The organism is Paraburkholderia sp., assembly GCF_024281035.1.
Taxonomy (GTDB): Bacteria; Pseudomonadota; Gammaproteobacteria; order Burkholderiales; family Burkholderiaceae; genus Paraburkholderia.
Genome location: NZ_JAMXLH010000073.1, coordinates 1 through 57,671 on the forward strand (window position 1 = coordinate 1; position 57,671 = coordinate 57,671).

Sequence of the window (57,671 nt, forward strand, 5' to 3'; positions counted from 1 at the left end):
CAACGACGAGACCAACGACGAGACCAACGACGAGACCAACGACGAGACCAACGACGAGACCAACGACGAGACCAACGACGAGACCAACGACGAGACCAACGACGAGACCAACGACGAGACCAACAGCGCCGACGTCGTCCAGGTTCCGACCCTGAGCGACGAGCAGACGGCCGCCGTCGAAGCGATCGTCGCCGCGCGCGGCTTCGCGCCGTTTCTGCTGTACGGCGTGACGGGCAGCGGCAAGACCGAGGTCTATCTGCGCGCACTGGCTTCTCTGCTCGAACGCGAGCCCGATGCCCAGGCGCTCGTCCTTGTCCCCGAAATCAATCTGACGCCGCAGTTCGAGGCGGCGTTTCGCACGCGCTTCGCGGCCACGCTCGCCGACGATGCGATCGTCACGCTCCACAGCGGTCTGGCCGAAGGCGAGCGCGCGCGCAACTGGCTCGCGGCCCACGTGGGCCGCGCGCGCATCGTGCTCGGCACGCGGCTGGCCGTCCTCGCTTCGCTGCCGCGTCTCGCGATGCTCGTGGTCGACGAGGAGCACGATCCTGCCTACAAGCAGCAGGAAGGGCTGCGCTATTCGGCGCGCGATCTTGCCGTGTGGCGGGCCAAGCAGCTCGACGTGCCGGTGGTGCTCGGGTCGGCGACGCCGTCGCTCGAAAGCTGGTGGCAGGCCGAACAGGGCCGCTACACGCGCCTCACGCTCTCGCGGCGTGCCGTGGCCGACGCCGTGTTGCCCGCCATCCGGCTGATCGATCTCGAAGACGAGCGCAGGCGCGGCCGTGCGTCGTTCGAGGGATTGTCGGGGCCGCTGGTCGCGGCCATGAAGGCACGGCTTGAGCGCGGCGAGCAAAGTCTCGTATTCCTGAACCGGCGCGGTTACGCGCCGGTGCTCTCGTGCGACGCCTGCGGCTGGGTCGCGGGCTGTCCCCGCTGCAGCGCCTACGTCGTGCTGCATAAGCCCGAGCGGGCGCTGCGCTGCCACCACTGCGGCTGGGAATCGCGCATCCCGCGCTCATGTCCCGATTGCGGCAATGTCGATATCGCGCCGATGGGGCGCGGCACGCAGCGCATCGAGGAGGCGCTCGCGAGCGCGGTGCCGGATGCGCGCGTGTTGCGCATCGACGCCGACAGCACGCGCCGCAAGGGCAGTGCACAGGCGCTTTTCTCGGATGTTCACGCGGGCGACGTCGATATCCTGGTCGGCACGCAGATGATCGCGAAGGGCCACGATTTCCAGCGCGTGTCGCTCGTCGGCGTGCTCAACGCCGATAACGCGCTCTTCTCGCACGACTTCCGTGCGAGCGAGCGGCTCTTCGCGCAACTGATGCAGGTGAGCGGGCGCGCGGGCCGCAGCGGTCTGCCGGGCGAAGTGATGGTGCAGACGCGCTATCCGCGGCACGCGCTCTATCACGCGCTCGCGCGGCACGACTACGTGGGATTCGCGAATGCGCAGCTCGCGGAGCGCCGCGACGCGCATCTGCCGCCGTTCGTCTATCAGGCGCTGCTGCGCGCCGAAGGCCGCACGCTGGAGGCTGCGCTCGCGTTCCTCGGCGAGGCCGCGCAGGCGCTTGCCGCGATCCCGGCTGCGGAGCGGGTGACCGTCTACGACGCCGTGCCGCTCACGATCGTGAAAGTGATGAACGTCCATCGCGCGCAACTGCTCGTGGAGAGCCAGTCACGCGCCGCGCTACAGGCGACGTTGCGCGCATGGCAGCCGATGCTGCGCACCTTGCGCGGCGTGCTGCGCTGGAACCTCGAAGTCGATCCGCTCGATATCTAGGCACGCGCGCAACGGCGGATCATGCGCCGCTCATTTGCCGCTTATTCGCCGCTCATTCGCCCCTCACTCCATCGCGCGCCGGGTTGCCTTGCGCCGCGCGACGGGCGCCGACGCGCCGCGAATGAACAGCAACGCGCACAGCGCGCACATGCCCCAGATTCCGATCACCACCATGATCTTCTCCATCGTCTCCACCGTGCCCTTTTTTCTGGCCGTCTGTTGTCCCGCATCACCGTTATAACGGCGCAAGACCGGATTCGCTGAGGGTTATCAAAATAAGTTGTGCCCAGGGAAAATACCGAGCGCAACCGGTTGCCCCGTGGGCGGGGCATCCGCCGCAAACTCCTGAGGTATAAGGGTTTTCAGGGGTGCAACCTTAGTCATAGAGTGGTTGCACCTTTTAAATTGGAGGCGTACGATTCGCCAACTTTTTAGTCTTTCGCCGGCGCGGTTTGCCCGGCAAACGAAGGAAACATGGCCAGCACCACTCTTGGCGTCAAAGTCGACGACGTTCTCCGCTCACGGCTGAAAGATGCCGCCACGCGCCTCGAGCGCACGCCGCACTGGCTTATCAAGCAGGCGATCTTCGCTTACCTCGAAAGAATCGAGCACGGCCAGTTGCCCGCCGAACTCGCCGGCCACGCAGGCGTGGCCGATGTGTCCGACGGCGCCGGTTCCGATGCCGATGACGAAGGCGTCTCGCATCCGTTCCTCGAATTCGCGCAGAACGTGCAGCCGCAATCGGTGCTGCGCGCGGCGATCACGGCTGCGTACCGCCGTCCCGAGCCGGAGTGCGTGCCGTTCCTGATCGGCGAAGCGCGCCTGCCCGCGAACCTCACGGGCGACGTGTCGAAGCTCGCCACGCGCCTCGTCGAGACGCTGCGCGCCAAGCGCACCGGCGGCGGCGTGGAGGGCCTGATTCACGAGTTCGCGCTGTCGAGCCAGGAAGGCGTGGCGCTGATGTGCCTTGCCGAAGCGCTGCTGCGCATTCCCGACCGCGCCACGCGCGACGCGCTGATTCGCGACAAGATCAGCAAGGGCGACTGGAAATCCCACGTCGGCCATGCGCCGTCCCTGTTCGTCAACGCGGCGACGTGGGGCCTCATGATCACCGGCAAGCTCGTCACGACGAACAGCGAGGCGGGACTTTCGTCGGCGCTGACGCGTTTGATCGGCAAGGGCGGCGAGCCGCTGATCCGCAAGGGCGTCGACATGTCGATGCGCCTGATGGGCGAGCAGTTCGTCACGGGCGAGAATATCTCGGATGCGCTCGCGAACAGCCGCAAGTTCGAAGCGCGCGGCTTCCGCTACTCGTACGACATGCTCGGCGAAGCGGCGACGACCGAAGCCGACGCCCAGCGCTACTACGCCTCGTACGAGCAGGCGATTCACGCGATCGGCAAGGCCGCTGGCGGCCGCGGCATCTACGAAGGCCCGGGCATCTCGATCAAGCTGTCGGCGCTGCATGCGCGCTATTCGCGCGCGCAACAGGAGCGCACGATGGGCGAGCTGCTGCCGCGCGTGCGCGCGCTCGCCGTGCTGGCGCGCCGCTACGACATCGGCCTGAACATCGACGCCGAAGAAGCCGACCGGCTCGAAATCTCGCTCGATCTGCTCGAAGCGCTGTGCTTCGATCCGGAACTGCAGGGCTGGAACGGCATCGGCTTCGTGGTGCAGGCGTACCAGAAGCGCTGCCCGTTCGTGATCGACTACATCGTCGATCTCGCTCGCCGCAGCCGTCACCGCATCATGGTGCGCCTCGTGAAGGGCGCGTACTGGGACAGCGAAATCAAGCGCGCCCAGATCGACGGCCTCGAAGGCTATCCGGTGTACACGCGCAAGGTCTACACCGATGTCTCGTATCTCGCGTGCGCGAAGAAGCTGCTCGGCGCGCCCGATGCGGTGTATCCGCAGTTCGCGACGCACAACGCCTACACGCTCGCGGCGATCTATCACCTCGCGGGCCAGAACTACTATCCCGGCCAGTACGAGTTCCAGTGCCTGCACGGCATGGGCGAGCCGCTCTACGAAGAAGTCACGGGTCCGCTCTCGGCGGGCAAGCTCAACCGTCCGTGCCGCGTCTACGCGCCGGTCGGCACGCATGAGACGCTGCTCGCGTATCTCGTGCGTCGTCTGCTCGAAAACGGCGCGAACACGTCGTTCGTGAACCGCATCGCGGACGAAACCGTGCCGGTCGCAGAACTCGTCACGAACCCCGTCGACGATGCCGCGAAGGTCGTGCCGGCCGGTGCGCCGCACACGAAGATCCCGCTGCCGCGCGATCTCTACGGCAACGAGCGCCGCAACTCGATGGGCCTCGATCTCTCGAACGAGCATCGTCTCGCATCGCTCTCGTCGGCACTGCTCGCGAGCGCGCACCATCCGTGGCGCGCCGCGCCGATGCTGGAAGGCGGCGAGTCGGCGAGCGGTTCAGGCGTGGCGCGCGACGTGCGCAATCCGGCCGATCACCGCGACCTCGTCGGCACCGTTGTGGAGGCAACGTCCGAAGACGTGAGCGCCGCGCTCGCACATGCCGTGGCCGCCGCGCCGATCTGGCAGGCGACGCCCATCGAAGCGCGCGCCGACTGTCTCGCGCGTGCCGCCGACCTGCTCGAAGCGCAGATGCACACGCTGATGGGCCTGATCGTGCGCGAAGCGGGCAAGTCGCTGCCGAACGCCATTGCCGAAATCCGCGAAGCGACCGACTTCCTGCGCTACTACTCGACGCAGATCCGCCAGGAATTCTCGAACGACACGCATCGTCCGCTCGGCCCGGTCGTGTGTATCAGCCCGTGGAACTTCCCGCTCGCGATCTTCATGGGCCAGGTGGCCGCCGCGCTCGCAGCCGGCAACACGGTGCTTGCGAAGCCCGCCGAACAGACGCCGCTGATCGCAGCCCAGGCCGTGCGTATCCTGCGCGAAGCCGGTGTTCCGGCTGGCGCCGTGCAACTGCTGCCGGGCGATGGCGAAACCGTGGGCGCGGCGCTTGTCGCCGATGCGCGCACGCGCGCCGTGATGTTCACCGGCTCGACCGAAGTCGCGCGCCTCATCAACAAGACGCTTTCGGAACGCCTCGATTCCGACGGCCGTCCGATTCCGCTGATCGCCGAAACCGGCGGCCAGAACGCGATGATCGTCGATTCGTCGGCGCTCGCGGAACAGGTCGTCGCGGACGTGCTGCAATCGGCGTTCGACTCGGCAGGCCAGCGCTGCTCGGCACTGCGCGTGCTCTGCCTGCAGGACGACGTGGCGGAGCGCACGCTCGAAATGCTCTCGGGCGCCATGAAGGAACTGGCGATCGGCAATCCCGACCGGCTCTCGACCGATGTCGGCCCCGTCATCGACGCCGAAGCGAAGCGCGGCATCGACGCGCACGTCGCCGCGCTGCGCGAGAAGGGCCGCAACGTCACGCAACTGCCGGTGCCGGAAGGCTGCGCCGCAGGCACGTTCGTGCCGCCGACGCTCATCGAACTCGACAGCATCGACGAACTGAAGCGCGAAGTGTTCGGCCCGGTGCTGCACGTGATCCGCTATCGCCGCAGCCAGCTCGACAAGTTGCTCGAACAGATTCGCGCGACCGGCTACGGCCTCACGCTCGGCATCCATACGCGTATCGACGAGACCATCGCGCATGTGGTGAGCAACGCGCATGTGGGCAACATCTACGTGAACCGCAACGTGATCGGCGCGGTGGTCGGGGTGCAGCCGTTCGGCGGCGAAGGGCTGTCGGGCACGGGTCCGAAGGCGGGGGGCGCACTGTATCTGTCGCGCCTGCTCGCGAAGCGTCCGGCCGGTCTGCCGGCGTCGCTTTCGCAGGCGCTCGTGGTCGATGTCCCGCAAAGCGAAAACGGCGAACCGGTGCACTCGACGCATACCGCACTCACGTCGCTGCGCGACTGGCTGATCGCCGAGCGCGAACCGGCGCTGGCCGCACGCTGCGACGGCTACCTCGAATACGTGCTGGCGGGCGCAACCGCCGTGCTGCCGGGGCCGACGGGCGAGCGCAACACCTACACTCTTTCGGCGCGCGGCACGGTGCTGTGCGTGCCGTCGACGGCGACCGGCGCGCGTGCGCAATTTGCCGCAGCACTCGCGACGGGCAACCGCGCGCTCTTCTCGGGCGCGGCGGGCGAAGCGCTCGTGAGCGCACTGCCGGCGAAGTTGAAGGCGCAGGCCGCCGTGCACAAGGGCAAGGACGGAGGCAGTGATGCGAAGTACGACGCGGTGCTCTTCGAAGGCGACAGCGACGAGCTGCTCGCGCTCGTGAAGGAAGTGGCAAAGCGTGCAGGACCGATCGTGTCGGTGCAGGGCGTTGCAGCCCATGCACTCGCGAACGGCGACGAAGATTACGCCCTGGAACGTCTCCTGACCGAGCGTTCTGTGAGCGTGAACACAGCCGCGGCGGGCGGCAATGCAAATTTGATGACGATCGGTTAAGCAGCCGCCATACTGACGGTCGTCTCAATGACAAGGAAGCGGCACGGCGCACGCCGAAGCCGCTCCGTTCCATACCTGGTAGCAAGGAGAAGATATGCAGCACACCATGAAGCAGCTGGCAGGCGCAACGATTGTTGCCGCCATGTCGCTGGCCGGGACGGCGCACGCGCAAGTCGAAGAGGTGAAGATCGGTTTCGCTGGTCCGATGACCGGTGCGCAGGCCCACTACGGCACGGATTTCAAGAACGGCATCACGCTTGCTGTCGAGGAAGAGAACGCAACCAAGCCGGTGATCGGCGGCAAGCAGATTCACTTCGTGCTCGACGCGGCTGACGACCAGGCCGACCCGCGCACGGGCACGACCGTCGCGCAGAAGCTCGTGGACGACGGCATCAAGGGCATGCTCGGCCACTTCAACTCGGGCACGACGATCCCGGCTTCGCGCATCTACGCGAACGCGGGCATCCCGCAGATCGCGATGGCGACCGCGCCGGAGTACACGCAGCAAGGCTTCAAGACGACCTTCCGCATGATGACCTCCGACACGCAGCAGGGTTCGGTGGCAGGCGCGTTCGCCGTCAAGTCGCTCGGCATGAAGAAGATCGCCGTGGTTGACGACCGCACGGCCTACGGCCAGGGCCTGGCAGACCAGTTCGCGAAGGCAGCGAAGGGCGCAGGCGGCACGATCATCGACCGCGAGTACACGAACGACAAGGCCGTGGACTTCAAGTCGATCCTGACCAGGCTGAAGTCACAGAATCCCGACCTGATCTATTTCGGCGGCGCGGATTCGCAAGCGGCCCCGATGGTCAAGCAGATGAAGTCGCTTGGCATCAAGGCTCCGCTGATGGGCGGCGAAATGGTTCATACGCCGACCTTCCTGCAGCTCGCAGGCGACGCGGCGAACGGCACGGTGGCATCGCTCGCGGGCCTGCCGCTGGACGAAATGCCGGGCGGCAAGGGCTACGTGGAGAAGTACAAGAAGCGCTTCGGTGAAGACGTCCAGACGTACTCGCCGTATGCATTCGACGGCGCGATGGCGATGTTCGCAGCGATGAAGGCGGCGAACTCGACGGATCCGGCGAAGTACCTGCCGTACCTCGCGAAGACGAGCATGCCGGCTGTGACGACGAAGGAACTCGCGTACGACGCGCACGGCGACCTGAAGAACGGCGGCATTACGCTGTACAAGGTTGTCGACGGCAAGTGGACGACGCTGCAAAGCGTGGGCGGCAAGTAAAGCCCATTTGCCTCGCGGCGTGAGCGGCAGCCGGAATATCGGGTGCCGCGCGCCGCGGCCGATGTAGTGCCGCAAGTGAAAGCCCCGCAGGGAGAATTCCCTGCGGGGCTTTTCGTTGTGCGACTGTGTTGCCGGTCAAGCCGTGCGGAGTTCTTTAAAGGGCGGCTTTTAGATCGGCAAGCGTCACCAGTAGTGTCATGGGATCAAGTTGTGATCGCTCGAATCCCATTCGCTCGTAGAACGTCTGTGCTTTCTCCGAGAGGGCGTGTACCAGCATCCCCCGGATGCCGATCGTGTCGGCGGCCTGGATCACGCGAAGGCAAGCATCCCGAACCAGAGCGCGGCCGATGCCTCGGCCATGCAACGATTGGTCGACGGCCAGCCGTCCCAGAACGACTACGGGAATCGGGTCTGGCATGTTACGGCGAAAGCGGCCGGGAGCCGCGTCTACCGTGACAGCACTCGATGCCAGAGCATAGTAAGCGAGCACCCGCTGCCCTTCGGCGGCGACGAATGTCCGCGATGCGCCTGTACCCTGGTTCTTCAACGCCCGGCGTTTCAACCATTGATCCAGGCTTTCTACTCCCGAACTGAACAAGTCCAGTTCGTGATGTGACGCGAGTGGCTCGGGCGCTCCAATCATCGATCCGTATCCCACGGCGCCGGCGTCTGGAGCATTTTGCGTAAGCGCTCATTCGGCTGCGGAGGCATGTCGAGACGCGCCAGAAAGGCCGCGTAGGCGTCCGGCGAACTCGTGATGATGGTCTGATCGAGTAGCGCCTCTTCCGCGGCATTGCGCGCGGCTTCCAGCACGAAATCGGTGCGGTTTTTTCCCCGTAGTTTCGCGGCCCTGTCGATCAGGCTTCGCTCTTCAGGCTTGATGCGAATGTTCAGAGTTTCCCGCTTGGCGGGCAATGCATTCTGCGCCGTCATGGAAGCGATCCTCCAATGCATTAGATCACTTGCACTCTAGCATGGTGCACTGACGTTGTCATTACGAATTGACCGCGGTGCAATTCTGATATGGCCTACGGCTATCGCGACAGCGCCGACCTGTTCCTCAAGATCAGCGCTGCCTTGACGTTGCGGGAAGCATCCACGCGGGATTGCACCGTGTCCGTTTTCGCTTACGCGCCCTTCTTGAGCGCCGCTTCGCGAATCTGCGTGAGCGTCATGGCGGGCGTGCTCGCGTCCTTCGGGATGCGGATCTCGATGAGCGCGGGCCGTCCCGCGTCAAGCGCGCGTTCCAGCGCGGGCAGGAACGCCGACGTGGACTCGACAACTTCGCCGTGCGCGCCGAACGCGTGCGCGAAGGCCGCGAAATCCGGGTTCGTGAGCTGCGTGCCGTGAACGCGCCCCGGATAGTGCCGCTCCTGATGCATGCGGATCGTCCCGTAGTGCCCGTTGTTCACGACGATGAACACCACGTTGAGCCCGTACTGCATCGCCGTGGCGATTTCCGGCGCCGACATCATGAAGCACCCGTCGCCCGCGAGCGCGACCACGGTGCGCGACGGATAAAGCGACTTCGCGGCAATCGCGGCGGGCACGCCGTAGCCCATCGCGCCGCTGGTGGGCGCGAGCTGCGAGCGGAAGTGACGGTACGCGAAATGCCGGTGCAGCCACGTTGCGTAGTTGCCTGCGCCGTTCGTGACGATGGCGTCGTTGGGCAGGCGCGCGCGCAGTTGCTGGATTATTTCGCCCATCTGAACATCGCCGGGCATCGGGCGCGGCTCGCGCCATGCCAGATACGCGCGGTGCGCGTCCTCGGCGCAACCCTCCCATGCACATGTGGCGGGCGCGTCGAGCGCCGCGAGCATCGATGCGATTTCGGGCAGACCCGACACGATTGGCAGATCGGCCGCATAGACGCGCCCGAGTTCTTCCGCGCCCTGGTGGACGTGGATCAGCGTCTGCTTCGTCTTCGGAATGTCGAGGAGCGCGTAGCCGCCCGTGGTCGCTTCGCCAAGGCGCGGTCCGAGCGCGAGCAGCACGTCGGCCTCGCGGATGCGCTGCGCCAGCGCCGGATTTATGCCGAGGCCCACGTCGCCCGCATAGTTCCGGTGATCGTTGTCGAGCGTGTCCTGGAAGCGGAACGCGAGTCCGATGGGCAAGCGCCAGTTCTCGACGAAGCGCTGCAGATCCGCGCAGGCGGCGCTCGTCCAGCCGTGGCCGCCCGCGATCACGAATGGCTTTTTCGCGTTCGCGAGCAGCGTGCGCAACTGCTCGATCTGCGCGGCCGAAGGCGAGGCCTGCACGCGCTGCGCGGCGGGCGCGACGGGCTGCGCGTCGGCGGCGGGAAAGACATCGCTCAGCATGTCCTCGGGCAGCGCGAGCACGACCGGCCCGGGGCGTCCCGAAGTCGCGATATGGAATGCGTGGCTCAGATATTCGGGCACGCGGCGCGCGTCGTCGATCTGCGCGACCCACTTCGCCATCTGGCCGAACATGCGCCGGTAGTCGACTTCCTGAAACGCTTCGCGGTCCATCTGCTCGCGTGCGACCTGGCCGATCAGCAGGATCATCGGCGACGAATCCTGGAACGCCGTGTGCACGCCGATCGACGCGTGCGTCGCGCCCGGCCCGCGCGTGACGAATGCGATGCCCGGCTTGCCGGTGAGCTTGCCCGCAGCTTCGGCCATGTTCGCGGCCGAAGCTTCGTGGCGGCACACGATGGTCTCGATGCGGTCCGTGACGTCGTACAGTGCGTCGAGCACCGCGAGGTAGCTCTCGCCCGGTACGCAGAACACGCGTGTCACGCCGTTCGCGGCAAGCGCATCGACGAGGAGGTGCGCGCCCGTGGTCGTCGGCGCGCTCGTGCGGCTGGCGCAGTCGTGCGGCGGTGTAGTCGCGGTCATGTCTGTGTGTCTCCTGTTGTATGTATTAGAGGAAAGGACGACGCGCGCGACCTGGCAAAGGACGACGCGCGCAGCGCGTCAGCACTCGACGATATTCACCGCGAGGCCGCCGCGCGAGGTTTCCTTGTACTTCGTCTTCATGTCGGCGCCGGTCTCGCGCATCGTCTTGATGACCGAATCGAGCGAGACATAGTGCGCGCCGTCGCCGCGCAGCGCCATGCGCGCCGCGTTCACGGCCTTCACGGACGCCATCGCGTTGCGCTCGATGCAGGGAATCTGCACCATGCCGCCGACGGGATCGCAGGTGAGGCCGAGGTTGTGCTCCATGCCGATCTCGGCGGCGTTCTCGACTTGCTGCGGCGTGCCGCCGAGCACGGCGGCGAGCGCACCCGCGGCCATCGAGCACGCGACGCCCACTTCGCCCTGGCAACCCACTTCAGCGCCGGAAAGCGACGCGTTGAGCTTGTAGAGAATGCCGATGGCCGCGGCGGTGAGCAGGAAGTCGATCACGCCCTGCTCGGTTGCACCCGGCGTGAAGCGCACGTAGTAGTGCAGCACGGCCGGGATGATGCCCGCGGCGCCGTTGGTCGGCGCCGTGACGACGCGCCCGCCCGCGGCGTTTTCTTCGTTCACGGCGATCGCGTAGACGTTGATCCAGTCGATCATCGAGAGCGGGTCTTGCAGCGCGCGCTCGGGGTTGCCGGTGAGTGCGCGATAGAGCTGCGGCGCGCGGCGCTTCACGTTGAACGGGCCCGGCAGCGTGCCTTCGGCCGCCGGATTGCCGACGCCGATGCCGCGCGAGACGCACGACTGCATCACGCCCCAGATGCGCAGCAGGCCGCTGCGGATTTCTTCGTCGGTATGCCAGACGCGCTCGTTTTCGAGCATCAGTTGCGCGATGCTGTTGCCGGTCGAGGCGCACAGCGCGAGCAGCTCGTTGCCCGTGCGAAACGGCCGCGGCAGTTGCGCTGCGGCGGCCAGCACCTTCGTGTTTGCCGCACCGGCCGTCACGACGAAACCGCCGCCCACGGACAAATAGGTGCTTTCGCGCAGCGTTGCGCCGTCGGCATCGTACGCGCGCAGCTTCATGCCGTTCGGATGCTCGGGCAGCGCCTGACGATAGAACGCGATGTGCTCCTTCTGCACGAACGGGATCGTGTGATGACCGGCCAGTGCGAGGCTGCGCGATGCGCGCACGGCTTCGAGCCGTTCGGCAATGGTGTCGGGGTTCACCGTGTCGGGCGCGTCGCCCATCAGCCCGAGCATGACGCCGCGGTCGGTGCCGTGGCCCTTGCCGGTCGCGCCGAGCGAGCCGTACAGCTCGCATTTCACCGATGCCGTGGCGGCGAGCAGACCGTCACGCTCAAGTCCTTCGACGAACATCAGCGCCGCCCGCATGGGGCCGACCGTGTGCGAACTGGACGGTCCGATGCCGATTTTGAAGAGATCGAAAACGCTGACTGCCATGTCTAGTACTCCTGCTTGCTAAAAACTGCTGTCTCGTTTAATAACCGCGCGCCTGGTCATACATTTGACTGCGCGCTGGTCGGTACTTGTACGCCGCATGGCCCGTGCCGCCTGGCGCCCCTGGCGCTCCTAGCGCGCGGGCAGCGGCAGGCACACGGCGAGCCAGGCGGGGGGCTTCGGCGCGAGCCGGAGCGCGATCGGCGTAAAGCGGCCGTTCAGCCGGGCCGCCAGGTGGAACAATTCGGCGGCGTTCTTCGGGTCCCACGGGCCGGAGAAGCCGGGCAGGCCGGCTTCGCGCCGCCGCGCGTCGAAGGCCACCGTCGAGTGCACGAACTCCTCGTGCGTTTTCTCGCCCGTCGCGTAGGGCGCGAGCCAGTCGAGCGCCCGCGTGAGCGTCGCGCCGTTCGCCGCCCGCTCGTTGAGCCAGTTGCGGTTGTGGCGGCGCGCGGCGAGCGCGGCTGTCACGAGCGGCTGCAGGTCGTACGCGACGTAGTGCAGCGCGTCGCGCTCGGCGAAATCGCGCGTCGAGCCGTCGGGCGCGATGTTGTCGCCGATGTGTTCCACGAAGAGCCGCTGCGCTGTCGCAATCATCTTCCGGTTGTCGAGCGTGAACGCGATCATCGCTATCAGTTTGACCCGGTGGCTCTGCCAGTTGTTCGCGAAATTGCCCTTGAGCGGGCGCGGCTGCGCGTCCACCTGTGCGATGTAGCCGTTTGCGAAGCGGTTCAGGAACGCCATGGTCGCGTTGCGCGTTTTGACGGGCAGCGCGCTCGCGGTCATGTCGTAGGCGAGGATCAGGCTTTCGAAGCGCGTTTCGTCGATCGGATTGAAACTCGGCCGATAGGTGGCGACCCAGGCAGTGAGAAAGCGGTCGACGAGCTTCAGAAAGCGATCGTCGCTCGTCGCGCGCCATGCGAGCGCGGCGTCGCGCATGAGATCGAGCTCGTTCGCTGCCTCGACGCTCTGGTCGTAGATGCCCTCGTGCGGCAGGGTGCCTTCGGTGTGCAGGGTGGCGACCGGGTGCGGCATGTCGTTCACACGCGCCGCGACCTGTGCGACGAGCGTCTTCACGCCGGGGTCCGCGTTGGTGCGCTCGCTCGTTTGCAGCGCGGGTGCTGCGCAGAAATTCATCGCCGCGTGTGCCGCGGGCGCCGAGGCGAACCAGGCGCAGGCCGCAGCCAGCGCACAGGCGAGTTTCGCGCCGTTGCGCATCCGCCGGGTCGACGCCCGGGTTGAGACCGTTCGCACCTTCCGCGCCATGCGGGACTCCCTGATTCAAGCCTGACAGGTGTGTGATGGTAACGGTTTGTGGCGGCAAATGTGAGTGCGACGCCAGCCAGGCGCGCCGGTAACCGGCGGCGCGCCTGGCGGCATCAGTCGCGCTTTACGCCTGCTGTGCCTCTGCGGCCTGCGCGTCGTCGTACTCGCTGACGGGCACGCACGAGCAGAACAGGTTGCGGTCGCCGTAGGCATTGTCGGCGCGGCCAACCGGCGGCCAGTACTTCTGCGCCACCAGCGAGCGCACGGGATACGCGGCCTGTTCGCGCGAGTACGCGTGCTTCCAGTCGTCGGCGACCACCACGGCCGCCGTGTGCGGCGCGTGCTTCAGCGGATTGTCTTCCTTGTCGGCGCGGCCTTCTTCCACGGCGCGGATTTCCTCGCGGATCGCGATCATCGCGGCGATGAAGCGGTCGAGTTCCTCCTTCGATTCCGATTCGGTCGGCTCGACCATCAGCGTGCCCGGCACCGGGAAGCTCATCGTGGGCGCGTGGAAGCCGTAGTCCATCAGGCGCTTGGCGACGTCGTCGACGCTGATGCCGCTCGCATCCTTGATGGGACGCAGATCGAGGATGCACTCGTGCGCGACGAGTCCGCCCGGGCCGCTGTAGAGCACCGGGAAGTGCGGCGCGAGTTGCTTCGCGACGTAGTTCGCGTTGAGGATCGCGGCCTCGGTGGCGGCCGTGAGGTTGGCCGCGCCCATCATCGCGATGTACATCCACGAGATCGGCAGGATCGAAGCCGAGCCGTAAGGCGCCGCGCTCACTGCGCCGATGCCGTGATCGTCGCGCTTGTAGCCGCTCGAAAGCTGGTTCGGCAGGAACTTCGCGAGATGCGCGCCGACCGCGACCGGGCCGACGCCCGGTCCGCCGCCGCCGTGCGGGATGCAGAAGGTCTTGTGCAGGTTCAGGTGCGAAACGTCGCCGCCGAACTGGCCGGGCGCTGCGAGGCCGACCATCGCGTTCATGTTCGCGCCGTCCACATAGACCTGGCCGCCGTGCGTGTGCACGATCTGGCAGACTTCGCGCACGTTCTGTTCGAACACGCCGTGCGTCGAGGGATACGTGATCATGATCGCCGCGAGATTCGCGGCGTGCTGTTCGGCCTTCGCCTTCAGATCGGCGATGTCGATGTTGCCTTGCGCGTCGCAGGCGACGACGACGACCTGCATGCCTGCCATCTGCGCCGACGCCGGATTCGTGCCGTGCGCCGATGCCGGAATCAGGCAGACGTTGCGATGTCCTTCGCCGCGCGAGGCGTGATACGCGTGGATGATGAGCAGGCCCGAGTACTCGCCTTGCGAGCCCGCGTTCGGCTGCAGCGAGACGGCGGCGTAGCCGGTTGCGGCCACGAGCATCTGTTCGAGCTGATCGATCATCTCGCGATAGCCGACCGTCTGCTCGGCGGGTGCGAACGGGTGAATGCGGCCGAACTCGGGCCACGTGACCGGCAGCATTTCCGAGGTGGCGTTGAGCTTCATCGTGCACGAGCCGAGCGGGATCATCGAACGGTCGAGCGCGAGATCCTTGTCGGAGAGGCTGCGCAGGTAGCGCAGCATTTCCGTTTCCGAATGGTGGCGGTTGAACACCGGATGCGCGAGATACGCGCCTTCGCGCACGAGCGAGGCCGGGAACGATGCCGCGACTTGCTTCGAGATTTCGGCGTCGAGCGCATCGACCGACGGCGCGGCGTCCGCGAACGCGGCTTGCGCGAACACGGCGAGCAGATCGGCGAGATCGGCGCGCGTCGTCGTTTCGTCGACGGACACACCCACGCGCGTTGCGCCGACGTGGCGCAGGTTCATGCCGCGCGCGAGTGCTGCGTCGATGAGCGCCTGGGTGCGCGGGCCCGATTCGAACGTGAGCGTGTCGAAGAAGGTTTCGTTGACGAGCGTGTAACCGAGCTGCTTCGCGCCGGCCGCGAGGATCGCCGCGACGCGGTTCACGCGCTGCGCGATCGTCTTCAGGCCGTGCGGGCCGTGATAGACCGCGTACATGCTCGCCATGATCGCGAGCAGCGCCTGCGCCGTGCAAACGTTCGACGTGGCTTTCTCGCGGCGGATGTGCTGTTCGCGCGTTTGCAGCGCGAGGCGCAATGCGGGGTTGCCTTGCGCGTCGACGGTCACGCCGACGAGACGGCCCGGCATCTGGCGCTTGAATTCGTCGCGCACGGCCATATAGGCGGCGTGCGGGCCGCCGAAGCCCATCGGCACGCCGAAGCGCTGCGCGTTGCCGATGGCCACGTCCGCGCCCCAGACGCCGGGCGGCGTGAGGATCGTGAGCGCGAGCAGGTCGGCGGCGGCGATCACCGCGCCGCCCGCGGCGTGCACGGCCTGGGCGAGTTCGCGGTAGTCGCGCACGTCGCCGTTCACGCCCGGATACTGCAGCAGCACGCCGAACGCACCGGCTTGCGGAGCTTCTTTCGCCGGGCCGACCTTGACTTCGAGGCCGATCGGCTTTGCGCGCGTCTTCACGACTTCGATGGTTTGCGGCAGCACGTCGTCGGCGACGAAGAAGATCTTCGACTTCGACTTGCTGGTGCGCTGCACGAGCGTCATCGCTTCGGCGGCGGCGGTGGCTTCGTCGAGGAGCGACGCGTTGGAGATCGCGAGACCGGTGAGGTCGGTGATCATCTGCTGGAAGTTCAGGAGCGCTTCGAGGCGGCCCTGCGAGATTTCCGGCTGATATGGCGTGTACGCGGTGTACCACGCCGGGTTTTCGAGCACGTTGCGCAGGATGACGGCCGGCGTGTGCGCGTCGTAGTAGCCCTGCCCGATGTACGAGCGGAACACCTGGTTCTTGTCCGCGAGCGCGCGCAGGCCCGTGAGGGCTTCGGCTTCGGTGCGCGGCGCGGCGAACGGGCCGAGCGGCAGCGCTTCCTTGCGGCGGATCGCGGCCGGAATCACAGCTTCGATCAGTGCGGCGCGCGAGGCGAAGCCGAGCGTGTCGAGCATCGCCTGCTGGTCGGCCGCGTCGGGGCTGATGTGGCGCCCGGCGAAGGCGTCGTGCGATTCAAGCGCAGCGAGCGTGAGGGAAGTGTTCATCAGATGATCCGGGTGTTCGAGCTTCATGGTTTTTTCCTGTCGATGGCAGTTGGCGCTTCAGCGCCTTACTGCCATCCCACGCAGAGCGGTCGATCGCAGTTAGGGCTTCAGCGCTTGTTGCCATCCCACGCAGAGCGGTCGATCGCAGTTAGTGCTTCAGCGCTTGCTGCCATCCCGCGCAGAGCGGGGCGCGGCGGCCGCGCATGGGCTGCCGCGCCGTAAGCGGTGGGGGTTAAGCGCCGATGGCCTTTTCGTAGCCGGCGGCGTCGAGCAGCTTGTCGAGCGAAGCGCCCGCGGCCGGCTTGATCTTGAAGAGCCACGATTCGTAGGGCGTGCCGTTCACGACGTCGGGCGTGTCGACGAGCGCGCTGTTCGATTCGACGATCTCGCCTGCGACCGGCGCGTAGATGTCCGAGGCGGCCTTGACCGACTCGATCACCGCGACGGCGTCGCCCGCGCCGACCGTGCGGCCTGCTTCGGGCAGTTCCAGGAACACGATGTCGCCGAGCGCTTCCTGGGCGTGGTCGGTGATGCCGACGGTCAACGTGCCGTCGGCTTCCGTGCGGACCCATTCGTGCGATTCGGTGTATTTCAGATCGGCCGGGATGCTCATTGAATGCTCCAGTGCGTGGTTCGCGGTATGGGTTTGCTAATGCTTGAAAAGAGGGGGCGTGCGCGGCGCAAAAGCGCGCCGGTCAGGCGACGAGCACCTTGCCGTTGCGCACGAACGGAAGTTTTACCACGGTCGCGGAAAGCGCCTTGTCGCGGATCTGCACCTGCACGACGTCGCCCGGCTGCACGCCTGCTTGCGCACTCTTGGGCACACGCGCGAAGGCGATCGATTCCTGCATCGTCGGCGAGAAAGTGCCGCTCGTGATTTCGCCTTCGCCAAACGGCGTGAGCACCTTCTGGTGCGCGCGCAGCACGCCGCCCGCCTTGCCGTTTTCACGCTGCAGGATGAGGCCGACGAACGCCATGCGCGAACCGTTGGCTTCGAGCGCGGCGCGGCCGACGAAATCGCGCGGCTCCTTCATGTCGACGGTCCAGGCGAGGCCCGCGTCGAGCGGCGAGACGTTGTCGTCCATGTCCTGGCCGTAGAGGTTCATGCCGGCTTCGAGGCGCAGCGTGTCGCGCGCGCCGAGGCCGCAGGGCTTCACGCCCTGGCGCTGCAAGGCGTCCCAGAACTCGCACACGGCGGCGACCGGCAGCACGACTTCGAAGCCGTCTTCGCCGGTGTAACCCGTGCGCGCGATCATCAATTCGCCGAACGGCGTGACGTCGATCTTCGCGGCGTTGAAGGGCTTGAGCGTTTCGGTGGAGCTGCGCGCGGAGGGCGCAACCTGCCAGACCTTGTCGCGGGCGTTCGGGCCCTGCACGGCGACGATCGCCAGATCGCGGCGCGGCGTGATGGTGAGGCCGAAGCCGCCTTCGGCGTTCAGCTTCTGGAACCAGGCGATGTCTTTCTCGGCGGTGCCCGCGTTGACGACGGTGCGGAACTGGTCGTCGGCGAAGTAATAGACGATCAGGTCGTCGATCACGCCGCCTTGCGGGTTCAGCATGCACGAGTAGAGCGCGCGGCCCGGCGTCGTGAGCTTCGCGACGTTGTTGGCGATGGCGTGGGAGAAGAATTCGCGCGCCTTCGGGCCCGCGAAATCGACGACGCACATGTGCGAAACGTCGAACATGCCGGCGTCGGTGCGCACGGCGTGATGCTCGTCGATCTGCGAGCCGTAGTTGACGGGCATATCCCAGCCGCCGAAATCGACCATACGGGCGTTAAGCGCGCGGTGCGTGGCGTTGAGCGGAGTGTGTTTCAGTTCGGTCATGGGGCGATCTCGTCACGGTCGAAAACGAAAAAGGCCATGCATGAATCGCCGCAGGCCCTGTGCCTGTGGACGCTTCGTGCATGGCCCCTCTGTCCTCGGTACCTGAGAGATTGCGCCGTTCGCTGCGCATGGCAGCGCTTCGCGGCGCGCGCCCCTTCGGTGGGCAGCCTGAACGCGGCTGAGCCGCCGTTCTACTGTCGCTCTCCAGAGTGCGGACGTTCACGCGTTTCCATTCGCTGCGCGCGAAAAACGCGCAAGCGGATGGATCAGCGGTCCGGCGCGCACGGTCCTTTTGCCTGAGAGTTTGTGGGTTGCCCCTTCGGCGGCGCTGGCGGCGCTTGTCTGCTTCGTTTGCTTGCATATCAAGCGGCTGCCAGCGCGCTCTCCCGGCGCGCGCAGCGATTGTGCGCGACGCGCACGGGGCGTGTCAATGCGGAAAATTCCCCGCGCGAGGGGGACTGATGGGCGCGCATGCCTGGATGCTGCGTGTCGCAGGGAAGGTGCGGCGAAGGCCTGCAAGCGGCAGCGCGCGGGAGGCGCTGTGTCACGCGCCCGGGGCGGACACCGGGCGCGTCTGGGACGCTTGGGACGCCAAGGACGCCAAGGACGCCTGGGACGAGCGTCGCGGAAATTATTCGCCGATCGCGCGCGCGGCCGTGTCGAGTTCCTCGTTGAGCACGCGCTCTTCGTCGGGCGAGATGCCGCCGCCGTGCTGGGTCGCCATGTCGTGCGCTTCGCGGCGGATTTCTTCAAGGCGGCGATGGACCGCGGCGCCCTGCGGCTGCGGGTAGTAGCCCTCGTTCACGCGCGTGTCGAGGCGGCGGCCCAGGTTGTCGATGCGGCCGTCCACCTGATGCAGCCGGTCGACGGAGAGCGCGTGCGGCGCCGGACCTGCGGGGCGCTGCTGCGGCCCGGTGATGACGCACGCGGCGAGCGTCGAGACGAGCGTGCTGGCGGCGAGCGCGCGGGCGATGCGGGACATGCAAGACTCCTTTCTGGTCGTTGTCGCGCCTGGAGCGCGATTTGAGGCGTTGTCCCTGCAACCAACGTTTCATGCACCCCGCGCGATGACGGCGCGCGCACGCGCACGTGTCACGGCTGGTGCGCCCCTTTCATCGGCTTCGGCGCTGTGCACGCTGTCCGACGAGGGGAAATTCGGGCGCTGCGCGCCCGAATCGCAGGACATGTGCCCAGTCAGTCCGCGCGCACGAACGGAAGCGTGCGGCCCTCGGCGGTGCTTTGCATCGCCAGTTCGATGACCGTCATCACGTCGATGGCGTCCTGCGGGCTCACCGGAAACGGCACACCGTCGCGGATCGCCGCGGCCAGCGCGCGATAAAGACCCGTGTAGTCGCCGTCGACCGTGGGCAGCGCGCGTTCGCTCTCGCTGCCGCCCGAGGGGGCATCCAGCAGGACGTGCAGCCGTCCCGCCTCGTTGCCCGCGCCGAACCCCGCCTCGCCCGGGCGCAGGCCGGCCTTCAGCTGGTCCTCCTGCGTGTCGAGGCCGTTCTTCAGATAGCCGCCGCGCGTGCCGTTGATCACGAAGCGCGGCGAGAACGCGGCGAGCGCGCTCGCGTGCAGCACCGCGTCGTGATTCGCGTAGCCGAGCACGAGATGCACGTAGTCGGGTGCCGTCGCGTCATCGCGGCGCGTGCGCACGAATGCGGCGACCGTTTCGGGCGCGCCGAAGAGCGCGAGCGCCTGGTCGACCAGATGCGGCCCGAGGTCGTAGAGCAGGCCGCCGCCGCGCGCGGCATCCTCGCGCCAGCGCTGGCGCACCTGTGGGCGAAAGCGGTCGAAATGCGATTCGAAGTGCGTCACGCGGCCCAGTTCGCCGCTTGTCAGGAGCGCGCGCACGGTGAGGAAATCCCCGTCCCAGCGGCGGTTGTGAAAGGGTGCGAACACCAGACCGCGCGCCGATGCAAGCGCGGCGAGCGTGCGCGCCTCGGCGGCGCTCAGCGTGACCGGCTTGTCGACGAGGACGTGCTTGCCGCGCTCCAGCGTGCGGCGTGCGAGGTCGAAGTGGGTATCGTTGGGCGTCGCGATCACGACGCATTCGATGTCGTCGAGCGCGAGCAGTGCGTCGAGATCGGGGACGATGGCGGCGTCCGGAAAGTCGGCGCGCGCGCGATCGGGCTGGCCGGTGGCGATCGCGGAAAGTACCGTGGCCGCGCAGTGCGCGATTACGGGTGCGTGGAAGGTCTGGCCGGCGAAGCCATAGCCCATCAGGCCGATTTTCAGCGGTGAAGTCATGCGGTGACTCCTGCAAGGTGGGCGCGGCGCGAGCCGCAGCCGTGGTGGGCGGGTGGGCGTTATTGTGGCACGCGGCGGGTGGTGGACGGCGGGCTCTCGGTGGCGGATCACGTCCGGCCGCGCATTGCGGGCGGGGTCATATCGACGGGGCGCGGCGCGCCCGTGCGCCGCTCGCCACGGCCGCCACCAGCGCGCCGCGATCCCTCCGGCCGACCGGCTCGCCGTGTTAACATCCCACCCGCGATCGCACACCGCGCGGTGGTCTTGCCTTGCGCTGCGCTCGCGCCTTGCGTTCGCCGCGCGGGACGTTGTCCACGCGCTGCGTGCCCGAGCCCGCGCAAGCGGAGCGCTCGCCGCCATCGCGCACGGCAGGTTCGCCGCACGCGCCCTGTCTGATCCACCTGATCCACCCGTTTTTCCAATCCAGCAACGATGTCCGCAGGCCTGAATCCCGCCCAAAGCGAAGCGGTGCGCTATCTCGACGGTCCCTGTCTCGTGCTCGCCGGCGCGGGCAGCGGCAAGACGCGCGTGATCACGCAGAAGATCGCGCACCTCATCGAAGTCAAAGGCTTCGAGCCGCGCCATATCGCGGCCGTCACGTTCACCAACAAGGCCGCCGCCGAAATGCGCGAGCGCGTGGGCAAACTGCTCGAGGGCAAGACGCTGACGACGCCCGGCAAGGAAGGCCGCAAGGTGCCGGTGAACCAGCTCACCGTCTGCACGTTCCACTCGCTCGGCGTGCAGATCCTGCGCCAGGAAGCCGAGCATCTGGGTCTCAAGCCCCAGTTCTCGATCATGGATTCGGACGACTGCTTCGCCATGATCCAGGAGCAGGTCGGCTCGACGGACAAGGGCTTCATCCGCAAGATCCAGTCGATCATCTCGCTCTGGAAGAACGGCCTCGTGATGCCTGAAGAGGCGCTCGCCACGGCGTCGAACGAGGACGAGCACCAGGCGGCCATCGTCTACCGCAATTACGTGGCGACGCTGCATGCGTACCAGGCCGTCGACTTCGACGACCTGATCCGCCTGCCGAGCGAACTCTTCGCGCGGAACGAACCGGTGCGCGAGCGCTGGCAGAACAAGCTGCGCTACCTGCTGATCGACGAGTACCAGGACACCAACGCCTGCCAGTACGAACTACTCAAGCTGCTGGCGGGCCCGCGCGCGGCGTTCACGGCCGTGGGCGACGACGACCAGGCCATCTACGGCTGGCGCGGCGCGACGCTCGAAAACCTCGCACAGCTCGGCCGCGACTTCCCGAAGCTGCACGTGGTCAAGCTGGAGCAGAACTATCGCTCGACGGTGCGCATTCTCACGGCGGCGAACAACGTCATCGCGAACAACCCGAAACTGTTCGAGAAGAAGCTCTGGTCCGAGCACGGCATGGGCGACACGATCACGGTCACGCCGTGCAACGACGAAGAACACGAGGCCGAATCGGTGGTGTTCAGGCTCTCGGCGCACAAGTTCGAGCGGCGCGCGCAGTTTCGCGATTACGCGATCCTGTATCGCGGCAACTTCCAGGCGCGCATCTTCGAACAGGTGCTGCGGCGCGAGCGCATTCCGTACGTGCTTTCGGGCGGGCAATCGTTCTTCGACAAAGCCGAAATCAAGGACCTCTGCGCGTACCTGCGCCTGATCGCGAACCCCGACGACGATCCCGCGTTCATCCGCGCAATCACGACGCCGCGACGCGGCGTGGGCAACACGACGCTCGAAGCGCTCGGCTCGTTCGCGGGCCAGGCGAAGGTGTCGCTGTTCGAGGCGGTGTACATGGGCGGCATCGAGGCGCGGCTTTCGGCCCGCCAGGTCGAGCCGATGCGCGTGTTCTGCGACTTCATGCAGCGTCTTGCCGAGCGCGCGGAGAAGGAACCCGCGACGGTCGTGCTCGACGACCTCATGGAAGCGATCCACTACGAAGCCTATTTGTACGACACCTTCGACGAGCGCCAGGCTCAGTCGAAGTGGCAGAACGTGCTCGAATTCCTCGAATGGCTCAAGCGCAAGGGCACGAAACCGGAGCCCGAACCCGGCGACGATGCCGAAGCCACGGGCTACGACAATGCCGACGGCCTCGCCGATACCGGCAAGAACCTGCTGGGCCTGATCCAGACGGTGGCGCTGATGTCGATGCTCGAAGGCAAGGAAGAGGACCCGGATGCGGTGCGGCTTTCGACCGTGCACGCGTCGAAAGGGCTCGAATACCCGCACGTGTTTCTGGTCGGCGTGGAAGAGGGGATCATGCCCCATCGCGGCGGCGCCGACGACGAACCGATCGACGACGCGCGCATCGAGGAAGAGCGGCGGCTGATGTACGTCGCGATCACGCGCGCGCAGCGCAGCCTGCATCTGAACTGGTGCAAGAAGCGCAAGCGCGCGAGAGAAACTGTGGTGTGCGAGGCGTCGCGCTTCATCCCCGAAATGGGACTGGACGACGCGCCGCCGCCCACACCGGAAGAAGCGCCGATGTCGCCGAAGGACCGGCTTGCGAGCTTGAAGGCGCTGCTGCAAAAGGGTTGAAGAACTTGCACGACGGCGCGGCGGCGCGCCACTTCGGGCTTCGGACGTTTTGACGTGAAAAGGGCTGCATCGTGAGACGCAGCCCTTTGTTTTTATCGATGCGGCTGAACTGTGAGCGTGGGCTTACTTCGCAGCGCTCACCATGTAATCGACGGCGGCCTTCACTTCGGCGTCCGAGGCGCCGGAGCCGCCCCGCGCCGGCATCTGCCCCTTGCCGTTCAGCGCGTAGTTGTAGATCGTGTCCATCGGATCTTTCAGGCGCGGCGCCCAGTCCGCCTTGCTGCCGAACTTCGGCGCACCCAGCAGACCCGCCGCGTGACACGCCTGGCAAACCTTCTGATAGAGCACCTTGCCGGCCTGTGCGGTGTCGGCGCTTGCGGTCGCGATTGATGGGGCAGTTGAGGTCGCGCCCGCCGCGGGGGCTGTTGCCGTCTGCGCAATGCTGGCGGGCGTAGCCACGGCCGCAGCGGCGCCCGGTGCGCTTCCTGCTGCTGCCGCCGCCGCGCCTGGCGCCGCTTCTGCCGCGTTGGCGGCATTGGCCGCGGGCTTCGGCGGATCGGGGAAGTTCGCGCCGCCGTGGTTCGCCATGTAGGCCACCGCGAGGCCGATTTCGTAGTCGCTGTAGTCGTCGGGACTGGTGCCGCCGCGCGGCGGCATCGCGCCCTTGCCGGAGAGCGCGGTGTGCCAGAGCGTGTCATAGCCTTGCGCGATGCGCGGCGCCCAGTCTCCCGAGTTGCCGAACTTCGGCGCACCCGCTACGCCGGTCGCGTGACATGCCGAACAGACAGCCTGAAAGACCTGCTCGCCGGTCTTGTAGACGTGCGGCGCGTTGGCATCGCGAATGGTGACCTGCGCGATGGGCGCGATGCGCTGGGCGACTGCGTCGGGGGCGAGTTCATCGGTGCCCGCGCCGGTGCGCGTCGTGTTGTCGACGTAGTAGGCGAGCAGGATGATGATGGTGATAGGAACGGCAAACGCCGCGATGACAGCCGCGATCAGCTGGCCGGGTGTTTTGATCGGGGTTCCGTTGGGTGCTTCGCTCATGTTTGTCTCGTCTCCCATTGGGATGGTGGTGAGCGTGACAGCAGGACGGCAACAGCCTTGCGATGGATCAAACAGGAAAAATTATAGACGCATGGGTCCGCATCAGGTGCATGCGCACGGTGGCTGTGTAGCGGGCGTTTACCCGGAGGTGTGGTGCGTTTTGTGCGGTTTTGATTTTTTGATCGGACCCTGTGAGATTGAGGGTGGTTTTTTGGGCGTATTCGCCGGTGCGGTGGTTTGCTGCGGCGCTTCGCTCACCCCGCCGGCCGCGCGCGGTGGACGGTTTCACCGAAACCGGGTATCCTTGCCGTCTCTTCGCAGCGCTGCTATCCCCGTATTCTTCGGTCTGGTGGCAGCGCTTTTGCACAAATGCGCCCGTAGCTCAATGGATAGAGTACTGCCCTCCGAAGGCAGGGGTTGCTGGTTCGATCCCAGCCGGGCGCGCCAAGATTCAAGACCTCAACGCACCTTCCCGCCTCGCCGGAGCATCCGAGCGAGACATGAAATGTCTCTGGATTGTCTCCAAGCCAGCACCGTGCTGACGAGCAAGACGGGCCAATCATAACAGCCCCGGCAGGTGCAGCATCGGTCCAGCGTGATGCTCAAGCCGTAGCAGCACGCCCATTCGTTGTCGAATTCGATTTGCCGCAGACCACGACAGCGCAGATGCTCACTACGTGGTCGAGTTCGCCCTCAGCCTCGAACACGTCTGAATTCATGCGGGCAATACTTGATACAGTAGCGGCTTTCCGACGATTCTAGTGTTCTGGCACCAATAGACAAATGGCGAAATCACAAAAACCGGACGTCATTGAACGTATCTACGACACCTTGTGGGATCCTGCGGCGCAGCGCTTGATTCGAACTATCGTGACGAACGAAGACGTCGTCGCGGCGATTACTTGGTGTAACGAAAACAAGGGGACGCACCTTTCGTCGAGGAATCCTGCGAACTTCATTAAGGACGTCATTCGGGGTATGGGTGCCTCGAACATGTGGCCCGACAAGCTGAAAGGGCTTCGTATCGGCGGGAGGCAAGTCACAGGCGATGGAAATGTGTTTGAGTTCGTGCCGTACGAGGAGGGGCAAGACGAGCCGTTTCCGAATCGATTTGGGTACCACGAGGGCGTCTGGTCTCACCGGGTTCAGAGCATCTCTATGCCGTTGGCCAGCAAGGAGCTGGGGCGTGACGATGAGACGTACCTAATTCAAGTGGCGGTGAAGCTGGCAGTGGTGGAGACGCACTTCGCGTTGCGCTCGCCTATCGATGTTGTAGAGCTAACCCACCTGCAAATCGGCATCAAGCTTCGGCTTTGCGAGGTGGATGCGCTATTTGCGGCGACCTACCGCGACGAAAACGGCGAACTGCAGCGCATGGTTATTACCGCCGAGGCCAAAAAGAAGAATCAACGGATTCTTGAGGAACAGATAGTGCAGCAAGTGAAGGCTGCATTCAACGAGACGGCAGTGGGCCTCGTTGTGCCCATCGCAATGACCTCCACCCCTGCCGGGATCTACGTCGCCGAGTTCAAGGGCGTCCGACGCGGCGAGCTTGAGGACTTCACCGCGTTGGAGTTGGAGCAAGAGGCGTTATACGAGCTCTGTCCGAGGGTCAAGGGTATCTAGCTGAGCTTCCTCAGGTTGTTGGGCTCCGGACGGCACTGGCCGATCATCCCATTGCCTGCGTTTGGGTGCCCCTTTCTTGTCGCGCTTACCGATGGGGGTGGAGATGCCGAAGTGCGATGAGGCTTCACCCATGTCCATGCGAAGAAGCGCTTCATCTCCAAGATCGACAGCGACCTCAGGCACGGCAGGCTGCGCTGCCAGCGCGAGCATGATTTGGGCTGCGACTGCACGAGCTAGTGGTGGGGGGACAGCGTTCCCGATTTGACGGGCACCGTGCCATTTGGTCTGGTGGAGACGAAACCAATCTGGGAAACCATGCAAGCGTGCCATTTCCCTAACCGTGACGCAGCGAGCGTACTTATAGTGGATGGGGCGCGGTGATGTGAATGCACCTCTAGCGCTGTCTGTTCCGGCGCGCAGCGTGTTGCTGACGCCGGAAGTCGACAACTTGAAGAAGCGAGAAATCGGTTCAACCGCACCCTGTTCCGTTTCGCTGAATCTGCGGCGGGAGATCTCCGTATGGTCCGTTCGCATGCTGCTCGTCAACAAGGTCGAGTCGAATGATCGTTTGTAGGAAAAGTCCCAATGCGCTCTAACACTGCCATGTAGCGACTTGGCGTAAGCACTCGCCTTACCCCACTTCACCTTCACAGCATCTGTGTCCAGCAACTCGTCATAGGCTTCCGCGTCCGGAATGTCGTTGAGCGCGTCGTAGCAGGACGGACCCTCAGGCAGTCCTGCTCTATCTTTGTCAGTTCCAGCAGGGCGGAAGATCGGTGCGGGGTAGGCGGGCAGTTCGCTACCCTTCTTGCAACCCATCAAGATCAGGCGTTCGCGGAACTGAGGTGCGCCGAAATGGGCGGCGTTCAGGATCTTCCAAGGCAAACGGATCTCATAGCCGATAGAAGAGAATGCATCGATCAACTCTTGCAGGAACTGCGCGTGTTTGCCGACGGTGATGCCCTTAACGTTCTCGAAAACGAACGCTTTAGCGTCTAGTTCATGCACCAAGCGAACGAAGTGGCGAACGAGTGCGTTGCGGGGATCGTCTAGTGCCCGCTGCCCTATCATCGAGAAACCCTGACACGGCGCGCCGCCGAAGACGACGTCTATCTTGCGCTTTCCGATGCCAGCAGCCTTTCGGATCTGCGCCCCTGAAAGCTTTTCGACACTTTGGGGAATCACTGCACAGTGGGGAAAGTTGAACTTGTGAACCGCTGCGTGGATAGGATCGATCTCCACTGCAGCCACGACGTCGAAGCCAGCTTGTTCAAACCCAAGGGACAGTCCGCCCGCACCGGCAAACAAGTCGATACCAATTGGTCGGCTCATCGTCAATTCTCTCTTGTTCTGTCAACGTCAAATTGCTAGACGCGAATCGTACCGGAATGTTCTTGGCGTGTCGATCGAATTTTTGATGTGGGACCTAGGAAGGCAGTGAGGGTCAATTCGACTGCCGACATGTCTCGAAGCTCGCACTGCCAGAGGGTCAACACTTTCCACCCAGCCGCAGTTAGCGCCGCGACATTACTTGCATCCCTGTCTCGATTGGCTTGTATTTTCGGCCCCCAATAATCTAGCGAGGATTTGGGGAGCGCTCCCTTCTTGCACGAATGCCCGTGCCAGTAGCAGCCGTGAATGAAGATGATCTTCTTTCGGCTGGCGAACACAATGTCGGGAGTGCCGGGTAGTCCGTGAGCGTGAAGCCGGTAGCGATAACCGAGCCGATGTAGAAGTCTTCGCACCTGCAATTCTGGTCCCGTGTTTCGGGAGCCGACGGCTCGCATTATCTTGCTTCGCTGATCTGGGGTTCGGGTGTCCACCATTTGATAGAACGCACTTCCGTTGGTCGGCTGTTGGCGCGCCCCGCTTAGACGTGGCGCACTATTAGCAGCGTGTTGTCCCTGAACACCAGTTTTCGGGCTACCCGCTTCGCTTCGTCTAGTTCGTAGGCGACGTCCCATCCATCAAGTTGCCGGATGGCGAGCAGATCGGGTCTGCACTGGCCTAGCGCGACACCTTTCGCCGCAAGTTCGGCTTGGAGATCGGTTCTCTCTATCCAATCGCGACTTACGATCTTCTCTTCCTCGGTCCAATCGAGGAAGTTCGCTTTGATGTCCTTGGCGACTGTGTAGGCCAATCCGAGAAGCGTGAACGGAAACATTTGTGCCTCGTACGGTTACCCGGCTCGCTTGGCGAGTTTATCGCTGACGCGACGTTATTTGCTTGGGCCGAAATTTGTTCCAGATTTCCACGTGGGGCTACAGCGTGGCGCGCTTCGCTGAAGTCCCCCATCGGGCCCTCCCGAGCCGTACGGTCTGTCCCACCCGGATGGAACCAGCGAGCCTTATCGAAGCGCTCAGGCACGACGCGTAGCGCAGGGCGTCGCGCACCTTTCCCGGCAGAGTCTTGCGGCACAAGGCTAAGTTAAGGAAATCGCTGGCATGTAACCTTTGGTGCGCACGAGAGCATGGTCGGTCCATTGGTCGCTGTCCGCAAGGTGTACGTTACGGACACCCATGACTTAGTGTGCCTAGGGGTGTCCGAAAGATAATGTTGATGTATTACGGACTGTCCGATACTATGCATGGTGTTACGGACATTTTGGGGGGCGAGTATGAGCAGCAAGAGCAACATCGCGTATTTCCGGGTATCGAGCCGCGACCAGAGCACAGACGCGCAGCGGCATGCCATGGCGAAGGGTGGCCTCACGTTCGACAAGGAGTTCTCGGACGAAGGCGTGTCCGGGGCTGTTCCGGCGCGTGAGCGTCCGGGCTTCGCGAAGCTGATGGAGTACGTTCGCGACGGCGACACGGTGCACGTGTACGCGGTGGATCGGCTCGGGCGCGATGCCATTGACGTGCAGACGACGGTGCGCGAGCTGCTGCGCAAGGGCGTGGCCGTGGAGGTGCTCGGGCTGGGCCGGATCGCGCAGGGTGTGGGCGAGCTGATCCTCGCGGTACTGGCTCAGGTAGCCGACATGGAACGAAACCGGATTGCGGAGCGGACTGCGGCGGGTCGGGAAAAGGCGCGAGAGGCGGGCGTGCACATGGGCCGTCCCGCGAGCATCGAGGGCGAGCGTGCCGCAGAGGCGTTGCGGATGCTGGCCGACACGGGGAACGTGACGCGGACGGCGGAGCACTTCGGGATCAGCAGGCAGGCCCTACTGCGGCTGAGGGACAGTGACAGCAAGCATGCGGTGACGGCACGGAGCGTAGCGGCAAAGATTGGCCTCGGTCCTCATTCTGCCGGGGAGGCTGCATCCGGTGGTGCAGCACGGATTGCGGCTGACATCGGCATCGGGCATCCCTCTGCGGGCGAGTACGCGAGCTGACGACGGTGTGTCGGGAGGGGGGGGGCACGGGCCAGTGCGGAGCGATCCGGCTGGCCCGTCGTCATTGAATTGTGTGGAAGTGTTGCGCGAACCCTTCATTGTCCTTTCGCGTGTTTGGCGATCTGTGTAGCATTCCAGAACTGCTCCTGCGCTGCCGGTCGTTGGCGTAGTCAGTCCTGAAAACGGTCTGGCCCGTGCTGCCGCTCGCGGTTGTCCTGTGATGACTCTCGTGCCTGCGCTCGGGTGCGCCACCCACGCGGGGCGAAGTTTCGGGTCGTGTCCTGCAAGCTGCCCGATTATGGGGTGGTATCCATGTTTCGGTATCCACTTCCCTGTCTATCTTCCTAATAAAGATGAGGGGAAAGGTATCCATTCTCTTCAAGAACAACTGTGCGACAAGGCTTTCAGGGTGAAGCGATTCAGCCCGGTATCCATCATTCGAGACACCTTCTAATTCGGGGCGCAGTGAAATGATACTGAGCGACGAGGATTTGAAGGCCGTTATCGCTGCCGAGCAGTTAGCCGAGCGCAGAGAGAAGAAGCGGGAGAGGCTCGGGAAGGCCCGTTCGATGCTTCCACAGCTTGTGGCCCAAGTGAAAGAGGCAGAAGCGAACCTTCGGCGGGATTTTGAGCAACGGCACGAGGTCGAGGTCGGTAGGGACAATAAGACCGGTGCGTACTACATCGTATCGTTCGAGGGTTCTTGGAAGGTGCCTGAGGAACTGGTGAAACTGCTGTTGCTAGACGAGAGCCTGTGGAACATTCCGCGCCGCCAGCAGCACGAACGCATGGTGCCCCGAGTGTTGAAGGCATTGAACGCCGATGCTGCCGAGACGGTGCCAGAGAAAGTTTGGGGCAGGCCACTGAAGGAGTACCAGCTAGAGCCGATCCGCAAGCGACTGATTGCGCAGGGCTATCACCCGACCGAGCAACACAAGACGGTCGCTCACTTCCTGAGGCTGCTGAAAGCCGGTAAGGCGCAACAGCCCGCTTCGGAAGCAGCCACGTCCGCAGGCGAAGGCGAGAACCGCGTGACGTTCTCCAGCAAGAAGGCGATGTACTTCCGGGGACGATCCTACTCATTGCAGTGGCGGGGCAACAGTGCTCGTGTAAAGCACGACGGTGAATTGGTTGGTGTGCTAACCCTGCTGGCCGGTACGGGGAACGACATGCGGACCATCATAGACATAAGCGATAACGCCGAAGCCCAGTATCAGGCGAAGGAAGCGGCCCGCTTGCAAGCGGAAAGGGAGGAAGCCGAGATTGGCGCCCTGTTTGAAGAGGTGCCTGAACCTCCTTCGAGCCGTGCAAAGAATGCAGGGAAGCTGCGTGCAGCAACGGTCGGGGAGGATGAAGAGTGACGACAGGAGGCCACGGGTACGGGAGAACACGCGATCAACGATTCTCGCGTTATCAGCGGCAGCCACGCGGTGACAAGCTCGACAAGCGGCAGCGGCAAATCTGCAAGGCTGATTCTACGTATGCCGCTGCGTTGCAAAAGCGCGTCTCTGATCCCGCCCGCTGGGCGGCGTTCGTTGCGGGCCAATCATGGTACGGCTCGGACAGCCTTTGCAAGCGTTGCGGCTCGAACAGGCGGCGCGTGTACAACCGGGAGTGCTGGACCTGCCGGACGAACAGCCGTGCCGAGAACTGGCAGCGAATCCTTGCGGGACAGCAGCCGATTGCAACTCGCTCTAGGGACGGACATCTTGCGATCCTTGACGCGAAGAGGCGAGAGCGGCGCGGCGAGTTCGAGGAGCACATCGTGGGCGAGTGGCAGGCGCGGATGTATCCGACGGGGCGTCTCGCGGTATCGTGTCCTGCTGCGGTAGTCCAGGGACCGGCAGCGAGCGGCGCGACGCTTGCGCCGTTGCCCGCCAGTCCCTACCTCGCTGTCGCCCCATTCGGCACGTCGCCACACGCTCTGGCGTTCGACTGCCCTGACTTGAACAAGGCCGATCCCCGGCTGTTGCATGGGCTGGTGGACAGGAACCCGGATCTTCTGACGCTGCTGCAATGGGCGTCGTGGGCGTAGACCACACGGGGCTTAGTCGAGTCGGATAGATCAACGTGGACCGCGTGAAGCGTGCCACAGCGCATGAGATCATGGGCTCGCGCTTCAGCGGCCACGGCACGGCAACAGCCATCTAGCCTGTCCGATGTTCGATGAATCTCGTTTGGCGGGGCCGTATGGAAGTATGCTTGACGAGCCCCACTTCGCCTGTCGGTCAGGTGACAACGTCGTCGCTAACTGCGAGTGGTATCCGGCGGTGGGGCAGGCACTCTATCCTGCGTGGAACTGAGGCGATCTAGTTTCCTTGCCAGATCAGTCGCTCGTAGGTGCGTGTACCGCTTCAGCATCGCCGTCGTTTGGTGCCCGGTGATCGACATGACCTCCGAGTCCGACAGACCCATCTCGAAGAACCGCGTAGTGGCTTCATGCCGTGTATCGTGGAAGCGGAAGTCCGCGAGGCCAGCGCGCCGCCGCGCACGGTCAAAGGCGAGCTTAACGGCATTGCGAGTCACGCCAGGGAAGATCGGACCAGTCCGGTCGCCGGGGATCGACTCTAGGACAGTGCATGCTTGGGTTGATAGCGGTACGCCGCGAGTTCGGGTCGTCTTGGTCGCCGCTGCGTCGAGTACCAAGGTTCGCTGGTCGAGATCGACATTCTCCCAGTGGAGTGACCTTACCTCGCCCTGACGCATACCCGTAAGCAGGGCAAGTTCCACGAGCGGCGCGAGCCAGCGCACACGCGCTGCGCGGCAGGCATCTAGCAGGGTGGTCTGCTCCTCAGGTGACAAGCGACGGCTGCGCGCCGGAGCCGATGTCGGACGGCGTACCATCGACGCTGGGTTCTCCGGTAGGGCCACGGACCAGTCTTTCCTTGCAACTTCGAGCACATGGTGCAGCAGGTTCAGTTCCCGGTTCACGGTCGAGCCGCTCACGGCCACTAGGCGCCTGTCGCGCCATGCTGCGATGACTGCAGGAGTGAGCGTCGCAAGCGAGTATCGGGCCACTGGATCGCGAGCCATTGCCCGAAGGCGCAGAGCCTCTACATCGGCTCCCTTCTTGGTGGGCGTAACCTCGGCGGCGTAACGGTCGAGAGCCTGCTGAAGGAGCATCTCGCGGGCCGTGGAGGTGTCCACAAAGACGCCTCTGCTGATCGCTGCCTCCTGCTCGGTGATCCACCTCTGAGCATCTGCACGAGTGGTGAAGGTTCTAGACTGAGGCGGGTATCCCCTCCGCCGGATTTTGGCTTGGTAGGTGCCAGCGGCCCGCTTCTGGATCGTGCCCATGAGTGTCTCCCGGTTGTCTCCAGAGACACCGCCGTAGCTCACGATAGAGTAGAGGAGCGGCCCGCAAGGGTTGCGACGCGCCCTCCGAAGGCAGGGGTTGCTGGTTCGATCCCAGCCGGGCGCGCCATCCGCATTTCTGTAGTCATCTCATGAAATCCTGAAAAGGCACGCTGGATAAGGCGTTGCGGGATTTTTGCGTCCGGGGAAAGCCGGTGGAATCCGACCGAAGCCGGCGTTTGCATATCCCAAATTTCGTACCCAAAATGGTCGTATCTGGATTTTGCCAATTTGGGTACGAGATCATGGGGCAACTTACTGATTTAAAAGTAAAAAGCGCGAAGCACTGCGCGAAGGATTACTTGCTGCCGGATGGCGATGGGCTGTACCTGCATGTGCGGCCGACTCGCAAGGTCTGGTTCTATCGCTACACGCGCGACGGGAAAAGCATCAAGCTGTCGTTTGGCCGTTATCCGATCGTGTCGCTGGCAGCGGCGCGCAGGAAAGCGCGAGAGGTAATGGAACTGCGGGCGGACGGGATCGACCCGCAGAGAGCGCGACGTGAGAAACGGGAGCAAGAGCAGGCGACTCGGCTCAACACGTTCGAATTGGTGGCGCGAGAGTGGCACAAGGTATCGGGGAAGGATCGCCAATGGTCCACCGGTTACGCTGAAAAAATCATCCGCTACCTGGAGCTGCACGTGTTTCCCTGGATAGGACGACTTCCGGTCGAGGACATCAAGCCGACCGAAGTCGTACGTTGCCTGCACCGCATCAAAGAGCGCGGCAATCTTGAAACCGCGATGCGGGTGCGCGAGACGATTCAGCATGTGTATCAGTACGCGGTCGATACCGGTGTTCTGGAACCAGCCAAGAATTTTGTGAATGGCCGTACAGGCGGACTCCCGGCAGTCCGCAGCCGTCATTACCCAGCTATCACTGATCCGCAGCAGCTTGGGCAACTGCTGCGCGATATCCGGGCCTACAACGGCCATGTAATTACCCGTGCGGCATTGCAGCTTGCTCCGTTGCTGTTCCAGCGACCTGGTCAGCTGCGTTTCGCCCACTGGGAAGATATCGACCTAGACGGCGCTGTCTGGATCTGTCCACCGGAAAAAATGAAGATGCGGGAGTGGAAGAAGCGAGATAGCCGCACGCCTGCGCATGTGGTACCGCTTCCGTCACAGGCCATGGAGATCCTGAGAGATTTGCATCCGCTAACCGGGCCGAAGGGGCCGATTTTTCGTAGCGTAGCCAAACGATCCGAGGCGACACGTTACATAAGCGAGAACACGGTCAATAGCGCGCTACGTACGCTGGGCTACGACACTAAAGAGCAGATCACCGGCCATGGTTTCCGTGCGACGGCTCGTACGTTGATCCGGGAATATCTTGGATGGGACAGGGAGGTGATCGAGCGTCATCTCGCCCACGCATCGAGCGAGGAGCTGGGTGATAGCTATGATCGCGCAACATTTCTTGAACAGCGCCGCGAGATGGTTCAGGACTGGGCCGATTTTCTCGATGAACTAGCGGCGGGGAACGTTCCGAAGCCTGCTAGGACGCTGCGCTTGGTGAGCAAGACTGCGTGAGGCGCTGCCTTCTAGAGATTTTCGGTGTCTGGGCTGATTGGAAATCCAAACGTACCTCGTATCGGTGTGATGCTCGGTTTGTTCATTTCCTCGCTCTCTCGCAGTCGCGGAGTGGCGTGCGATTGAGCATTACGTACCGGACTAGCCCGTCCTGAGTTTTTTCTCGAAGAGTGAGCATTTCCCGTCCGCGTAGATCCGCCCGATACCTGCGAATACTTTTTTTCTTCTGCGACCACGCGCATGGCGTATTTCAGTGTGCCGACACTCATTCTGACTCACGCTTCGGAGATCACGTCGGCGATTTCCTCGAAGGTATATCCCTTCTTTTGTGCTGAGAGAATGTGTGCTTGGATGGACTTCACCATATCGCGCGTACTCAGGCGACGTTCGTTTTCGGGCTTTTCTGGCAATGCTGCCAGGTTCTGTGCGGCCGTATCCCGTTGCGTTCGAGTAAAGCTCTTTGCATTCGGCATGACCCCTCCCTTCGATCATCGTCAGCACATGTTGCAAAGCTGGACGCAGCTCGTCAACACGTGTTTCTAGTGCGAAGAATTGTTATGAAACGTGTCGGACGCGCACGGACAACGCCGGAATTTCGCTTTATTTTTGGCGTGTCGCGAGCATGCGACACATATCAAAACGCAAGGAATTTGACCGGCGCATTCAAGATATGCGCGATCGAGCGCGTAAGTGAACTTCGCAGACCTCATGTATCGACCTCGATCAAGCGGCGCATCCAGTCCACGCCCGATTCGCACTTGTCTTGGATGCCTTCGGACATCATTTGACCGGACGGGGTGAGGTCAACGCATTCGGTACGCAAAATTTCCGACTGAGTCAGGCAATCTCGCGAACTTGACACGGGTATCTCGCAAACTCGCTTGGCCGATCTCACGAAATTTTTTCGGCTGGCACAGGTGACCTCGTGAACTGGGCATGGATACCTCGCAAACTCACTTGGTCAACCTCATGGAAAAGCTTCGACGACGCCTTGTGAAAGCGACATAAAAACAAGGGATGGCAGGATAGGCTTGCGCCGGTTTTGGGCGCCATGCGACTTTGACTTGGGTATTGGGACCCTATCGGCCTGCTGCTGGCCGAACCATTCGTCGCAGCCAGGACGGTATCAAGGTGCATCGGGCGGCTATGGCAACGGCTTCAAATCCAGTTCTCGCAGAAAAGCGTTGTGCTTGTCCTTCGCAGCCGCAATCGCTTTTTCAATCTCCACCAGCTCTTGGTGAGTCTCATCCAGAACAATCTCCGTCTCGTTCACCGCCGTACTGATATAGCGCGAGATGTTCAGGTTGAAATCGTTCTTTTCGATCTCGGCCATCTCCACCTTGCGTGAGTAGCGCACCTCCTCCTCGCGGAACTGGTAGGTTTTGATGATCTTGGCGATGTGCTCGGGCTTGAGCTGGTTCTGGCGTTTGCCTTTCTCGAAGTGCTCCGGCCCGCTTGCGTTAATGAACAGGACATCGTCCGGCTTCTTGCACTTCTTCAACACCAGGATGCAGACGGGTATGCCGGTGGAATAGAACAGATTGGCGGGCAGGCCGATTACCGTGTCGATGTGCCCATCCTTCAGCAGTTTGGTGCGAATGCGTTCTTCCGCCCCGCCTCGGAACAGCACGCCGTGCGGCAGGATGATGGCCATCACGCCTTCGTCTTTGAGGTAGTGGAAGCCGTGCAGCAGGAATGCGAAGTCGGCAGCGGACTTGGGTGCGAGGCCGTGGCTCTTGAAGCGCACGTCATCGGCCAGCGCGTCGGTCGGTTCCCAGCGGTAGCTGAAGGGCGGGTTGGCAACGATGGCGTCAAAGCTGGGCTTCTTGGCCGGGTTCTGCTCCCGCATCATGTCCCACTCGTTAAGCAGGGTATCCCCGTGAAAGATCTCAAACTCAGTGTCTTTCACCCCGTGCAACAGCATGTTCATGCGTGCGAGGTTGTAGGTCGTGATGTTCTTTTCCTGGCCGAAGATTTTGCCGATGGTGCCGTTCGCCTTGGCCACTTTCTTGCGCACGTTGAGCAACAGCGAGCCAGAGCCACAGGCAAAGTCCAGCACGCTTTCTAGCCGCTTCTTAGTCCCGGTTTTCGGTTCCTGACTGTCCAGCGTGACGATGGTGGAGAGGATGTCGGAAATCTGCTGCGGGGTATAGAACTCGCCTGCCTTCTTGCCGGACCCTGCGGCAAACTGGCCTATCAGGTATTCATAGGCATCGCCCAGCGCGTCGATGTCGGTGGAGAACTCCGCCAGTCCTTCGGCTATCTTCTGGATGATGGCGCAGAGCTTGGTGTTCCGGTCGGGGTAGGTTTTGCCAAGCTTCGGGGAACTCAGATCGATCTCGGAGAACAGACCCTGAAAGGTGCTCTCGAAGGATTCCGTCTCGATGTACTTGAAGCCCTCTTGCAGTGTGTTGAGCAGCTCTGCGTCTTGGGTGCGGGCCAGGTTGGCAATGCTGTTCCAGAGATGCGCAGGCTGAATGACGTAATGCACCTTGCGGCGCATCTGCTTCTCGAACGCCGGGATGTCGTCAACGTTGTCCACATACCAGAGCGCCAGCGGTACCTTGCGGATGTCGCTTTCCACATCAGGGTAGTCCCGCCCCAACTCCTTCTTCGCCGCCGTTTCGTAATTGTCCGAGAGGTAGCGCAGAAAAAGGAAGGACAGCATGTAGTCGCGGAAGTCGTCCGCATCCATGGCACCGCGCAGTTGGTCAGCGATGCTCCAGAGGGTCTGGTTGAGTTGCTTTTGTTTGAATTCGTTCATGGGGTCGTGACAGGTGCGGCGGCGGTTGCTGTAGGTGCTGCGGCCGGTGTCGGGGTTGGCGCCGTCTCAAGAATGTCAGGCAGGTCAAATTGGAACTTGGTGGTGAAGTCGTCCAGAATGCGCCGGAACAGCTCTTTGTTGTCCTCCCCCATTTCGGTCGGTTCGTGGATGGCGTATTTGCCATGACTGAGGAGGTTCAGCGCGCGATTGTAGAGTGCACGGTCTTCCTCGATGCTCAGCGCCTTAAGGCAGAAGGAGATGTCAACGTGGCCGAAGAACGACGCCGTTTTTTCCATGATGCTGCGCAGGGCGTTGAAATGGAAGGTGTATAGCTTGCCGGTGCTGGGGGCAGCGGCAAGCTGGAGCTCAGCGAGTGACGCGACGTGATGGAAAAAGGGCGTGTCTTCGGTGGCCCGCAGGGTATATGCGCCGTCTCCGTTCGGGCGGTGCAGAAAGTAGCGCTTGTGGGTCACCCTCGGCTCGCCCTCTTTCGCTTTGCCAATCTCGTTGCACATCACGTTGAAGAAAAGGGCGTGATGGGACGAGAAAACAACCTTGATGGGGGCCGGAGCGCCGTTCTGGTCTTTGCGGTTCACGGCACGCCGTAGGAGTTGGGCGAGGTCGCAGGCAACGGCGATGGCGTTGTTGTCGTCCAGCGAGGAGATGGGGTCGTCGATGTAGAGATATTTGTTCGACTGATAGGAGACGTGTCCATCGAGCATCCGCTCGCAAATAGCCATGAAGAGACACCAGATGAAGATGTTCTGCTCGCCACGGGAGATCTTGATATTTTCGGCCTCGCCTTTGCGGAAAGAGACCTTCCATGTCTCGTAGTCAATGTCAAAATCGAAGTCCGCGTAGCGGTCGAGGTAGCCCGCAATCGTTTCGTCCAGCGCGAGGTCTTTCAGGCCATTGAAGAAGGTGGAGCGGTGGTTGAGCTGCAGTTGCCGAACGGCATCACCGTCGAAATCGTTCTCCCAGGTGAACAAGTCTTCGGTATAGGCATTGAAGTAGAGGGTGTCGGGGGTGCCGTTATTCTTGCGCTTTCCCTCGTCCTTGAACTCCATCGACAGCCGCGTTTTGCCTGTGCGGTTGTAGGCATAGAGCAGGATGAGTTCAATCCCGGTGAGGTCAGACCGCAGCTTTCTCGCGAGTGTGCTGAGGTTGGCGTACTTATTGATCTTCGACTTGGTGCTCATGCGTCAACCTCTCCCGGGGACGGGAAAAGCTGCTGCATCAGCCCTTTCTTGTGAGTCTTGAAGGCTTCGAGTTTTTGGGCTTCGGCGGAGATCCATGCGTCGAGGCTGCTCAGACACGAGGCGATGCGTAGCTGTTCCTCTGGCTTCGGAATGGAGAACTCGTATTTCAACAGTTGGCTTCCGTTGATTGAGTTAATCGTGGCACCAAGATCTCCCGCGACTTGCCTCTGGTATCTGTCTGACTGGAAAAGCTGAAAGACGAAGTCTGGCATTTGGGCGCGGAAAACTGTCATGAATGCGCCGTGGGTGCATAACGGCATTCCTTCTGGGATGAGGGCACATTTGCCAATCAGCGCTTTTGAGCCGTTTCGGACGCAAATCAGTATGTCGTTGGGCTGCGATAGATTCGCCCCTTTGATGGATGCGTCCACATAGACGCAGTCATCGAGCGCAATTTCGCCTTGTTGAACGTTCGATGAACGCAGCACCAAAAGACCAGATTCACGCACATCATCAGGGCTATACGTCAGTCCGGAAACAAGAACCCCCAATTGCCCCAACCGCGTTTCCTCCCATTCCCCAGCGTTTCGGAATTCGGGGAAGCGGAGGCGGGGTTGGGTTTCCCCTTCGCGGGGGAAAAGCTGCTGTATCAGCCCTTTTTTTTGGGTCTTGAGCGCGTCCACTTTCCGCGCTTGTGCGGCGATCAGCTCATCTACCGAACTCAAGCACTCAGCGATTTTTTGTTGCTCGGCGACAGATGTCTTGCCCGTCGGGACGGGGACAGGCAGCGCCATCAAATCGTTGTCGTTGATGCTCAACGAGCCATGAGCCCTAGCTCCTACCTGAATGAATTTGCGCAGCCAGCGCCCGTGTAGGTTGCCCGAGAATTGATAATTTAGAAACCGTACATCTGGCGAATCTCCGTTGATGCGAAAGCAAGTGAATATGCTGTTCGGAACCGCTGCCAGCTCAGTGCCCGGGTACAAGGTGAGAAAACCCTCGGGATACTCTTTGGTGGAGCTCTTGTTGTAGGCAAATTCGTTTGGTTTCAAGAGCAAGTAATTTTTGTATGAATCACCCGCAATCACGCGACCAAACTTTTCTTCTTGGCTTACAAGCCCCACGCCCGATGTGATGCTCATCGGCACGCAAATGTTGTCGCCAGCTTTTTCTGTACGAATCGTCGCAACCGCCCCGAGCATTTGCGTCGTCCAATCGCCAGCGCTTTTAAATTCAGGAAACCGCAGCTTCGGCACCGGCACAGGCTTCGCCTCTTCCTTTTCCGTAGCGATTTTGTTCTTACTGCTCATACGCACTGAGTCCTGAAATGTCGCGGCCACCGGCGCGTTTAGTGAGGAGGGGGTGGAGGTCTTCCATCAGGGCGAGTTCGGCCTGAGTTCGAGCCTTCCAGCCGAGGTCGAGCGGGGTCATGAGGTCGCTGAGTTGCTCGCCATCGAAGATCATGCGGTCGAGGATGCCGTCCACGAAGCTTTGAAGGGCGGCGGTGGGGAGGCCGTGCTTGGCGGCGATGTTGGCGAGTTCCTTGGCGCTTTTCTCGGCCTTGAAGCGGGTATAGCCGTCGCGGATGGCGGCCTCAGAGAGGCCCTCACCCGCCTGGAGAGTCGCGATGTATTCGGCGATGTCGTCGCGCTCGCTCATGAATTTGGCATCGGCGCTGACGAGTCCGATGAGTTCCTCGCGGGTCATCTTGGCCTTGCTGGGCCCCTTGGCGGAGAACTTGGCGATGAGGCCCATGATGTAGTCGTAGTCGATGACGGCGGAAGCGAAGAGGACAAACTCGAAGTCGAGCTGGTCCACGGGGCCATCGGTGCCGGGGCCATCACCTTCCTTGGCAACTTTGCCCTGCTGCGCTCTGAGCTCTTTGGCAGTTTGCAGATACTGGCCTTTGAAGCCGCGCAGGTTTTCATCGGGCAGCACCTGCTCGATGGCGGCTTTGTTGTCTTCGCTGAGGTCGGTGTATTGGTCCAGCTGTGTTTTGAGTCGCTGGACTTCCTTGAAATGACTGATGAAGGCGGCGCGGGCCTCGTCGCCCTTCAGGTTGGCTACGGCGGATGGCGTGCAGGCAAGGCCCTGGGACGTCATGAAGTCGTCCAACTTCTGCACTGCGGTCTCCAGCTTCTGGATGACCACAGGCGCCTTATCCACGAGCCAGATTTCCCGCGCCTGCTCGCCGATCTTCTCGCCGGAGAAGAGGGCGATGGCGGCATCGACGGAATCCTGCTGCTGGCGAAAGTCGAGGATGTTGCCGTAGGGCTTGGTGCTGTTGAGCACGCGATTGGTGCGGGAGAAGGCCTGGATCAAGCCATGGTGCTTGAGGTTCTTGTCCACATAGAGCGTGTTCAGGAACTTGGAATCGAAACCGGTGAGCAGCATGTCCACCACGATGGTGACGTCGATCTTCTGCGCGGCCGGATAGTCGGCATTGGGCCACTGCTGGTCCTTGATGCGCTTCTGCACATCCTGGTAGTAGAGGTCGAACTCGCTTAAGCGGTGGTTGGAACCGTAGCGGGCGTTGTAGTCGGCGAGGACGGCCTTGAGCGCAGCTTTCTTGCCCTCGGGATCTTCTTCGTTGTCCACCTGTTCCTGCGGCAGGTCTTCCTGGATCTGCTTGACGTCTGGGTCGCCCTCGGCAGGCGGGGAGAAGACGCAGGCAATGTTCAGCGGCTTGAAATCGGGATCGGTGGCCTGCTTGTCCGCCTGCATGGTCTTGAACAGAGCGTGGTATTCGATGGCGTCGTTGATGGACTCGGTGGCGAGGATAGCGTTGAAGCGGCGCCCGCCGGTGGCTGCATTGTGCTTGGCAAGAATGGCCTCGATGACGGCCTTCTTGGCAATGGCTTCGCCGGGCTTTGGTGGGTTCTTACCCTCGGGCTTGAAGTAGTCGACGTGGAAGCGCAGGACGTTGCCATCCTCGATGGCATGGGTGATGGTGTAGGCGTGGAGCTGCTTGTGGAAGAGCTCCTCGGTGGTCCGATACGAGGCCACCTCACCGTCGATTTTTATGCGACTGGCGTTGCCATTGGGCCCACCAAATATCGGCGTGCCGGTGAAACCGAAGAGCTGCGCCTTCGGGAAAAATGCTTTGATGGCCTTGTGATTGTCGCCAAACTGCGAACGGTGACATTCGTCGAAGATGAAGACAATGCGCTTGTCCTGCAGTGCTTCGAGCTGTTCTTTGTAGGTGGCTTGGCCGTTTTTGCTGCGCTGCTTATTGCGCTTGCTGTTTTCGTCCAGCGCGAGGCCGAGCTTCTGAATGGTGGTGACGATGACCTTGTCGGCGTAGTCCTCTGAAAGCAGGCGGCGCACGAGGGCGGCGGTGTTGGTGTTTTCTTCGACGCAGCCTTCCTGAAATTTGTTGAATTCTTCCCGCGTCTGGCGGTCGAGGTCTTTTCGGTCCACGACGAACACACACTTGTGAATGTGGTCGTTTTCCTTCAACAGGGTAGAGGCCTTGAAGGACGTGAGCGTCTTGCCGCTGCCAGTGGTGTGCCAGATGTAGCCGTTGCCGTTGTCTTCGTCGATGCACTTGACGATGTGTTGCACGGCATAGACCTGGTACGGCCGCATGATCATAAGCTTTTGCTCACCCGCAAGCAGCACCATGTAGCGGCTGATGGTGCGGCCGAGGTCGCACTTTCTCAGGAAGTGCTCGGCGAACTCGTCGAGTTGGGTAATCTTGCGGTTGTCCTCTCCTGCAAACTCATAGATGGGCAGAAAGCGCTCGTCGGCATTGAAGGCGAAGTGGCGGACGTTGTTGTTGGCGAAGTAGTAGGTGCGGTCGCGGTTGCTGACGATGAACAGCTGCATGAAGCAGAGCAGCGTCTTGGTGTAGCCGTTGCCCGGGTCGTGCTTGTATTCGACGATCTGCTCCATGGCCCTGCGTGGATTCACGCCCAGGGTTTTCAGCTCGATCTGCACACAGGGCACGCCGTTGATGAGGATGAGAACGTCGTAGCGGTGGTGGCTGTTGTCGGTGTTGATGCGGAGCTGGTGAACGACCTCGAAGTGGTTTTTGCACCAGTCCTTGATGTTCACCAGCGTGTAGTTCAACGGCGTGCCGTCGTCGCGGGTGAAGGCATTGATGCCGCGCAGGGTCTTGGCAGCAGTGTAGACATCCGGGGTAACTATTTCATCCAGGAGCCTAGCGAACTCGGCTTCGGTCAGCTTGACGCGGTTGAGGGCCTCGAACTTCTCCCGGAAGTTCCTTTCCAGCGCGGCGCGATCGCGAATGTCGTCGCGGTATTCGTACTTCAAGTTCTGAAGCTTGCCAAGGAAGCCGTATTCGATGTGCTCTTCTTTGACGACGGGGCTCGGTGCTCCGGACGGCAGATCGTAGGTGAACTTGGATGAAGGCATGGGGGAGGAGCGTGCGTTGGCTATGAATCGGAAGGCAATGCGGGTGGCGGGTCGCTATGTTTTGTGTCCGTTGGGATGTACTACAGCCACTTATAAGCTCGCCAGTGTGAGGTCCAACGTTCCACTCATGTGCCGTGGGAGGCCTTGATGCGCGGGCTCTGGTCGAGCGCCGACTTCGCAAATCCGCACTCGGTAGCGATTTCCTTGCGCGATCACGCCCCACGGCTCGTCATCGAACGAAAGACTTAGCTCGGCCCCAGTCCAGGAACGTTTCGAGGTTCTGCTCTGCCAGCTGCTTACGGCTTGCCGTTATCAGCCCTCTATTCTAGCCGAGGCAACCTTTCGCCTGCCGGGCGCTTCTCGTCCTGCTGTCGGTTCACGTCGGGCAACGGAGAGTTCAAGTAACCTTGCATTCGCTCAACGCCTTCCCGTCTCGTGCCGGTGCTGGCGTAGGGTATCTGTAATTGACGTAATTGCCCAAACCAGTAGAGACGCTGAAGAAACATCGCGGCGAATCAAAGAATTATTTAATTCGCATAAAAGCGAACACCGGCGACACGGGGATCGAAATGGTAGGGAAAGAGCACAAGCGGAGAAAAGAACGGTTGACGATTTATAGAATCGTCGGGGATGGGATACGCGACGAACTGATCGTCAAAGCAGACATGGCTAGGGAGCCGATTCCACTCAAAATCGCGCACGGACAGGCGACTCTTTATGTGAAAACGTTGCCGCCTCCGGCACCGCTCGGTTGGACAGCGTTTCTGTTGGACGGTCAGGACGTCACGCCCGGCCTCTTCGTCGGAAATCGATCTGAAGGCGCTGTTCTCATCGTGCGCGATCTTGGAGAAACATTCGCGCTCTCGTTCGGCATGGGGTATCACCTTGTCAACCAAGACTATGTTGAGCGGGATTTTGGCCTGCGCGTCACACTGAACTCGGTGGATCCGGACAAGCTGCGAAGCCTTGACAAGGCAAGCTACGAGGACAATTGGCTCAATACCCGAAACCAGAGCCCGCGCGACGTAGACATCTTCGAGCTCAGGGCCGATTGGGAAATGGACATGGTGCACGCAGTTACGGGCGCCTCCGCCGTCCCTCTCTTCGGCGACCAAGTGACGGGGCGCGATGCTCTGTCTATCGCTCCAGCGGCGAAGCTCGACGACTTGCACAATATTTTGGACGAGGCACTTAAGCGGCGCGGCAGCCCGCTGCCCGAGCGGTTCGCATGGATCGACAATGTCCACCGCGTCAAAGACCGCGCGCTGATTCAAATTTTAGACGATCTGCTCGACGAAACCCTGAAAAACAATCCTCAAGATCCGCGGGTTTGGATGGGCGAACCCGAAATTGTCGATTGGGAGCGTCAAGCGGGGTATTCGTTTGACCGGCGAGCGTCATCTCCGATCCATTCGACGTTGCAACTGGGCGAACTGGCCCAGCACGTCCTCGACCGCAAAGAGACATTCTGCCTAGCCGCGCTGAAAACGAACAGTGTCCATGTGCGCGATGCCAATGGGATGTGTATAAATTCTTGGCCTGCACACCGATGCCTTTACGCGGAACTGGACCTGTATGGAGAAATCTACATTCTGCGCAATGGCGACTGGCATGTGGTCGATGATGACTTCATGAAAAAAGTCGATCGCGCCCTCGGAAAAATCGAGGTCGACATCACGCCGCTGCCGATTTATAACCACGCCAACGAAGGTGACTACAACGCCACGGTCGTTACCGGAGTCGCCGGAATCGAGTTGATGGACAAGAGGAACATTGCGGTCGGCGGTCCGTTTGACAAGATCGAATTCTGTGACCTAGTTCGAAACGGCAGTGACCTCATTCACGTCAAGTACTATCGCAGCTCCGCGACGCTGAGCCATCTCTTCGCGCAAGGTTTGGTTTCCGGGGAAGCGTTCGTGAAGCACGAAGAATTTCGAAGAAAACTCAACGACAAACTTCCCAAAAGCATCAAACTACCGGACGTCGTGGCCATTCCCAATTCCCGCAAATATCGCATCGTCTACGCGATTGCAACCAGCAAGAATTTGCCAGCCGATCTGCCATTTTTCTCAAAAATCTCCCTTAAAAATGCCGCTCTCTCCCTGCAAACATTGGGTTACAAGGTCGCCATCGCGAAAATCGAAGTCGATCCACTTCTGCTAAAAACAAAATCTTTTCGTGCGTCAAGCCGCCGAAAGCCACCAGCAAAAAAGACCACCGGCGCCACATGATTGTGCCGCGCACACTTGGAGCAATAGCTATCCGCCCAATAATTCTCGATACGCGCATTGGTGTAAACGCGCGAGCGGAACTCCAGTGGATCAGATTTAGCTGCGCGCCAACATGTGAGCGAATACACGCGATGGAGATGGCGCGCAACGACCGCTTCGCTACTTGGGGTTTTTGGCGTGCGGAAAGACCCGGGCATTGAGACAAGGACATTTGTCGGCCCGGCTAACATTGGCAAGGTAATCCTACAAACTCAAATGACAATACGATCGGCACTCTGGAAAGTAGGAGCACAACCCGAACCACTTCATGAATCGATCCTACCGAGCGAAAAGCTGCTCGAAGACATGATCGTTGCTGCTCCGAACCTATTGTCGGACGAGTGGATGCTCATTGGACGTCAGGAGGATACGGGGTTCGGCGGTCGAATCGATCTTCTCGCTGTCGCTCCCGATGGTACGTTGGTGCTGATCGAGATCAAACGTGATCGAACGCCCCGTGAAGTCGTGGCGCAAGCGCTTGACTACGCGAGCTGGGTTCAAACGCTCGACTTCGATGCCATCGTGGCGATATTTGGACGGTACGCGCCTGGGAAAAACCTGCCGGAAGAATTTCGGACGCGCTTCGGTATCGAGCTGGATGAGGATGGACTGAACGAAAATCACCAGATCGTGGTGGTGGCCGGTTCTCTGGATGCGAGTTCCGAGCGTATCGTCTCGTACCTGAGCGAGCGCAACGTAGCCATCAACGTCTTGTGTTTTCAGGTTTTTAAAATCGACGACGAGCAGATCATCAGCCGCACATGGCTGCAGGACCCCGCTGTCTCTCAGGTCGTTGCCTCTGCCGCCGGACCCAGCTCTCAGCCTTGGAACGGCGAGTTCTACCACTCCTATGGCGTGAGCGAAACGCGTTCCTGGGAAGACGCTGTCCAATATGGCTTTATTTGTGGTGGGGGCGGCCCGTGGTACAGCGGAACGCTGCGGCAGCTCAACGCAGGGGATCGCGTGTGGGTCAATGTTCCTCGAACTGGGTATGTGGGCGTTGGCCGTGTTTCCGGGCATGCGCAGCCAGCAAGCGAGTTCAAGGTCACAACGCCCGACGGGGAGAGGCCCGTTCTCGACGCAGCCAAGCGTGGCACCTACCACGCTGAGTTTGTCGATAACCCGGACAGTTGCGAGTATTTCGTGCCGGTGCAATGGTTGCAGACCGTTCCGCTGAATCAGGCAGTTCAGGAGGTTGGCCTATTTGGTAACCAGAATACGGTTTGTAAGCCGACGTCACTGAAGTGGCGCAACACGATTGAGCGCCTCAAAGAGCGGTTCCCGAAGTACAAAAATAACAACAGTGGCTAAGGGAGGCGGTAGCCGAGCGTGGCGCAACAAGCGGCGCTCGGAGAGATCAGCTGAGAGGTCTGAATCGGTTCAGGTGCGCAACGCAACGCGGCACCCGGGCTGGGGCGACCGACGATGTACGAGGCGCCGTATATGTCCAGCTTTGCTCAACGCTGTACAGTAGGATCCACAGTTCGAGAGGGTGTTGAAGGTTGCTTGCGTGGGGGGCATTTTCATTTTCTTGAACTTGGTATCCATTGCTGAGCGGGCAGTTGATGGATTAGTTTGGTAGTCCTCCGCTCCTGTCATAATTTGTTGCAAAAAACTGCGGCGATAAGGCCATTACCTCCCAGGCAGTACCCGTAAGACGGTAGGCACCTCTAATGCCTTATCTAACGCGCCTCTCCCCGCTTTTTTCGATCCCAGCCGGGCGCCAATCTGATACGTCACTGGGCACCTCTGTGGCGTCGTCCTCTTTACCAGTCCAGTGCGAGATTGCCGACGCTAACTGGGCTCTGTTCCCTCTCAGACGACATTCCTTCGAGCGAACCGTTATGTCTGTGAGCAACGCCCGCATAAACTGTCGAGTTCGTGGATTTTCGGGGGCCGATAGCGCATGTCGTGCAACTCGAAGGAATCGTTCGCTTTGTGCCCGGCCAAATTTTCGGAACGGTATGTTCTGGCCATTCAATAGTTGAGCGATGGACTTCACCCCGACCGCTCTGCCATCGCTACCCCCCTCGCTGTACAGGTTGAGGCAGTATAATGGCCTCAATTTTGTACAAAATTCAAGCTGCAGGAGTGCACTATGCCGATCTCAGCCAGCGATGTGATTTCGCTATCTCAAGCCAGGGCCAATCTGTCCGAGCTGGCCGATCAGGTCAGGGCAGGCGCCGAGAAAATTGTCACGAAAAACGGGGAGAGCTACGTTGCCATCATCGATGCGCAGCGGCTGGATTACTACCACCGGTTGGAGCGGGAGCGCATCCACTTGCTGCTGATCGCAGATGCCAGCAAGGGCTTGGCCGACGTGTCTGCCGGCAAGGTGAAGGATGCCCGTAGCACCCTCGCCACCCTAAAGCGGCGCCGCACCAGAACAGCCGACTAATGGGTCAATACTCGCCGTGACAGCCCCGCACTCCGTCAAACTCACAGCTAACTTCGAGCGCAATCTCGATGAAATCGAAGCGTTCCTGCAGGAAACCGAAGCCCCGGTGGCCTTCGATGCGCTACTGGACGAACTGACGCTTACCGTGATCCCCAACCTGGAGCAATTCTCCGGCATGGGTCGTTCCTTCATGGATCGCTCCGCTGGCTCCGTTGAAACGAGCAACGGCATTACCCGCCTGACCGAACAACTGAACGCCATTGCCGACGGCAGCGAATTGCGGGAATACCTGATGTCGCACTATCTGCTGCTGTATGCCCAGATCAAAGACACGGCGTACCTACTATCGATCCGCCACTACCGACAGCTTTCGTTCGATCTGGCAAATCACTGGGTATTGTGAATAAATGATTTGTCTGCTGGTGTTGGCGTAGCCGTGCGCGCATATCCCACCGATTCGCTTCCGTTATAGAGTTCTTCGCATTGCCTCCCGTGCACTACTCACCAAGGCACAAACGCCGGGCCACCCAGCTTCGCCCGCCTCAGAAAAACAAAGCGCCGGACATTGCGTACCGGCGCGATTACAACAAGGATACGTTTTCGGACGTATCTACGACTGTTCAAAAACAGTCTTGGGATGCTCGCTGGCCCTTAACCGAAGCCACGAGCGGCTTGCAGATAGATTGGTCAGAGTCCGTATTATTCAGCGGCAGCCCTCCAAGGTTAATTTCAGGCAAACACGTCTTCCCGTAGCATCGTAGACGCACGCGGCGGCTAGCCCAACTCGATATCTACTTCCTAACCGCTCACTGACAATTTAAGGCCTTTTCGCGTGGGCGAAACCGGACAAGTTGTCGCGCGGCACGTCGTCGTCATGGCGAACTTTGGGCCTGAATTCGAGTCCTCTCATCGGCACCCAAATCCGCACATTCAAAGCCGGTGGCGCTTCTGATACAGAAGCCCCAACCGCACCGCGCAGCGCCGGGCGAATCATCAGATACGCGGGTCCTTACAAGGGTTTTGCACTGGAAATTCTTTGCTTAAAGCGGTCGATAAGGCAAAGAAGGCAGATGCACCGTGCCGGGTCTGCGCTGTTCTCCGAGGCCTGGCGATTTTCGCAGTTACACGCGCATACGTATTGACGCCGATTACCGCGCGCACGCACGCGGCCGCAAATGAGCGCTCTCATGGGAAGAGGGCGCCCGGCCTTCGGTCACGTCGTTGAATGCGGATGCACAAACGTAGTTTCACGCAAACACTCTGGTTACCGCTGGTGATCAGCCTGATCGCCTTGCTGGTTGCTTCGGTTTCCGCTGCGTGGCTCAAGCGTTCGACGAGCATCGACGAGCGCAAGCACGATCTCGTCGATATCGCCCATGTCGGCCTCGCGATCGTGTGCGAGTACGCCACGCTGGTCGAACAGGCTGCCGCCGCGGCGCACTCGCTTACCGAACGGGCAAAGCGCCTGCAATCGGTAATGGGCATGTTTCAGGTCGGCGCCGTCGCGCAATCAGATGCCGGAATAAGCACCATAGTCTGTCGCACATTGCGGATTTGAATCGTGCGACGAGGGATCATGATGGCGGCGTGCCAATTTCCCCAGCCGGACGGCCATTTCGTCCGAAATGCGACGCGTGAACACAAACGATCTCTCGGGACTCGATGTCGAAGTGACCGACCTTTCACCTGAGGACGCGGAGCGGCTCCATCGGCAGGTTCGCGATCAACTCCCTGATTTCCCCGAAGCACACAACAATCACGGCGCCATGCTGCAGCGCCTCGGTCGTCTGCAAGAGGCCGAGGATGCGTTTCGGCAGGCGCTCGCGCTGCGCTCCGATTATCTCGAGGCGCGCTACAACCTCGCGCTCACATTGCAGGCGGCGAATCGTCTGCACGAGGCCGAAGCCGAATACCAGCAAGCGCTGACGATTCAACCCGCGCACGCCGAGTCGCATCACAATCTCGGCAACGTGATGAAGTCGCTCGGGCGCCTGCACGAGGCCGAGATTGCGTATCGGCGGGCGATCGAAATTCGTCCGCACTATCCGCTTGCGCTGAATAATCTCGCGAGCGTATTGAAGCTGCGCGAGCGTTATATCGAGGCCGAACTCGCGTGTCGTTGCGCGCTCACGATTCAGCCGCGGTATCCCGAAGCGCTCAACACGCACGGCACGATCCTCGAAAAGCTCGGGCGTTTTCCCGAAGCCGAAACGGCCTATCGCCATGCGATCGCCATTCGCCCGGATTTCGCCGAAAGCCATTACAACCTCGGGATCGTGTTGCACGCGCTGGAGCGTCTCGATGACGCGGAAGCGAGCTATCGCGAGGCGCTTGCGCTGCGCCCGGAGAGCGTCGAAATACTGAACAATCTCGGCGGCGTGCTACAGGCTCGCGGGTTGCCCGCGCAGGCCGCGGAGCTTTACCGCAGGGCGTTGGCGCTGCGCCCGGAACTGAGCGTGACGCATTACAACCTCGGGACGGTGCTCAAGAGCCTCGATTGTCTCGCCGAAGCCGAAGTCGAATATCGTGCGGCGCTTGCGCTCGATCCGCGTTATGCCGATGCGCGTTTCGGGCTCGCGACGCTACTGCTGAGCTTTGGGCGGTACGAAGAAGCGTGGGTGGAATACGAGGCGCGTTACGAACAGGAGCGTTTCGTTCATCGCAGGAGCGAGGTGGTGCTCCAGCCCTGTCCGCGTTGGCGCGGCGAGTCGTTGCAAGGCCGCTCGCTGCTGGTCTGGCAGGAGGATGGGCTCGGCGATATGGTGCAGTTCGGCCGTTATCTGACGCGTTTGAAGGCGCTCGGGGTTTCGCGTTTGACGGTGGCGTGTTTGCCGCCGTTGCATCGATTACTGCGTGCCGTGGATGGCGTGGATGAGGTCGTCGTTCATGCAGATGCTCAGGCGCATGTGGCCAGGTTCGATTGCTGGATCAGCCTGATGAGCGTGCCGTTGCGTTTGGGCATGGTCGAGCATGCGCAAGACGAGGCGCTTTCGCCGGCGGTGTATTTGCAGCCCGATCCTGTTCTGGTCGAGCGCTGGCGTGCGAGGCTCGATGCGTTGCCGCCCGGGTTGCGCGTGGGTCTCGTGTGGAAGGGCAATCCGAAGCATCACAATGATGCGCATCGGTCATTGCCTTCGCTCGCGGTGCTTGAACCGCTGTGGCAGGTGCCCGGTGTTCAGTTCATCAGTTTGCAGAAAGGGCAGGGTGAGGACGAGGCCGCCATGCCGCCCGAGGGGCAGCCGCTGCTGCATCTGGGTTCCGAGGTGGTCGACCTGGCCGATAGTGCCGCTATCGTTGCGCAGCTCGATCTGGTGATCTGCGTGGATACCGCGATTGCTCATATCGCGGGATCCGTTGGCACGCCGTGCTGGGTGCTGCTGCCCGCGCAGGATATCGACTGGCGATGGATGCATCAGCGGGAGGACTCGCCGTGGTATCCCGCAGTGCGGTTATTCAGGCAGCGGGCGCAGGGGCAGTGGGCGGAGGTGCTGGAGCAGGTTCGGGTGGTGTTGGGCGGGAGGATGCCGAGGCCTTGCGATTGCGCGTGCGCAAGTCGATTGGAACCGTGACTGTAACGCGGCGCCGCGCGGGGCGCAGATGATCGCAGCGGGATTCTCCACTGAGTGCATGTCAATGTCTGAGCGCACAGTCACGATACACACGTTACAGCCTGGGGGCTCCGGCAGTTATCCCCGTTTCCGGCATTGCCGCTTTCGCAGCGGGATTTCTGTCCTCTATCTCCGAACCTACTCGCTACCCGATCCAGTCGTGCAAGGATGATGACGATGGATTCCATCGTGTAACGTCATTCAATAACGAGGTATGACGTCAGCGGGTTGGACGGGTCGCGTCGCAATGCGTATTTGGACAGTCCCAGCACCTCTCGCACGGCTAACGTCTCTCCCGGGAATTCCGGGCAATTCAATTCATCAAATGCCAGAACTGTTCCTTTGGTGACGTGCGGCAAAATGGCTTCCAGGCAGTCCCTGGTCGGCTTGTAAAGGTCAAAATCAAAATACGCCATGGCTACTACCGTTTCCGGATGGCTGGCCAGATAAGCCGAGATCGTTTCGGTGGCGTCGCCTTTGACAAGTTCGTGCTTGGTCTTTTGCGGGATGGGCGCATTTTGCTCATGAAAATTCAGAATGGCTTCAAGGCGGTCTTCCCATCCGGCGGTCACGGCATAGTCTCCGGCCTTGACCATGCCGCCATCCTGATCGGCGACTCCAGGGAACCCCTCAAACGTATCAAAGCCAATCAGCTTTCGGTTGTAATTGAAAGGTTCATGGATTCCGCGCAGCGCGGAGAACAAGGCCATGTTTTGGCCCCACCGGACGCCGAATTCCATAATGACACCATGCACAGGAACGATCAGCTGATACAGCTTTTGCATGAAGTTGATGCGGGCCAACGTCTGGCGCGTCAGAAACAAGCCCAGGTTGTCGAGCAATTCTGAATCCGGCAAAGGCGCCGCACGCAGGCTTTCCGCCAAAGCAATCTTTCTGGAAATCTCTGTCTGGGTCGATCCCGCAAGGGTATTAATGGCTTGATGCGTTTTCATCGTTCGACACTATCCGAATTGTTTTCACTAAGGCCAACTTTGCCGACATGTTCGATGTGAGCGTAATCGGCACGTCCTTTCTTAAAGCGGCGGGTATCAGTCCACCATAGCCCAGCAAAGCGCCGTTCCCATGTGTGCATCCACCCGTATTTTCTTTCCTAGCATACCTTCGTAATGCCGCGGGGCAAGCCCGGCGCCGGGACGGACGACGCGCAAATTTTCCGTAGTAAAGACATCGCCCGCTTTCATGTCCTTCGCGACATACAACGAACGGCGATGCTCGAGCGATTTCATTTCAGCAGCCGTAGGTCCGTAAGTCACCTGTCCCAGGGCAAGCCATGCACGGCGCGTTTCGCTAACCAGGTTCTCCAGTTCCTCGGGTTCGAGCGAAAAGGCACTATCGACGCCGCCGTCTGCGCGGCGCAAAGTAAAGTGCTTTTCGATGACCGTGGCACCCAGGGCCACGGCCGCCACCGAAACGCCCACGCCCATGGTGTGATCCGACAAGCCCACCTGACATCCCAGCAATTCCCGCATGTGAGGGATGGTCCGTATATTGGTATTTTCAGGCGACGCAGGATAAGTGCTGGTGCACTTGAGCAGCACCAGGTCTTTGCAGCCCGCCTCGCGAGCGGTCTGCACGGCCTCGTCCAGTTCCCCCAGCGTAGCCATGCCCGTCGACATGATGATGGGCTTTCCGGTGCTCGCGGCCTTGCGGATCAAGGGGAGGTGATTATTCTCGAATGAAGCAATCTTGAACGCGGGGACTCCGAGCTGATCCAGAAAATCCACGGCGGTTTCGTCGAACGGGGAACTGAAGCAAATCAACCCGTGTGATCTGGCGCGTTCCATGATGGGCGCGTGCCACTCCCAAGGCGTATACGCCTTGCTGTACAGGTCATACAGATTGCTGCCGTTCCACAGGCTCTTTTCGTCGGAGATGTTGAATTCGCCACGCCGGACATTGAGCGTGATCGTATCTGCCGTGTAGGTTTGCAGCTTGATGGCATGCGCGCCGGCGCGTGCAGCGGCGTCCACCAGTTCAAATGCCCGCTCCAGAGACTGGTTATGGTTGCCGGACATTTCGGCGATGATGAACGGCGGGTGTTCCGCGCCGATCGGGCAGTCTGCAATGCGAATCGTTGAATTCATGATGATGCGCGCCTCAAGATTTTCAATCAACGCCAGTCGATATCCGGCAATACGTCGGGAAGCAGACTGAGATCGTCAATGGTGTGTTGTGCATCGAAACCCGGTTTGGCCAGCACATTGGCGTGCCCGCCCGTTTTTACCCGGATCGTCCTTACCCCGATCGGATTAAGCCCGACAAAATCCTTGGCGGGATTGTCTCCAACATAGATCAGGTCGGTCCAGTCACACCGCTCCCTTTCGAGAATTCTCTGGAAACACAACGTGGACGGTTTTTCGTGCTGGATGCCGTAGCGATGGGTCAGAAGAACCTTGGCACACTGGTTCTCCAGGTGCAAAGCCTTGACCTTGTTGTATTGGACGACCTTGTGTCCATCCGTTACGAGGTACGGCTTGCTCCCCAGTCTGGCGAGTATCGACCGCGCTTGCGGATAAAGCGAGATCGCCGGCATATGATGCCGGTATACCTGTATGCATCGGAGCACAGCCTTGCGACTGGCTACGCCGTTTTCTGCCAGCCATTGATTGAAGACGGCCCCTCTGCCCTTTTCGCTCAGAATCGCGTTCATCCTTCCAAGCGACAACTGGTCATCCCAGCCGTACTGTTGCTGCATCCAGCTAGCCACAGCCCTGAACCCGCTGTCTACGAACGATTTCTCCGGGTAAAGCGTGTCATCCAGATCAAAGATCAGAATCGGCGACATATAAATCCTGGGCGACACGAACTTGCCGGAAGCTCCCCGGTCGGCGATGAAATGGCCAATCGCCAAGATCGGCACCGGCGATCTCCAGCAAAGACCAATGCAGGCCGTCCAGCCCCGCAGCCATTCCTGCCGTCGATGCGCCACCGAATCTGGGATTGCATTCGATCACTTGCAGACCACCGGCTTCATCAAGGAACGCCTGCATTACCACCGGCCCCGAAAGTTTCAAGGATTCCAGAATCATGCGGGCCGATGCCTCGATAACCGCGTCGGAAAAAACCGTGGTGACGCGAGATTCGCCATTGACGACCTGATCCCTCTGCCGCAAAACCAGACCCTTAACCTTGTGCGTCCGATCCAGCCAGGCATCGATGCTGATTTCTATGCCGTGCACCATTGGCTGAAAAATGGGCGCTTCCAGTTCCGTGGCGTGACGCCTCGCTTCTTCCCTGGTCAAATTCAACCCCAGTGAACGTGATCCCGCGCCATATCGTTCTTTGACGACCAGGGTATCCGCCGTGAGCTCGTCGAGATTATCCGTGGCCGGAATGAATGAGAAACCGCGCTGTTGGCCGTAATGCGCAAAGGCCAGCTTGTCCAGACACAGCGCGATCGAATCGGGCGGAGAAACGACCACCTGTATCCCGGCTTGGGCAAGCTCATCTTTATGTTGTGCCCAAAAGAGCAACTCTCCATCCCGGGTAGGCAACACACAATTAATGTTGCGATTGCGCAGTTCTTCCATGATCTGCGCAAAATTTTCTTTCCGGGTAGGCGGCATTTGCCAGAACGCGTTCGCCACATAGGCTGAAACTGCCCTTGGGTCGAGATCGCCGGCCACGACCTCTCCATCTGGGCCAAATTGGCGCACTGCCGCTTGCATGGCGCGAATCAGAGGAACCTTGGCGGCCGCGCTGCTGATCAACACCTTGAATCGAAGGTGCGGCGATGATGTCCGGCCTGATTGATTGCGCTCATACTCGATGATTTCAGGAATCGCCTTCTCAATGTCGTATTCCGGATGCCAGCCGATGAGGCTCGTATATTTCGAAATATCGGCTTGAGAGGCCTCGTACGGAATATCGGACTCCTCCATGTTTGCCTGCATTTCCGGAAAATACTTCCGAAACACATTCACCACGTCGGAAACGCCCCGGGCCTTGCCCGTTCCCAGGTTGATGATGCCGGACGCCGTGGGATGCCCGGCCAGCCGGATCAGTCCTTCGGCTGTATCGGCGGCATAGATATAGTCGAACCGCCCCTCCGGGCGATATACCGTAATAGGCTTGCCCTGAAGCAGATCTCTGGCCCAGCGGGAAATCACATCCCGCGAATTCCGGCCGTATCCACGGTAGATGCGGGCGCACACCGTCGAAAGGCGGTCACCGCAAAACGTATCGATGAAGCGCAGTTCGATTTCGTGCGCGAACTTTGCCATGCCGGTCAGATTGCGAGGATAGACCGGGTCGGTTTCCTTGAGCGAGATTGCGTGATCTTTCGGCGAATCGAACTGGTACAGTTCGGGCGCATAGATCAGGTAGCTCGAAGCGAACACCACTTTTTTCAGGTCCACCGCATTTCTTGCGAGGCTCATCAAGTGATGGCTCAACTGGACGTTGTGGAGGAAGTTCTCTTCCCAAAACCCGTAGGATTCTTCCGATCGTTCGAACGTTGCAGCCAGATGAATGAATATTTCGGGGGCAAAGGTGTCCCATTCAATTTGCGTCATGCAATTGAGATCGCCCATCCGATACTGCACCTGGGCGGGAAATCCCTCGGGACGCGGCTTCAAATCAGCGGCCAGCACAATGGCGCCCCGGGCAACTAGCCGGGGGATCATCTCCCGGCCAATTACACCGGCCGCACCGCTAACGAATACTCGCTTACCTTTCATATGACCTCAAATATCCATGTACAAGTGCATCGACCGGTTTTTCATCGATAATGACGTGCTGCCTCATCGTTCCTTCGCACTGGAACCCAGATGCTTCAAGCACGGCTATATGCCTGGATCTGGTGGCGTAGGTTTCGGTAAATAACCGGTTTAAACCAAGATCATCGAACGCCAGGCTTTTGACAAGCTGTAGAAATAGCGCAAAATCCCCGCGATAAATCGCATCATCCCCTGCGCGTGCCGGATCCACCAAAAAGGACACTTCCGCCCTGCGGTGTTCCCACGCAATGTGCACCAATCCGCCGTAGCCGATAAGCTTGCCGTCATTAAGGTAGCCTACCAATAAGTTATCCGGCTGAGGCAGCGCCATCGTTGGCCAGATTTGCCGCTCATAGTACGACTTCTGACTTTCTGCCGTGATAGGTTGCTTCTGGCGCAGAACATCAATTTGCGCATTGCGCCATAGTCGGATCGCTTCAATGTCGCCATCCTGGACAGGCCTGATTTCTCTCCCGTCGTCCCGGAAACTCTGACTCGAAAGACAAGCGTAGCGCCTCATATCCGGCCTCGAGTAAAAAACGCAACGATCTGCCGTCCCATTCCCACCTTCGCCATCGCTTCATAATATGCAATGACGTCATCGATCGGTTTCCTGGCCAGCAGATTATCAAGCTGGATGCGTGCACGATTCGCGCCGGGGCCGTTTTCCCTGTTCATCACATAATTTGCGTTCGGATGCAGAAGAAACCAATCGATCGGAAATTCGCCAAGCACATTGCGGCAGGAATATCCGGCCGATACCCCAACGGCCCGGAGGCTATCCGCATCGAAATACGAGAGATGATCGGGTGTGGCGATCCAGAATTTTCTGTCGATATGTCCACGTTCCAGGCAGAAATTCTGTAAATCGGAGAAGTCGTTCGGAACTGTGACAACGAGTACCCCATCTGTCGATAACAGATCACGTAACTGCGTCATCAGCTCGACAGGCTCAAGGACATGCTCCAGAACATTACTGAGAAAAACCGCGTCATATCGGCGGCCGCTCTCAACACGTGCGGATAGCAGATCGAATACATCTCCCGTCTCCAGCCAGGGCAGGCATGATGGATTCATTTTCTGGATACCGGCCGCACTGAAGTCCAACCCCTCGATCCGCCAGTTCTTGTCCAGAAAATACTGCATGGCGAACCCTTCGCCGCATCCCACGTCGAGCATGAGGCCCTGCGACGCGCCACGAATCCTCTCAACAACACGAGCGTATCTGGCGACCTTGCAGCTGAAGTAATCCAGCTCTTCCTGATCGTAGGCCGCGCGATAATTTCCCTGATTCGTCTGGTAATACTTCAGCGCGTAATAGTCTCGAAGCTCTTTTCTGGAAGGCTTTTCGGCAATTTCGTAAAAGCCAAGCGGGTGCCTGCGCAGTAGAGCGTTCATTACCCGAATCTCCGTTGATGCTTGAGCTCGGCCATCAGCCAGTCCTCCTCGTTATCGATATCCTGAACCTGCGATTCAGGAACGACGACGGATCCTGTATTTTGTCCCAGCAACGTGCCGTCACGCGCCAGTGCCGCTGGACGAAACCAGTAGAACTGACCCACGTCGTGATAGGCCGCTGGCAGGTCCTGAGAACGGGTCTGAACGTACTCCGGCCAATTCATCGCTACTTTTCCGCCAGGTTCACGTTGCAGCGATCTCAAGATCGGGTAGCTAAACGACGTGACCGGCATGACCACATCGAAATTTTCTTCGAACAGAATCTGTCGCGATTGACGTAATAATTCAATGGTGACGAAAGGTGCAGCGGCATACAGGCAGCAGGCGAGGTCGAATTTCTGCCCGAGATCACCGTAACTTCTCAGGACCTCGGTTAATACATCGGCAGTCGTTGCTACGTCGCTTGCCGCTTCTGCGGATCGCATGAAGGGAACACTTGCGCCCATATTGACCGCAAGCTCGGCTATTTCCGGTCCATCCGTGCTGACCATCACCTCATCGAACAGGCCCGAATCGAGCGCAGCCTGAAGCGGCCACGCCATCATGGGCCGCTCTCGAAACAGGCGGGTGTTCTTTCCCGGGATGCGTTTGCTACCGGATCGCGCAAGGACGATGGCAATCGATTTCATCGTGCTGAAAGGCGAAGTTTTGAGGCTCAAAGGAATTGCCGTATCGAACTTGCAGTGCCGCATTGCGGCACTGCAAGCGCACGACAGGATGGCTTTAGTTGAATGTCCGGACGCGTGCGGTATCCGGTACCTTTTCTATCAGCAAATAATATTGAAGCGTGCAATATTCCAGAAGCTCTTCGCGCGTGACGTTTTTGAGCGTCAGACGGGTGAGATCTATGGTGAACGGTCCTGTTTGCGTCTGATTCTGCGGCCAGAACGACCTCAATCGGCCGTCGAGTGAATTGGACGTCTGAACGATCCGGTATCCCGTTTCCTCGCAAAACTTCACCATTTCATTGCGGGTGAAGAAGCGGATATGCGTGATGTCGAGTAGCCCGGCATCCGCGTACGACCAGTTGCCCTTGCCGAGCTCATCCATAATCGCGAGGTTGCGGATGTTGGGAATGCTGAGCACCAGCTGGCCCGTCGGCGACATGTATTCGCGCAGCTTGACCATCACGTCCCACGGGTTGTACATGTGCTCGAGCACGTCGGCCAGCAGTACCGCGTCGAGCGAACCGCGCGCGATGCCTTCCTTTTCCAGATCGAAGTCTTCGAAGCGTCCAACCATCACGTGGTCGAGTTTCTC

The 57,671-nt window shown here is 61.2% G+C and carries 42 protein-coding genes, 1 tRNA gene, 1 pseudogene and 2 riboswitches (1 of these 46 running past the window's edge); of the genes and pseudogenes, 15 read left to right on the forward strand and 29 right to left on the reverse strand.

Annotation, left to right across the window (positions count from 1 at the left end; translation table 11 throughout):
- Nucleotides 1-1,783 (forward strand): primosomal protein N' (locus Q0L30_RS23415; protein ID WP_296662585.1); only part of this gene is annotated, 1,783 nt, incomplete at its 5' end.
- A gap of 63 nt (nucleotides 1,784-1,846) precedes the next feature.
- Here the strand turns inward: Q0L30_RS23415 and Q0L30_RS23420 are convergent.
- Nucleotides 1,847-2,032: a hypothetical protein gene (locus Q0L30_RS23420; RefSeq protein WP_296662588.1), complete on the reverse strand. Its 186-nt coding sequence runs from the start codon at nucleotides 2,030-2,032 to the stop codon at nucleotides 1,847-1,849.
- A gap of 225 nt (nucleotides 2,033-2,257) precedes the next feature.
- Between Q0L30_RS23420 and putA the strand changes: the two genes are divergently transcribed.
- Together putA and Q0L30_RS23430 are read left to right on the forward strand one after the other, a co-directional pair.
- Nucleotides 2,258-6,220, forward strand: a complete 3,963-nt coding sequence (gene putA, locus Q0L30_RS23425; protein ID WP_296662590.1) for a trifunctional transcriptional regulator/proline dehydrogenase/L-glutamate gamma-semialdehyde dehydrogenase — start codon at nucleotides 2,258-2,260, stop codon at nucleotides 6,218-6,220.
- 94 nt (nucleotides 6,221-6,314) lie between these two features.
- Nucleotides 6,315-7,460 carry a branched-chain amino acid ABC transporter substrate-binding protein gene (locus Q0L30_RS23430; RefSeq protein WP_296662593.1) on the forward strand — a complete coding sequence of 382 codons (1,146 nt, stop codon included), beginning with the start codon at nucleotides 6,315-6,317 and terminating at the stop codon, nucleotides 7,458-7,460.
- Nucleotides 7,461-7,614: 154 nt separating this feature from the next.
- Here the strand turns inward: Q0L30_RS23430 and Q0L30_RS23435 are convergent, their stop codons facing one another.
- From Q0L30_RS23435 to Q0L30_RS23480, 10 genes are all read right to left on the reverse strand, one after another.
- Nucleotides 7,615-8,103: a GNAT family N-acetyltransferase gene (locus Q0L30_RS23435; protein ID WP_296662596.1), complete on the reverse strand. Its 489-nt coding sequence runs from the start codon at nucleotides 8,101-8,103 to the stop codon at nucleotides 7,615-7,617.
- Entirely contained in the window at nucleotides 8,100-8,393 is a 294-nt protein-coding gene (locus Q0L30_RS23440) for a DUF1778 domain-containing protein (protein WP_296662598.1), read from the reverse strand. The genes Q0L30_RS23435 and Q0L30_RS23440 overlap by 4 nt, the downstream gene beginning before the upstream one ends.
- 194 nt (nucleotides 8,394-8,587) lie before the next feature.
- On the reverse strand, nucleotides 8,588-10,318 hold the full coding sequence (locus Q0L30_RS23445) for a thiamine pyrophosphate-binding protein (protein WP_296662600.1): 1,731 nt from the start codon (nucleotides 10,316-10,318) through the stop codon (nucleotides 8,588-8,590).
- Between the two features lie 78 nt (nucleotides 10,319-10,396).
- Nucleotides 10,397-11,785 carry an L-serine ammonia-lyase gene (locus Q0L30_RS23450; RefSeq protein WP_296662603.1) on the reverse strand — a complete coding sequence of 463 codons (1,389 nt, stop codon included), beginning with the start codon at nucleotides 11,783-11,785 and terminating at the stop codon, nucleotides 10,397-10,399.
- A gap of 129 nt (nucleotides 11,786-11,914) precedes the next feature.
- Nucleotides 11,915-13,045 carry an alginate lyase family protein gene (locus Q0L30_RS23455; protein ID WP_296662606.1) on the reverse strand — a complete coding sequence of 377 codons (1,131 nt, stop codon included), beginning with the start codon at nucleotides 13,043-13,045 and terminating at the stop codon, nucleotides 11,915-11,917.
- Nucleotides 13,046-13,169: 124 nt separating this feature from the next.
- Nucleotides 13,170-16,133 carry an aminomethyl-transferring glycine dehydrogenase gene (gene gcvP, locus Q0L30_RS23460; RefSeq protein ID WP_296662608.1) on the reverse strand — a complete coding sequence of 988 codons (2,964 nt, stop codon included), beginning with the start codon at nucleotides 16,131-16,133 and terminating at the stop codon, nucleotides 13,170-13,172.
- Between the two features lie 205 nt (nucleotides 16,134-16,338).
- A complete protein-coding gene (gene gcvH, locus Q0L30_RS23465) occupies nucleotides 16,339-16,719 on the reverse strand; it encodes a glycine cleavage system protein GcvH (protein WP_293034315.1) in 381 nt (126 codons plus the stop codon).
- 82 nt (nucleotides 16,720-16,801) lie between these two features.
- Nucleotides 16,802-17,932, reverse strand: coding sequence for a glycine cleavage system aminomethyltransferase GcvT (gene gcvT, locus Q0L30_RS23470; RefSeq protein ID WP_296662611.1), 1,131 nt, complete (start codon nucleotides 17,930-17,932; stop codon nucleotides 16,802-16,804).
- Nucleotides 17,933-18,011: 79 nt separating this feature from the next.
- Nucleotides 18,012-18,150, reverse strand: a riboswitch (glycine riboswitch).
- Nucleotides 18,151-18,207: 57 nt separating this feature from the next.
- A riboswitch (glycine riboswitch) is annotated at nucleotides 18,208-18,331 on the reverse strand.
- A gap of 232 nt (nucleotides 18,332-18,563) precedes the next feature.
- Nucleotides 18,564-18,914 (reverse strand): hypothetical protein, encoded by a 351-nt coding sequence (locus Q0L30_RS23475; RefSeq protein WP_296662614.1) that lies wholly within the window; start codon nucleotides 18,912-18,914, stop codon nucleotides 18,564-18,566.
- Nucleotides 18,915-19,126: 212 nt separating this feature from the next.
- Nucleotides 19,127-20,185 (reverse strand): oxidoreductase, encoded by a 1,059-nt coding sequence (locus Q0L30_RS23480; protein ID WP_296662616.1) that lies wholly within the window; start codon nucleotides 20,183-20,185, stop codon nucleotides 19,127-19,129.
- A gap of 432 nt (nucleotides 20,186-20,617) precedes the next feature.
- Here Q0L30_RS23480 and Q0L30_RS23485 point away from each other — a divergent pair, with 432 nt between their 5' ends.
- The gene (locus Q0L30_RS23485; protein ID WP_296662619.1) at nucleotides 20,618-22,708 is read left to right on the forward strand and encodes a UvrD-helicase domain-containing protein; all 2,091 of its coding nucleotides are present in this window, start codon (nucleotides 20,618-20,620) and stop codon (nucleotides 22,706-22,708) included.
- Nucleotides 22,709-22,831: 123 nt separating this feature from the next.
- On the opposite strand, the gene Q0L30_RS23490 is transcribed toward Q0L30_RS23485, so the two are convergent.
- Nucleotides 22,832-23,752 (reverse strand): c-type cytochrome, encoded by a 921-nt coding sequence (locus Q0L30_RS23490; RefSeq protein ID WP_296662622.1) that lies wholly within the window; start codon nucleotides 23,750-23,752, stop codon nucleotides 22,832-22,834.
- A gap of 371 nt (nucleotides 23,753-24,123) precedes the next feature.
- Between Q0L30_RS23490 and Q0L30_RS23495 the strand changes: the two genes are divergently transcribed.
- Together Q0L30_RS23495 and Q0L30_RS23500 are read left to right on the forward strand one after the other, a co-directional pair.
- A tRNA-Arg gene (locus tag Q0L30_RS23495) sits at nucleotides 24,124-24,199 on the forward strand.
- A gap of 423 nt (nucleotides 24,200-24,622) precedes the next feature.
- Nucleotides 24,623-25,378, forward strand: a complete 756-nt coding sequence (locus tag Q0L30_RS23500) for a hypothetical protein (protein WP_296662625.1) — start codon at nucleotides 24,623-24,625, stop codon at nucleotides 25,376-25,378.
- On the opposite strand, the gene Q0L30_RS23505 is transcribed toward Q0L30_RS23500, so the two are convergent.
- The 3 genes from Q0L30_RS23505 to Q0L30_RS23515 are packed head-to-tail and all read right to left on the reverse strand — an operon-like array spanning nucleotide 25,343 to nucleotide 27,542.
- Complete coding sequence (locus Q0L30_RS23505; protein WP_296662627.1) at nucleotides 25,343-26,710, reverse strand: DNA cytosine methyltransferase; 1,368 nt, start codon at nucleotides 26,708-26,710, stop codon at nucleotides 25,343-25,345. The two genes, Q0L30_RS23500 and Q0L30_RS23505, sit on opposite strands and share 36 nt — an antisense overlap.
- Nucleotides 26,711-26,745: 35 nt before the next feature.
- Nucleotides 26,746-27,342 (reverse strand): very short patch repair endonuclease, encoded by a 597-nt coding sequence (locus Q0L30_RS23510; RefSeq protein WP_367277859.1) that lies wholly within the window; start codon nucleotides 27,340-27,342, stop codon nucleotides 26,746-26,748.
- Entirely contained in the window at nucleotides 27,249-27,542 is a 294-nt protein-coding gene (locus tag Q0L30_RS23515) for a hypothetical protein (protein WP_296662635.1), read from the reverse strand. The genes Q0L30_RS23510 and Q0L30_RS23515 overlap by 94 nt, the downstream gene beginning before the upstream one ends.
- Before the next feature lie 453 nt (nucleotides 27,543-27,995).
- Between Q0L30_RS23515 and Q0L30_RS23520 the strand changes: the two genes are divergently transcribed.
- Both Q0L30_RS23520 and Q0L30_RS23525 read left to right on the forward strand, forming a co-directional pair.
- Nucleotides 27,996-28,712, forward strand: a complete 717-nt coding sequence (locus Q0L30_RS23520; RefSeq protein ID WP_296662637.1) for a recombinase family protein — start codon at nucleotides 27,996-27,998, stop codon at nucleotides 28,710-28,712.
- 470 nt (nucleotides 28,713-29,182) lie between these two features.
- Nucleotides 29,183-30,073, forward strand: a complete 891-nt coding sequence (locus tag Q0L30_RS23525; protein ID WP_296662640.1) for a hypothetical protein — start codon at nucleotides 29,183-29,185, stop codon at nucleotides 30,071-30,073.
- An 886-nt stretch (nucleotides 30,074-30,959) separates the two neighbouring features.
- On the opposite strand, the gene Q0L30_RS23530 is transcribed toward Q0L30_RS23525, so the two are convergent.
- Complete coding sequence (locus Q0L30_RS23530) at nucleotides 30,960-32,009, reverse strand: site-specific integrase (RefSeq protein WP_296662642.1); 1,050 nt, start codon at nucleotides 32,007-32,009, stop codon at nucleotides 30,960-30,962.
- 302 nt (nucleotides 32,010-32,311) lie between these two features.
- Here Q0L30_RS23530 and Q0L30_RS23535 point away from each other — a divergent pair, with 302 nt between their 5' ends.
- Complete coding sequence (locus Q0L30_RS23535; protein WP_296662645.1) at nucleotides 32,312-33,598, forward strand: integrase arm-type DNA-binding domain-containing protein; 1,287 nt, start codon at nucleotides 32,312-32,314, stop codon at nucleotides 33,596-33,598.
- Nucleotides 33,599-33,873: 275 nt separating this feature from the next.
- Here the strand turns inward: Q0L30_RS23535 and Q0L30_RS23540 are convergent, their stop codons facing one another.
- The 5 genes from Q0L30_RS23540 to Q0L30_RS23560 form a co-directional block, all read right to left on the reverse strand.
- Nucleotides 33,874-34,071 (reverse strand): hypothetical protein, encoded by a 198-nt coding sequence (locus tag Q0L30_RS23540; protein ID WP_296662647.1) that lies wholly within the window; start codon nucleotides 34,069-34,071, stop codon nucleotides 33,874-33,876.
- A 671-nt stretch (nucleotides 34,072-34,742) separates the two neighbouring features.
- Complete coding sequence (locus tag Q0L30_RS23545; protein WP_296662649.1) at nucleotides 34,743-36,362, reverse strand: type I restriction-modification system subunit M; 1,620 nt, start codon at nucleotides 36,360-36,362, stop codon at nucleotides 34,743-34,745.
- Nucleotides 36,359-37,561, reverse strand: a complete 1,203-nt coding sequence (locus tag Q0L30_RS23550; protein WP_296662652.1) for an AAA family ATPase — start codon at nucleotides 37,559-37,561, stop codon at nucleotides 36,359-36,361. Before Q0L30_RS23550 ends, Q0L30_RS23545 begins: the two co-directional genes overlap by 4 nt.
- Nucleotides 37,558-38,871 carry a restriction endonuclease subunit S gene (locus tag Q0L30_RS23555; protein ID WP_296662655.1) on the reverse strand — a complete coding sequence of 438 codons (1,314 nt, stop codon included), beginning with the start codon at nucleotides 38,869-38,871 and terminating at the stop codon, nucleotides 37,558-37,560. Before Q0L30_RS23555 ends, Q0L30_RS23550 begins: the two co-directional genes overlap by 4 nt.
- Nucleotides 38,861-41,938 carry a type I restriction endonuclease subunit R gene (locus Q0L30_RS23560; protein ID WP_296662657.1) on the reverse strand — a complete coding sequence of 1,026 codons (3,078 nt, stop codon included), beginning with the start codon at nucleotides 41,936-41,938 and terminating at the stop codon, nucleotides 38,861-38,863. The genes Q0L30_RS23555 and Q0L30_RS23560 overlap by 11 nt, the downstream gene beginning before the upstream one ends.
- Before the next feature lie 473 nt (nucleotides 41,939-42,411).
- Between Q0L30_RS23560 and Q0L30_RS23565 the strand changes: the two genes are divergently transcribed.
- From Q0L30_RS23565 to Q0L30_RS23590, 6 genes and pseudogenes are all read left to right on the forward strand, one after another.
- Nucleotides 42,412-44,169 (forward strand): TIGR04141 family sporadically distributed protein, encoded by a 1,758-nt coding sequence (locus tag Q0L30_RS23565; RefSeq protein WP_296662661.1) that lies wholly within the window; start codon nucleotides 42,412-42,414, stop codon nucleotides 44,167-44,169.
- Between the two features lie 255 nt (nucleotides 44,170-44,424).
- Nucleotides 44,425-45,519 carry an endonuclease NucS domain-containing protein gene (locus Q0L30_RS23570; RefSeq protein ID WP_296662664.1) on the forward strand — a complete coding sequence of 365 codons (1,095 nt, stop codon included), beginning with the start codon at nucleotides 44,425-44,427 and terminating at the stop codon, nucleotides 45,517-45,519.
- Nucleotides 45,520-46,306: 787 nt separating this feature from the next.
- The gene (locus tag Q0L30_RS23575; protein WP_293034310.1) at nucleotides 46,307-46,606 is read left to right on the forward strand and encodes a type II toxin-antitoxin system Phd/YefM family antitoxin; all 300 of its coding nucleotides are present in this window, start codon (nucleotides 46,307-46,309) and stop codon (nucleotides 46,604-46,606) included.
- A 16-nt stretch (nucleotides 46,607-46,622) separates the two neighbouring features.
- Nucleotides 46,623-47,009, forward strand: a complete 387-nt coding sequence (locus tag Q0L30_RS23580) for a type II toxin-antitoxin system RelE/ParE family toxin (RefSeq protein WP_296662667.1) — start codon at nucleotides 46,623-46,625, stop codon at nucleotides 47,007-47,009.
- 828 nt (nucleotides 47,010-47,837) lie between these two features.
- Nucleotides 47,838-48,026, forward strand: a pseudogene (locus Q0L30_RS23585) (methyl-accepting chemotaxis protein); the annotation flags it as partial.
- A 214-nt stretch (nucleotides 48,027-48,240) separates the two neighbouring features.
- Nucleotides 48,241-50,175, forward strand: coding sequence for a tetratricopeptide repeat protein (locus Q0L30_RS23590; protein WP_296662669.1), 1,935 nt, complete (start codon nucleotides 48,241-48,243; stop codon nucleotides 50,173-50,175).
- Nucleotides 50,176-50,411: 236 nt separating this feature from the next.
- Here Q0L30_RS23590 and Q0L30_RS23595 read toward each other — a convergent pair whose 3' ends face one another.
- From Q0L30_RS23595 to Q0L30_RS23630, 8 genes are all read right to left on the reverse strand, one after another.
- The gene (locus tag Q0L30_RS23595; RefSeq protein ID WP_296662671.1) at nucleotides 50,412-51,167 is read right to left on the reverse strand and encodes a TylF/MycF/NovP-related O-methyltransferase; all 756 of its coding nucleotides are present in this window, start codon (nucleotides 51,165-51,167) and stop codon (nucleotides 50,412-50,414) included.
- A 96-nt stretch (nucleotides 51,168-51,263) separates the two neighbouring features.
- Nucleotides 51,264-52,319, reverse strand: coding sequence for a pseudaminic acid synthase (pseI, locus tag Q0L30_RS23600; RefSeq protein ID WP_296662717.1), 1,056 nt, complete (start codon nucleotides 52,317-52,319; stop codon nucleotides 51,264-51,266).
- A 26-nt stretch (nucleotides 52,320-52,345) separates the two neighbouring features.
- Nucleotides 52,346-53,020 carry an HAD family hydrolase gene (locus tag Q0L30_RS23605; RefSeq protein WP_296662674.1) on the reverse strand — a complete coding sequence of 225 codons (675 nt, stop codon included), beginning with the start codon at nucleotides 53,018-53,020 and terminating at the stop codon, nucleotides 52,346-52,348.
- Nucleotides 52,998-54,914 carry an NAD-dependent epimerase/dehydratase family protein gene (locus Q0L30_RS23610; RefSeq protein WP_296662677.1) on the reverse strand — a complete coding sequence of 639 codons (1,917 nt, stop codon included), beginning with the start codon at nucleotides 54,912-54,914 and terminating at the stop codon, nucleotides 52,998-53,000. Before Q0L30_RS23610 ends, Q0L30_RS23605 begins: the two co-directional genes overlap by 23 nt.
- Nucleotides 54,904-55,473: a GNAT family N-acetyltransferase gene (locus Q0L30_RS23615; protein ID WP_296662680.1), complete on the reverse strand. Its 570-nt coding sequence runs from the start codon at nucleotides 55,471-55,473 to the stop codon at nucleotides 54,904-54,906. Before Q0L30_RS23615 ends, Q0L30_RS23610 begins: the two co-directional genes overlap by 11 nt.
- Complete coding sequence (locus Q0L30_RS23620) at nucleotides 55,470-56,351, reverse strand: class I SAM-dependent methyltransferase (RefSeq protein WP_296662682.1); 882 nt, start codon at nucleotides 56,349-56,351, stop codon at nucleotides 55,470-55,472. Before Q0L30_RS23620 ends, Q0L30_RS23615 begins: the two co-directional genes overlap by 4 nt.
- Nucleotides 56,351-57,070, reverse strand: coding sequence for a pseudaminic acid cytidylyltransferase (gene pseF / locus Q0L30_RS23625; protein ID WP_296662685.1), 720 nt, complete (start codon nucleotides 57,068-57,070; stop codon nucleotides 56,351-56,353). The genes Q0L30_RS23620 and pseF overlap by 1 nt, the downstream gene beginning before the upstream one ends.
- 64 nt (nucleotides 57,071-57,134) lie before the next feature.
- On the reverse strand, nucleotides 57,135-57,671 hold the 3' portion of the coding sequence (locus tag Q0L30_RS23630) for a class I SAM-dependent methyltransferase (RefSeq protein WP_296662687.1). The gene runs 1,506 nt beyond the window's last position; the window shows 537 of its 2,043 coding nt (coding positions 1,507-2,043); its start codon lies beyond the right edge, outside the window; its stop codon occupies nucleotides 57,135-57,137.

Coding starts and splice junctions, on each gene's coding strand:
- putA (WP_296662590.1), top strand. CDS start 2,258: ATGGCCAGCACCACTCTTGGCGTCAAAGTCGACGACGTTCTCCGCTCA.
- Q0L30_RS23430 (WP_296662593.1), top strand. CDS start 6,315: ATGCAGCACACCATGAAGCAGCTGGCAGGCGCAACGATTGTTGCCGCC.
- Q0L30_RS23435 (WP_296662596.1), bottom strand. CDS start 8,103: ATGATTGGAGCGCCCGAGCCACTCGCGTCACATCACGAACTGGACTTG.
- Q0L30_RS23440 (WP_296662598.1), bottom strand. CDS start 8,393: ATGACGGCGCAGAATGCATTGCCCGCCAAGCGGGAAACTCTGAACATT.
- Q0L30_RS23445 (WP_296662600.1), bottom strand. CDS start 10,318: ATGACCGCGACTACACCGCCGCACGACTGCGCCAGCCGCACGAGCGCG.
- Q0L30_RS23450 (WP_296662603.1), bottom strand. CDS start 11,785: ATGGCAGTCAGCGTTTTCGATCTCTTCAAAATCGGCATCGGACCGTCC.
- Q0L30_RS23455 (WP_296662606.1), bottom strand. CDS start 13,045: ATGGCGCGGAAGGTGCGAACGGTCTCAACCCGGGCGTCGACCCGGCGG.
- gcvP (WP_296662608.1), bottom strand. CDS start 16,133: ATGAAGCTCGAACACCCGGATCATCTGATGAACACTTCCCTCACGCTC.
- gcvH (WP_293034315.1), bottom strand. CDS start 16,719: ATGAGCATCCCGGCCGATCTGAAATACACCGAATCGCACGAATGGGTC.
- gcvT (WP_296662611.1), bottom strand. CDS start 17,932: ATGACCGAACTGAAACACACTCCGCTCAACGCCACGCACCGCGCGCTT.
- Q0L30_RS23475 (WP_296662614.1), bottom strand. CDS start 18,914: ATGTCCCGCATCGCCCGCGCGCTCGCCGCCAGCACGCTCGTCTCGACG.
- Q0L30_RS23480 (WP_296662616.1), bottom strand. CDS start 20,185: ATGACTTCACCGCTGAAAATCGGCCTGATGGGCTATGGCTTCGCCGGC.
- Q0L30_RS23485 (WP_296662619.1), top strand. CDS start 20,618: ATGTCCGCAGGCCTGAATCCCGCCCAAAGCGAAGCGGTGCGCTATCTC.
- Q0L30_RS23490 (WP_296662622.1), bottom strand. CDS start 23,752: ATGAGCGAAGCACCCAACGGAACCCCGATCAAAACACCCGGCCAGCTG.
- Q0L30_RS23505 (WP_296662627.1), bottom strand. CDS start 26,710: ATGAGCCGACCAATTGGTATCGACTTGTTTGCCGGTGCGGGCGGACTG.
- Q0L30_RS23510 (WP_367277859.1), bottom strand. CDS start 27,342: ATGGGACGTCGCCTACGAACTAGACGAAGCGAAGCGGGTAGCCCGAAA.
- Q0L30_RS23515 (WP_296662635.1), bottom strand. CDS start 27,542: ATGTTTCCGTTCACGCTTCTCGGATTGGCCTACACAGTCGCCAAGGAC.
- Q0L30_RS23520 (WP_296662637.1), top strand. CDS start 27,996: ATGAGCAGCAAGAGCAACATCGCGTATTTCCGGGTATCGAGCCGCGAC.
- Q0L30_RS23525 (WP_296662640.1), top strand. CDS start 29,183: ATGATACTGAGCGACGAGGATTTGAAGGCCGTTATCGCTGCCGAGCAG.
- Q0L30_RS23530 (WP_296662642.1), bottom strand. CDS start 32,009: ATGGGCACGATCCAGAAGCGGGCCGCTGGCACCTACCAAGCCAAAATC.
- Q0L30_RS23535 (WP_296662645.1), top strand. CDS start 32,312: ATGGGGCAACTTACTGATTTAAAAGTAAAAAGCGCGAAGCACTGCGCG.
- Q0L30_RS23540 (WP_296662647.1), bottom strand. CDS start 34,071: ATGCCGAATGCAAAGAGCTTTACTCGAACGCAACGGGATACGGCCGCA.
- Q0L30_RS23545 (WP_296662649.1), bottom strand. CDS start 36,362: ATGAACGAATTCAAACAAAAGCAACTCAACCAGACCCTCTGGAGCATC.
- Q0L30_RS23550 (WP_296662652.1), bottom strand. CDS start 37,561: ATGAGCACCAAGTCGAAGATCAATAAGTACGCCAACCTCAGCACACTC.
- Q0L30_RS23555 (WP_296662655.1), bottom strand. CDS start 38,871: ATGAGCAGTAAGAACAAAATCGCTACGGAAAAGGAAGAGGCGAAGCCT.
- Q0L30_RS23560 (WP_296662657.1), bottom strand. CDS start 41,938: ATGCCTTCATCCAAGTTCACCTACGATCTGCCGTCCGGAGCACCGAGC.
- Q0L30_RS23570 (WP_296662664.1), top strand. CDS start 44,425: ATGACAATACGATCGGCACTCTGGAAAGTAGGAGCACAACCCGAACCA.
- Q0L30_RS23575 (WP_293034310.1), top strand. CDS start 46,307: ATGCCGATCTCAGCCAGCGATGTGATTTCGCTATCTCAAGCCAGGGCC.
- Q0L30_RS23595 (WP_296662671.1), bottom strand. CDS start 51,167: ATGAAAACGCATCAAGCCATTAATACCCTTGCGGGATCGACCCAGACA.
- pseI (WP_296662717.1), bottom strand. CDS start 52,319: ATGAATTCAACGATTCGCATTGCAGACTGCCCGATCGGCGCGGAACAC.
- Q0L30_RS23605 (WP_296662674.1), bottom strand. CDS start 53,020: ATGTCGCCGATTCTGATCTTTGATCTGGATGACACGCTTTACCCGGAG.
- Q0L30_RS23610 (WP_296662677.1), bottom strand. CDS start 54,914: ATGAAAGGTAAGCGAGTATTCGTTAGCGGTGCGGCCGGTGTAATTGGC.
- Q0L30_RS23615 (WP_296662680.1), bottom strand. CDS start 55,473: ATGAGGCGCTACGCTTGTCTTTCGAGTCAGAGTTTCCGGGACGACGGG.
- Q0L30_RS23620 (WP_296662682.1), bottom strand. CDS start 56,351: ATGAACGCTCTACTGCGCAGGCACCCGCTTGGCTTTTACGAAATTGCC.